This is a genomic window from Lacibacter sp. (assembly GCF_035299325.1).
GTDB lineage: Bacteria > Bacteroidota > Bacteroidia > Chitinophagales > Chitinophagaceae > Lacibacter.
Window position 1 is genome coordinate 57,672 of sequence record NZ_DATGWT010000017.1, and the last position, 57,671, is coordinate 115,342.

Annotated in this window: 59 protein-coding genes (2 of these 59 cut by a window edge); 37 read left to right on the plus strand and 22 right to left on the minus strand. The window is 40.0% G+C overall.

Going from position 1 to position 57,671, the window contains the following annotated elements; all coding sequences use genetic code 11:
- The 5 genes from VK159_RS10665 to VK159_RS10685 form a co-directional block, all read left to right on the plus strand.
- A protein-coding gene (locus VK159_RS10665) for a septal ring lytic transglycosylase RlpA family protein (RefSeq protein WP_324230126.1) crosses the window boundary here: on the plus strand, positions 1-5 show its final stretch. The gene continues 412 nt to the left of window position 1, outside the view; only the last 5 of its 417 coding nucleotides appear in the window; its start codon lies beyond the left edge, outside the window; it ends in the stop codon at positions 3-5.
- A gap of 91 nt (positions 6-96) precedes the next feature.
- Complete coding sequence (locus tag VK159_RS10670; RefSeq protein ID WP_324230127.1) at positions 97-1,431, plus strand: OmpA family protein; 1,335 nt, start codon at positions 97-99, stop codon at positions 1,429-1,431.
- A gap of 115 nt (positions 1,432-1,546) precedes the next feature.
- A complete protein-coding gene (gene trpS / locus VK159_RS10675; protein ID WP_324230128.1) occupies positions 1,547-2,551 on the plus strand; it encodes a tryptophan--tRNA ligase in 1,005 nt (334 codons plus the stop codon).
- Positions 2,552-2,644: 93 nt separating this feature from the next.
- Positions 2,645-3,280 (plus strand): deoxynucleoside kinase, encoded by a 636-nt coding sequence (locus VK159_RS10680; RefSeq protein WP_182801904.1) that lies wholly within the window; start codon positions 2,645-2,647, stop codon positions 3,278-3,280.
- A 62-nt stretch (positions 3,281-3,342) separates the two neighbouring features.
- Positions 3,343-4,365 (plus strand): acyl-CoA thioester hydrolase/BAAT C-terminal domain-containing protein, encoded by a 1,023-nt coding sequence (locus tag VK159_RS10685; protein WP_324230129.1) that lies wholly within the window; start codon positions 3,343-3,345, stop codon positions 4,363-4,365.
- 55 nt (positions 4,366-4,420) lie between these two features.
- Here VK159_RS10685 and VK159_RS10690 read toward each other — a convergent pair whose 3' ends face one another.
- Complete coding sequence (locus VK159_RS10690; RefSeq protein WP_324230130.1) at positions 4,421-4,714, minus strand: hypothetical protein; 294 nt, start codon at positions 4,712-4,714, stop codon at positions 4,421-4,423.
- Positions 4,715-5,120: 406 nt separating this feature from the next.
- Complete coding sequence (gene pckA, locus VK159_RS10695; protein ID WP_324230131.1) at positions 5,121-6,725, minus strand: phosphoenolpyruvate carboxykinase (ATP); 1,605 nt, start codon at positions 6,723-6,725, stop codon at positions 5,121-5,123.
- Between the two features lie 289 nt (positions 6,726-7,014).
- Between pckA and VK159_RS10700 the strand changes: the two genes are divergently transcribed.
- From VK159_RS10700 to VK159_RS10725, 6 genes are all read left to right on the plus strand, one after another.
- Positions 7,015-8,304 carry a Xaa-Pro aminopeptidase gene (locus VK159_RS10700; protein WP_324230132.1) on the plus strand — a complete coding sequence of 430 codons (1,290 nt, stop codon included), beginning with the start codon at positions 7,015-7,017 and terminating at the stop codon, positions 8,302-8,304.
- A 75-nt stretch (positions 8,305-8,379) separates the two neighbouring features.
- Positions 8,380-9,141, plus strand: coding sequence for a CDP-alcohol phosphatidyltransferase family protein (locus VK159_RS10705; protein ID WP_324230133.1), 762 nt, complete (start codon positions 8,380-8,382; stop codon positions 9,139-9,141).
- A 15-nt stretch (positions 9,142-9,156) separates the two neighbouring features.
- On the plus strand, positions 9,157-9,402 hold the full coding sequence (gene purS, locus VK159_RS10710; RefSeq protein ID WP_182801900.1) for a phosphoribosylformylglycinamidine synthase subunit PurS: 246 nt from the start codon (positions 9,157-9,159) through the stop codon (positions 9,400-9,402).
- 124 nt (positions 9,403-9,526) lie between these two features.
- The gene (gene rsmI, locus VK159_RS10715) at positions 9,527-10,192 is read left to right on the plus strand and encodes a 16S rRNA (cytidine(1402)-2'-O)-methyltransferase (protein ID WP_324230134.1); all 666 of its coding nucleotides are present in this window, start codon (positions 9,527-9,529) and stop codon (positions 10,190-10,192) included.
- 93 nt (positions 10,193-10,285) lie between these two features.
- The gene (locus tag VK159_RS10720; RefSeq protein WP_324230135.1) at positions 10,286-10,735 is read left to right on the plus strand and encodes a PepSY-like domain-containing protein; all 450 of its coding nucleotides are present in this window, start codon (positions 10,286-10,288) and stop codon (positions 10,733-10,735) included.
- Positions 10,736-10,837: 102 nt separating this feature from the next.
- Positions 10,838-12,724: a M1 family metallopeptidase gene (locus tag VK159_RS10725; RefSeq protein WP_324230136.1), complete on the plus strand. Its 1,887-nt coding sequence runs from the start codon at positions 10,838-10,840 to the stop codon at positions 12,722-12,724.
- Between the two features lie 134 nt (positions 12,725-12,858).
- On the opposite strand, the gene VK159_RS10730 is transcribed toward VK159_RS10725, so the two are convergent.
- The 3 genes from VK159_RS10730 to VK159_RS10740 form a co-directional block, all read right to left on the minus strand.
- The gene (locus tag VK159_RS10730; protein WP_324230137.1) at positions 12,859-13,512 is read right to left on the minus strand and encodes a response regulator transcription factor; all 654 of its coding nucleotides are present in this window, start codon (positions 13,510-13,512) and stop codon (positions 12,859-12,861) included.
- Between the two features lie 129 nt (positions 13,513-13,641).
- Positions 13,642-14,289 carry a 16S rRNA (guanine(527)-N(7))-methyltransferase RsmG gene (rsmG, locus tag VK159_RS10735; RefSeq protein WP_324230138.1) on the minus strand — a complete coding sequence of 216 codons (648 nt, stop codon included), beginning with the start codon at positions 14,287-14,289 and terminating at the stop codon, positions 13,642-13,644.
- Positions 14,280-15,284, minus strand: coding sequence for a glycosyltransferase (locus VK159_RS10740; protein ID WP_324230139.1), 1,005 nt, complete (start codon positions 15,282-15,284; stop codon positions 14,280-14,282). The genes rsmG and VK159_RS10740 overlap by 10 nt, the downstream gene beginning before the upstream one ends.
- A gap of 272 nt (positions 15,285-15,556) precedes the next feature.
- Here VK159_RS10740 and tgt point away from each other — a divergent pair, with 272 nt between their 5' ends.
- The 3 genes from tgt to VK159_RS10755 all read left to right on the plus strand — a co-directional run bounded on the left by tgt (position 15,557) and on the right by VK159_RS10755 (position 19,382).
- Positions 15,557-16,696, plus strand: a complete 1,140-nt coding sequence (gene tgt, locus VK159_RS10745) for a tRNA guanosine(34) transglycosylase Tgt (protein ID WP_324230140.1) — start codon at positions 15,557-15,559, stop codon at positions 16,694-16,696.
- A gap of 61 nt (positions 16,697-16,757) precedes the next feature.
- The gene (locus VK159_RS10750; RefSeq protein WP_324230141.1) at positions 16,758-17,849 is read left to right on the plus strand and encodes an LptF/LptG family permease; all 1,092 of its coding nucleotides are present in this window, start codon (positions 16,758-16,760) and stop codon (positions 17,847-17,849) included.
- Between the two features lie 213 nt (positions 17,850-18,062).
- Positions 18,063-19,382 carry a citrate (Si)-synthase, eukaryotic gene (locus VK159_RS10755; RefSeq protein ID WP_324230142.1) on the plus strand — a complete coding sequence of 440 codons (1,320 nt, stop codon included), beginning with the start codon at positions 18,063-18,065 and terminating at the stop codon, positions 19,380-19,382.
- Between the two features lie 18 nt (positions 19,383-19,400).
- Here VK159_RS10755 and VK159_RS10760 read toward each other — a convergent pair whose 3' ends face one another.
- From VK159_RS10760 to glmS, 3 genes are all read right to left on the minus strand, one after another.
- A complete protein-coding gene (locus VK159_RS10760; RefSeq protein WP_324230143.1) occupies positions 19,401-19,814 on the minus strand; it encodes a DUF1801 domain-containing protein in 414 nt (137 codons plus the stop codon).
- Between the two features lie 16 nt (positions 19,815-19,830).
- Entirely contained in the window at positions 19,831-22,032 is a 2,202-nt protein-coding gene (locus VK159_RS10765; protein ID WP_324230144.1) for a DUF4954 family protein, read from the minus strand.
- A 95-nt stretch (positions 22,033-22,127) separates the two neighbouring features.
- On the minus strand, positions 22,128-23,963 hold the full coding sequence (gene glmS / locus VK159_RS10770; RefSeq protein ID WP_324230145.1) for a glutamine--fructose-6-phosphate transaminase (isomerizing): 1,836 nt from the start codon (positions 23,961-23,963) through the stop codon (positions 22,128-22,130).
- 209 nt (positions 23,964-24,172) lie between these two features.
- On the opposite strand from glmS, the gene VK159_RS10775 reads away from it, so the two are divergent.
- The gene (locus tag VK159_RS10775; RefSeq protein ID WP_324230146.1) at positions 24,173-24,463 is read left to right on the plus strand and encodes a hypothetical protein; all 291 of its coding nucleotides are present in this window, start codon (positions 24,173-24,175) and stop codon (positions 24,461-24,463) included.
- A gap of 116 nt (positions 24,464-24,579) precedes the next feature.
- Here VK159_RS10775 and VK159_RS10780 read toward each other — a convergent pair whose 3' ends face one another.
- Entirely contained in the window at positions 24,580-26,955 is a 2,376-nt protein-coding gene (locus VK159_RS10780; protein WP_324230147.1) for a transglycosylase domain-containing protein, read from the minus strand.
- Positions 26,956-27,042: 87 nt separating this feature from the next.
- Positions 27,043-30,105, minus strand: coding sequence for a hypothetical protein (locus VK159_RS10785; protein WP_324230148.1), 3,063 nt, complete (start codon positions 30,103-30,105; stop codon positions 27,043-27,045).
- Between the two features lie 125 nt (positions 30,106-30,230).
- Here VK159_RS10785 and VK159_RS10790 point away from each other — a divergent pair, with 125 nt between their 5' ends.
- From VK159_RS10790 to VK159_RS10810, 5 genes are read left to right on the plus strand one after another with little or no spacing between them, the layout of a single operon-like run.
- Positions 30,231-30,632, plus strand: a complete 402-nt coding sequence (locus VK159_RS10790; RefSeq protein WP_182801881.1) for a hypothetical protein — start codon at positions 30,231-30,233, stop codon at positions 30,630-30,632.
- A gap of 12 nt (positions 30,633-30,644) precedes the next feature.
- Complete coding sequence (locus VK159_RS10795) at positions 30,645-31,082, plus strand: bactofilin family protein (RefSeq protein WP_182801880.1); 438 nt, start codon at positions 30,645-30,647, stop codon at positions 31,080-31,082.
- Positions 31,060-31,299, plus strand: a complete 240-nt coding sequence (locus VK159_RS10800; protein ID WP_324230149.1) for a hypothetical protein — start codon at positions 31,060-31,062, stop codon at positions 31,297-31,299. Before VK159_RS10795 ends, VK159_RS10800 begins: the two co-directional genes overlap by 23 nt.
- Positions 31,296-31,703: a hypothetical protein gene (locus VK159_RS10805; RefSeq protein WP_324230150.1), complete on the plus strand. Its 408-nt coding sequence runs from the start codon at positions 31,296-31,298 to the stop codon at positions 31,701-31,703. The genes VK159_RS10800 and VK159_RS10805 overlap by 4 nt, the downstream gene beginning before the upstream one ends.
- Positions 31,696-32,322: a SprT-like domain-containing protein gene (locus VK159_RS10810; RefSeq protein ID WP_324230151.1), complete on the plus strand. Its 627-nt coding sequence runs from the start codon at positions 31,696-31,698 to the stop codon at positions 32,320-32,322. Before VK159_RS10805 ends, VK159_RS10810 begins: the two co-directional genes overlap by 8 nt.
- A 42-nt stretch (positions 32,323-32,364) precedes the next feature.
- Here VK159_RS10810 and VK159_RS10815 read toward each other — a convergent pair whose 3' ends face one another.
- The 5 genes from VK159_RS10815 to sucC all read right to left on the minus strand — a co-directional run bounded on the left by VK159_RS10815 (position 32,365) and on the right by sucC (position 35,705).
- Positions 32,365-33,018 carry a hypothetical protein gene (locus tag VK159_RS10815; RefSeq protein WP_324230152.1) on the minus strand — a complete coding sequence of 218 codons (654 nt, stop codon included), beginning with the start codon at positions 33,016-33,018 and terminating at the stop codon, positions 32,365-32,367.
- Positions 33,019-33,105: 87 nt separating this feature from the next.
- Positions 33,106-33,594, minus strand: coding sequence for a GNAT family N-acetyltransferase (locus VK159_RS10820; RefSeq protein WP_324230153.1), 489 nt, complete (start codon positions 33,592-33,594; stop codon positions 33,106-33,108).
- A gap of 138 nt (positions 33,595-33,732) precedes the next feature.
- A complete protein-coding gene (locus VK159_RS10825) occupies positions 33,733-34,149 on the minus strand; it encodes a hypothetical protein (RefSeq protein WP_324230154.1) in 417 nt (138 codons plus the stop codon).
- On the minus strand, positions 34,137-34,346 hold the full coding sequence (locus VK159_RS10830) for a hypothetical protein (RefSeq protein WP_324230155.1): 210 nt from the start codon (positions 34,344-34,346) through the stop codon (positions 34,137-34,139). The genes VK159_RS10825 and VK159_RS10830 overlap by 13 nt, the downstream gene beginning before the upstream one ends.
- A 147-nt stretch (positions 34,347-34,493) precedes the next feature.
- On the minus strand, positions 34,494-35,705 hold the full coding sequence (sucC, locus tag VK159_RS10835) for an ADP-forming succinate--CoA ligase subunit beta (RefSeq protein ID WP_182801874.1): 1,212 nt from the start codon (positions 35,703-35,705) through the stop codon (positions 34,494-34,496).
- Between the two features lie 306 nt (positions 35,706-36,011).
- Between sucC and VK159_RS10840 the strand changes: the two genes are divergently transcribed.
- The 8 genes from VK159_RS10840 to VK159_RS10875 all read left to right on the plus strand — a co-directional run bounded on the left by VK159_RS10840 (position 36,012) and on the right by VK159_RS10875 (position 44,654).
- Positions 36,012-36,725, plus strand: coding sequence for a hypothetical protein (locus VK159_RS10840; protein ID WP_324230156.1), 714 nt, complete (start codon positions 36,012-36,014; stop codon positions 36,723-36,725).
- A gap of 5 nt (positions 36,726-36,730) precedes the next feature.
- Entirely contained in the window at positions 36,731-37,552 is an 822-nt protein-coding gene (locus VK159_RS10845) for a purine-nucleoside phosphorylase (protein ID WP_324230157.1), read from the plus strand.
- Positions 37,553-37,622: 70 nt separating this feature from the next.
- Positions 37,623-39,647, plus strand: coding sequence for a putative porin (locus tag VK159_RS10850; protein WP_324230158.1), 2,025 nt, complete (start codon positions 37,623-37,625; stop codon positions 39,645-39,647).
- Between the two features lie 44 nt (positions 39,648-39,691).
- Positions 39,692-40,090, plus strand: a complete 399-nt coding sequence (locus tag VK159_RS10855; RefSeq protein ID WP_414672826.1) for an HYC_CC_PP family protein — start codon at positions 39,692-39,694, stop codon at positions 40,088-40,090.
- 76 nt (positions 40,091-40,166) lie between these two features.
- A complete protein-coding gene (locus tag VK159_RS10860; protein WP_324230160.1) occupies positions 40,167-40,766 on the plus strand; it encodes a hypothetical protein in 600 nt (199 codons plus the stop codon).
- A 67-nt stretch (positions 40,767-40,833) separates the two neighbouring features.
- Positions 40,834-41,346: a heavy-metal-associated domain-containing protein gene (locus VK159_RS10865; RefSeq protein ID WP_324230161.1), complete on the plus strand. Its 513-nt coding sequence runs from the start codon at positions 40,834-40,836 to the stop codon at positions 41,344-41,346.
- 16 nt (positions 41,347-41,362) lie between these two features.
- Positions 41,363-42,205 carry a hypothetical protein gene (locus VK159_RS10870; RefSeq protein ID WP_324230162.1) on the plus strand — a complete coding sequence of 281 codons (843 nt, stop codon included), beginning with the start codon at positions 41,363-41,365 and terminating at the stop codon, positions 42,203-42,205.
- Positions 42,206-42,410: 205 nt separating this feature from the next.
- The gene (locus tag VK159_RS10875) at positions 42,411-44,654 is read left to right on the plus strand and encodes a TonB-dependent receptor (RefSeq protein ID WP_324230163.1); all 2,244 of its coding nucleotides are present in this window, start codon (positions 42,411-42,413) and stop codon (positions 44,652-44,654) included.
- Positions 44,655-44,757: 103 nt separating this feature from the next.
- Here the strand turns inward: VK159_RS10875 and argS are convergent, their stop codons facing one another.
- From argS to VK159_RS10905, 6 genes are all read right to left on the minus strand, one after another.
- Positions 44,758-46,533 carry an arginine--tRNA ligase gene (gene argS, locus VK159_RS10880; RefSeq protein WP_324230164.1) on the minus strand — a complete coding sequence of 592 codons (1,776 nt, stop codon included), beginning with the start codon at positions 46,531-46,533 and terminating at the stop codon, positions 44,758-44,760.
- Between the two features lie 117 nt (positions 46,534-46,650).
- Positions 46,651-47,463, minus strand: coding sequence for a hypothetical protein (locus VK159_RS10885; RefSeq protein WP_324230165.1), 813 nt, complete (start codon positions 47,461-47,463; stop codon positions 46,651-46,653).
- A gap of 144 nt (positions 47,464-47,607) precedes the next feature.
- Positions 47,608-48,426 (minus strand): hypothetical protein, encoded by an 819-nt coding sequence (locus VK159_RS10890; protein ID WP_324230166.1) that lies wholly within the window; start codon positions 48,424-48,426, stop codon positions 47,608-47,610.
- 733 nt (positions 48,427-49,159) lie between these two features.
- Positions 49,160-49,681, minus strand: a complete 522-nt coding sequence (locus VK159_RS10895; protein ID WP_324230167.1) for a hypothetical protein — start codon at positions 49,679-49,681, stop codon at positions 49,160-49,162.
- A 37-nt stretch (positions 49,682-49,718) separates the two neighbouring features.
- Entirely contained in the window at positions 49,719-50,222 is a 504-nt protein-coding gene (locus VK159_RS10900; protein ID WP_324230168.1) for a hypothetical protein, read from the minus strand.
- Positions 50,223-50,343: 121 nt separating this feature from the next.
- Positions 50,344-51,123, minus strand: a complete 780-nt coding sequence (locus tag VK159_RS10905; RefSeq protein WP_324230169.1) for a (Fe-S)-binding protein — start codon at positions 51,121-51,123, stop codon at positions 50,344-50,346.
- 94 nt (positions 51,124-51,217) lie between these two features.
- Here VK159_RS10905 and VK159_RS10910 point away from each other — a divergent pair, with 94 nt between their 5' ends.
- The 9 genes from VK159_RS10910 to VK159_RS10950 are packed head-to-tail and all read left to right on the plus strand — an operon-like array spanning position 51,218 to position 57,511.
- A complete protein-coding gene (locus VK159_RS10910; RefSeq protein WP_324230170.1) occupies positions 51,218-52,258 on the plus strand; it encodes a hypothetical protein in 1,041 nt (346 codons plus the stop codon).
- A gap of 20 nt (positions 52,259-52,278) precedes the next feature.
- Positions 52,279-52,980, plus strand: coding sequence for a Crp/Fnr family transcriptional regulator (locus tag VK159_RS10915; RefSeq protein ID WP_324230171.1), 702 nt, complete (start codon positions 52,279-52,281; stop codon positions 52,978-52,980).
- A 53-nt stretch (positions 52,981-53,033) separates the two neighbouring features.
- Entirely contained in the window at positions 53,034-53,489 is a 456-nt protein-coding gene (locus VK159_RS10920) for a YHS domain-containing (seleno)protein (RefSeq protein ID WP_324230172.1), read from the plus strand.
- A 32-nt stretch (positions 53,490-53,521) separates the two neighbouring features.
- Positions 53,522-53,926 carry a DoxX family protein gene (locus tag VK159_RS10925; RefSeq protein ID WP_324230173.1) on the plus strand — a complete coding sequence of 135 codons (405 nt, stop codon included), beginning with the start codon at positions 53,522-53,524 and terminating at the stop codon, positions 53,924-53,926.
- An 8-nt stretch (positions 53,927-53,934) separates the two neighbouring features.
- A complete protein-coding gene (locus VK159_RS10930) occupies positions 53,935-54,477 on the plus strand; it encodes a YceI family protein (protein ID WP_324230174.1) in 543 nt (180 codons plus the stop codon).
- Between the two features lie 27 nt (positions 54,478-54,504).
- Positions 54,505-55,005 (plus strand): hypothetical protein, encoded by a 501-nt coding sequence (locus VK159_RS10935; RefSeq protein ID WP_324230175.1) that lies wholly within the window; start codon positions 54,505-54,507, stop codon positions 55,003-55,005.
- Positions 54,993-55,727 carry an NRDE family protein gene (locus tag VK159_RS10940; RefSeq protein WP_324230176.1) on the plus strand — a complete coding sequence of 245 codons (735 nt, stop codon included), beginning with the start codon at positions 54,993-54,995 and terminating at the stop codon, positions 55,725-55,727. Before VK159_RS10935 ends, VK159_RS10940 begins: the two co-directional genes overlap by 13 nt.
- The gene (locus tag VK159_RS10945) at positions 55,714-56,784 is read left to right on the plus strand and encodes a hypothetical protein (RefSeq protein ID WP_324230177.1); all 1,071 of its coding nucleotides are present in this window, start codon (positions 55,714-55,716) and stop codon (positions 56,782-56,784) included. The genes VK159_RS10940 and VK159_RS10945 overlap by 14 nt, the downstream gene beginning before the upstream one ends.
- Before the next feature lie 34 nt (positions 56,785-56,818).
- Complete coding sequence (locus VK159_RS10950) at positions 56,819-57,511, plus strand: LysE family translocator (RefSeq protein WP_324230178.1); 693 nt, start codon at positions 56,819-56,821, stop codon at positions 57,509-57,511.
- Between the two features lie 108 nt (positions 57,512-57,619).
- Here the strand turns inward: VK159_RS10950 and VK159_RS10955 are convergent, their stop codons facing one another.
- A protein-coding gene (locus VK159_RS10955; protein WP_324230179.1) for a (Fe-S)-binding protein crosses the window boundary here: on the minus strand, positions 57,620-57,671 show its final stretch. Its footprint extends 1,268 nt past the window's final position; the window shows 52 of its 1,320 coding nt (coding positions 1,269-1,320); its start codon lies off the right edge, out of view; it ends in the stop codon at positions 57,620-57,622.

Consider the following 57,671-nt stretch of genomic DNA (forward strand, 5'->3'; position numbering starts at 1 on the left):
ACTGAATTCCATATTAAATCCTTAAGAATGTGGGTAATTAATTTTAAGGTTATGCTACCTACCGTTATTTTTGCTCATTCCAAAACAATTCATATTATGAAACAAGTGCTCTTATTACTGATCGCTTTTTGTGTTTTCTTTACTGCAGGCGCTCAGAACAAGGATCTTAAAAAGCTTCCTTCATTTGGATTTCAATTTTCAATGTTCGATTTTCAGTCTGGAATTGATATAAAAAACAAAGGGCTCTCTACTGTTCTCAGGGAAAAGTCCTTGGGGAAAAAGGATCGTTTGAAGCCAGGACTTACGTTGCATTATATGCAGGGGATTACAAATAATGTTGACGTTATGGCAAGACTTGCGGGTACATTTTTAACCTATCCTTCCCGTAACACGTTGGATGTTGCTACGAGCGATAAGTTTTATGGTGAAATAGACGCAAATCTGAACATAAAACTACTTCCTGATAATTATTGGGTAGTCCCTTATTTACAAGCCGGCATAGGCGCTTCAGTTGAAAGGGGAAACTGGATGGCACAAATTCCACTTGGTGCAGGGCTACAGGTGAATTTATTCAACCAGGTTTTTGTTCATCTTAATACTGGTTACCGTGTTCCGGTAACTTCAAGGGCTAATTATGGATTGGTGCATTCTTTTGGAGTAAGCGTACCACTTAAGGAAAGGGTAGCTCCACCTCCTCCGCCTCCACCAACTCCGGAACCTCCGAAAGATAAAGATGGTGATGGTGTATTGGATGTGGATGATGTTTGTCCTGATGAAGCTGGAGTAGCGGCATTACGTGGTTGCCCCGATAAGGATAAAGATGGTGTTGCTGATAAGGATGATAAATGTGCTGATGTAGCAGGTTTGGCCCGTTACGGCGGTTGTCCAATCCCGGACAGTGATAAAGATGGTATTAATGATGAAGAAGATAAATGCCCTCAACAGGCAGGTGTGGCACGTTATAATGGCTGCCCTATACCTGATACTGATAAAGATGGTGTAAATGATGAAGAAGATAAATGCCCTGCTGTAGCCGGTGTTGCTTCAAACGCTGGTTGCCCGGAAGTAAAAGAAGAAATTAAAACAAAAGTTGAATTTGCAGCACGCAATATCTTCTTCAATACAGGAAGCTATCAATTACAAAAGAAATCATATGCTCCTTTGAACGAGGTTGCACAAATTCTGAAAGACAATCCTACGCTTCAGCTGGATGTGGAAGGTCATACAGATGCTTCAGGTGATGCAGCCAAAAATCAGATATTATCTGAAAACCGTGCTGCTGCTGTAAAGGCTTATCTGGTTGCGCAAGGTATTGACAAGAGCCGTTTGACTTCTGCCGGTTACGGAATCGATAAACCAATTGCAGATAATAAAACAGCTGCCGGTAAAGCGAAAAACCGCAGGGTGGAATTGAAGTTGAGAAGTTATTAAGCTAAACACATTTTCTCTTGAAATCCCTCCGTTTTACGGGGGGATTTTTTTGTGCTAACCACAGGAAACAAGTTTTATCTTCGCCCACTTATTTGTGTAAGAAAGATCAAATGATATGAGCAAACAGAAAGAAATAGTCATGAGCGGTCTTCGTCCCACCGGTTATCTGCACTTGGGAAATTATTTCGGTGCCATGAAGAATTATGTGAAAATGCAGGACGAGTACGAATGTTTTTTTATGGTGGCCGATTGGCATTCACTTACCACCCATCCTGATACAAAAGAGTTGAAAGCAAATGTAAGACGTGTGTTTGCAGAGAACATCGCCTGCGGATTAGATCCTGAAAAAGTGGCGTTCTATTGCCAGAGCCATGTGTATGAAACAGCGGAGTTGTATCTCTATTTGAATATGATGGCTTATAAGGGTGAGTTGGAAAAAACTACAACGTTTAAAGATAAAGTAAGAGCGCATCCGGATAATGTGAATGCAGGTTTACTTACTTACCCTGTGTTAATGGCAGCAGATATTCTGCTGTTTCGTGCCAGTTATGTTCCCGTTGGTAAAGACCAGGAGCAGCATCTTGAAATGGCCCGCAACTTTGCCAACCGTTTCAACCACCGTTATGGAGATGTATTCCCTGAGCCATCAGCATTTAATTTCGGTGGGGAGTTGATAAAAGTACCCAGCCTCGATGGAACAGGAAAGATGAGCAAAAGTGAAAACCAGAATGCAACAATTTACCTGGCAGATGACGACGAGGTGATCCGTAAAAAAGTAATGAAGGCAAAAACAGATGCTGGTCCAACCGAACCAAACTCAACAAAGCCTGATTATATTGAAAATATTTTCCAGTTGATGCGTTTGGTAAGTACACCTGATACCATTCAGAAGTTTGAGGATGATTTCAATAGTTGTGTGATCCGTTATGGTGACATGAAAAAGCAATTGGGCGAAGACATTGCAAAATTTGTTGCTCCCATTCGTGAAAAAGCAAAAGCTATTGAACACGATGATGCATACCTGAAAGATGTGATGTTAAAAGGAGCAGAAAAAGCAAGGATCAGTGCCCGCAAAACCATTGAGTTAACCAGGGAAGCAATGGGGCTTAATTATTTTTAAAAAACACAAGGTCCAAAACCCAAAATCCAAAAAGAAGTTTTACTTTGAACGTCCTTCTATTTTGGATGGTGTACATTGGAATTTATCTGATTTATGGCGAAAAGTAAAAAACCAAAACATGTGGCTATTGCCGGTAATATCGGCGCTGGAAAAACAACCCTTACTGAAATGCTGGCAAAGCATTACAAATGGATTCCCCAGTTTGAAGATGTGGATCATAATCCCTATCTCAACGATTTTTACGAGGACATGCCACGCTGGAGTTTTAACCTGCAGATCTACTTTTTGAATAATCGCCTCAACCAGGTATTGGAAATTCAACGTGGTACAGAAACGGTGATACAGGACCGTACCATTTTTGAAGATGCACACATATTTGCACCCAATCTTCATGATATGGGTTTGATGGGCAAACGTGATTTTGAGAATTACTTTTCCTTTTTCTCTACATTAAAAACAATGGTCTCTCCTCCCGATCTGTTGATCTATTTAAAAGCATCGGTACCAACATTGGTGGCGCAGATCCAGAAAAGAGGAAGAGAATATGAAGAAAACATCCGACTTGATTATCTCAAGAAATTAAATGAATATTATAACAAGTGGATCGATCAATACAAAGAAGGAAGTCTTTTAGTGATTGATGTTGATGCGAATAAGTTTGCCGAAAATGAAGAGCATTTTGGCGAGATCATTAATAAGATCGATTCGCAGTTGTACGGATTGTTCTGATTTAGGAGCGTGAGTAATCTTTGTAGATTGAATGGAACGATAAATTATTCTAACCATTTTAAATGAAACATCAAGTCTTATTAGCTAATCTATTGTTGCTTTGTTTCGTTTGTTTTTCACAACCAAGCTCAAAAAACAGCCCTTCAGATTTTGGATTTAGTGTATTCAAAATCAGAGGTAAGGTCGATTCAATAAATTTCATTGTTAGCGATACTTCATTTAATAAAACGAAGCCAATATTTTTATTTTGTCAGGGTTCGTTGCCTTACTCTTTATTTTATAAAGAAGATTCCTTACATACATGGCAACAGGCAATTCCGTTTGACTATAAAAAGTATTTAAACGAGTACAATTTTATTGTTATTTCAAAGCCAGGTATTCCTGTTTTTTCTACAACTGCAGATAAAAACTATTTCTACATTGATCCTATGACAAAACAGGTTCCACAAAAGTACTGGACAGATAATTACCTTGATTATTATGTAAACTCAGCTAATGACGTTATTAATTACTTAGTTAAACAAAAATGGGTTGATAAATCAAAAGTTGTAATTGCTGGAGTGTCACAGGGTAGCAAAGTAGTTTCGAAATTAGGAGCTATTAATAAAAACATAACTCATGTAATTTATCTGGCAGGTAATCCACTGGGAAGATTTGATCAAAATATTCGCCAGCAGCGTAGAGATGCTTTGCTGGGCAAAATTACTTCAGAGCAGGCTCAAAAGAATATTGACAGTTTATACAAGCTTTGGAACGAAATGGTTGCTAGGCCTAATGATGTTTCGTCTATTAATGAAGATACTTATAAAACATGGACTACTTTTTCGAAGCCCTTATTGCCTTATCTTTTGAAAATTTCAGTGCCCTTGTTTGTTGGTTATGGTACAAGCGACATTACATCGGATTACTGTGATTTACTTCCTTTGGATTTTGCACGTCTTGGCAAAAGGAATCTGACGTTGAAACCATATCTTGATTGTGATCATAATTTTTCTAAAGTAAAATTTGATAAAGCCGGGAACGAAATTTTACGGGAGGATATGTGGCATAAATTGACCGAAGATTTTTTTAACTGGTTAAAATAGACCAATAGAAACTTATAATAGAAATTAACGCTATCGTACAACTTAGCGGAGTTTCTCAATCCAATCCATCTGTGTCCAACCCACGCTTAACCATACTCACCACCTCCCTGAACTTCTCCCTGCTTCGCTCATGCTCCGGCACAGTCTGCCGGTAAAGAACAGAAGCAATTTTCGAAGCACACCCCATCCGTTTTGCACAACGCATCGTCCCCGCAAACGCAGGATCATGTTTTACCCGCTCACCGGAAAGTGAACTCTTCTCCCTTGCATAATACACTCCGTCCATGCGGTAAAAACAAATACCGTCAATCGTCCCCGTAATTTTCAATAATCCAATTTGCTTTGCCATATCTGCAATTTAAAATATCTGGGCGCAGGATGAAAATCAACCCGCCGTTCTTGCCGCTTTTTGCCACTTTTGACCATTTATGCTGCTTTAGCACACATGAATTGCTGTTAGGTTTCGAAAAAAGGGGAGGATACAAGCAAGGTAGAGCCACTATTAAGCTACCTTACACCGTATTAAAAGCGCTCAAACCGTTAGTGAGAGCCTGTTCAGCTGCGATACTGCTTTAGCCATAAAGAAGATATTGAACGGGGAATAGGATGAAGCAAAAAGACAACTGTAACTTACCAATTAAATCAGGTGTAATTTTAAGCCCATTTCTATAATGCTCTTTTATTTAATTGCATTAATAAACCCCGCCATGAATAGCGGGGTTTTCTGTTCTTAGCAAACAATCGATTACGACCACTTACACTTGCGGCGCTGCGGCTAGAATTTCTTCGCCACTGCCGGAAGCATATTTTTTGAAATTAGTTATAAACTGTTCAGCTAAAGACTTCGCTTTTGCATCATACGCTGCTTTATCTGTCCAGGTATTTCGGGGATTTAAAAGTTCTGATGGAACTGCTGTGCAAGCAGTTGGAATAGCAAGATTGAACACCGGCATGTTCTCATATTCAACATTATTCAACTCGCCATTTAAGGCTGCACTGATCAATGCTCTTGTGTAAGAAAGTTTAATACGGTTACCAACGCCATAACTTCCACCTGTCCAACCGGTATTCACCAGCCAAACATTCACTTTGTTTTCATTCATCTTTTTTCCTAACATCTCTGCATATTTTGCCGGATGTAAGGGAAGGAAGGGAGCTCCAAAACACGCACTGAAGGTTGATTTAGGTTCTGTAACACCAGCTTCTGTGCCTGCAACTTTTGCCGTATAACCACTAATGAACTGGTACATCGCCTGGCCTTGCGTAAGTTTAGAAATTGGAGGGAGCACACCTGTTGCATCGCAGGTAAGAAAGAAAATATTTTTAGGCAAACCACCAACAGCCGGATCCAATGCATTGCTGATAAAATGCAAGGGATAACTCACTCTTGTATTTTCAGTAATGGCTTTACTGCTGAAATCAATTTTATTTGAACCTTCGAAAAACTGTACATTTTCTACCAATGCACCCGGGCGAATGGCATGAAAGATCTCAGGCTCTTTTTCTTCAGTAAGATCAATACATTTTGCATAACAACCGCCTTCAAAATTAAAAACCGAACCATGATTCCATCCATGCTCATCATCACCAATTAATTTACGTGCTGGGTCGGCACTCAAGGTTGTTTTGCCAGTACCGCTTAATCCAAAGAACACAGCTACATCAGCATCCTTTCCCACATTGGCGCTGCAATGCATGCTCAACACATTCTTTTGTTGTGGCAATAAATAATTAAGCACGGTAAAAATTCCTTTCTTCATTTCACCTGTGTAGCCGCTGCCACCAATCAGGATCATTTTGTGTGTAAAGCTTACAATAGAAAAATTGCAGTTGCGCACACCATCGGTTTCGGGGTTGGCTGAGAAATTAGGCGCTTGTATAATATGCCAGTCAGGTTCAAAGCTGTCAAGCTCTTCATCATTGGGGCGAAGAAAAAGATTATACGCAAACAAATTACTCCATGGGTTTTCGTTCACTACACGAATGTTGAGACGATAATTGTTATCAGCACAGGCGTACGAATCTCTTACCCATAGTTCATCTTTTTTACCCAGGTAGTCCATCATCTTTTTATAAAGAATGTGGAAATATTTTTCATCAATGGCCTGGTTAAAATCGTTCCAATGCACCGTGTCTTTCGTGATATCGTCAAGGACAATGAACTTATCTTTTGGGGAGCGACCGGTAAATTTGCCGGTGTTGATACAAAGGGCACCAGTATCGTTGTACCTGCCTTGTCCACGGTTGATCGTTTGTTCGGCTAATTCTTCAGGGCTTAGTTGATAATGGATATTACTCGATAGCTTTAAACCGAGCTTCAATAGTTTCTGCTCAGGAAAGAATACACTTGGTATAGACATAATCAATAGTTCGTTTATATAGCCCGCCAAAAATACAGGGTTGGCCGATGCCAGAAAAATTCCGCAATCGTTCCCGACTGTACAATATCTACTAAAAATGACTATTTGATTGATATTATTTAAAACTGGACAGTTAAAGTGAATAATATTGAAGAATATCGAATGGCAGGTGAACGATTTATAAATATTTTTCAAACAGTCGTTAGTTTTTCACTTTTTGTGGATTAATTGACCATAGAATTGGGAAGCCCCCCACGATAGCTTATTTTGCGCACCTAATAATTGTCACATGAAATTTCAGCCCATTAAACCTGAACTGTTTACAAAAAACCGTGAACGTTTTATCAAAGCCATGCAGCCAAACTCAATTGCTGTTTTTGTCAGCAACGATGAGTGGCCTATGAATGGAGATGCATTACATGCCTATAAACAAAACAGTGATCTCTTCTGGCTTACCGGTATTATGCAGGAAGACAGCATGGTGATTCTCTTTCCCGATAATCCGGATCCGAAGTTCAGGGAAGTGCTGGTGCTTGTTCGTCCAAACGAGTTAAAAGAAAAGTGGGATGGTAAACGTTTGCGTGCAAATGAGGCAAGAGGAATTTCAGGTATTCAAACAATTGTTTGGTTAGATAGTATTGAAGGATTGTTACAGGCATGGGTACACCTTGCTGATAACATTTATTTAAGCAGCAACGAGAACGATCGTAAAGCTTCGCCTATTCGTAGCCGTGATTATCGTTTCATTGATGAAATGAAAGCAAAGTATCCGCTGCATAATTTCCAACGTGCTGCAAAAATAATGAGAGATCTGCGTGCTATTAAAACAGCCGAAGAGATAGAACTGATGCAGAAGGCAATGGATATTACAGATATTACTTTCCGCCGCTTACTAGGCTTTATTAAACCTGGCGTGATGGAAAATGAAATTGAAGCCGAGATTTATCACTCATTTTTATCGCAGGGATCAACTGGTCCTGCTTACGGAAGTATTATTGCCAGTGGAGATAATGCAAGAACATTACATTATGTAAGCAATAACGGCGAATGTAAAGATGGTGAATTGATCCTGATGGATTTTGGTGCAGAGTATGGTGGTTATTGCGCCGATCTTACCCGCACTGTTCCGGTGAATGGTAAGTTTACACGCAGGCAAAAAACAGTTTATAATGCATGTCTTAACATTCACAACTATTGCAAGAGCATTCTTAAACCGGGCATTACCATTGTTGATTATACGAATAAGGTGGGAGAGGAAGCAACACAACAGTTTTTAAAAATTGGCTTGTTGAAAAAGACTGATGTGAAGAATGAAGATGCAGAGAACAGGGCTTACCGCAAATATCTCTATCATGGTATTTCACATCATCTCGGAATTGATGTGCATGATCTTGGTACAAAAACAGAACCTGTAAAAGCAGGGATGGTATTTACCATTGAGCCTGGTATTTATATTGAAGAAGAACAAATGGGTGTGCGTATTGAAAATAATTTTTGGATCACCCGTAATGGAAATAAAGATCTCATGAAGAATATTCCCATCACGGTTGAAGAGATCGAAGCATTAATGAAGAAATAATACTGTTCATAGTTGATGGTTCATAGTTCATAGCTGCGATCCATTAACTATGCGCTATGAACCATGAACTATTACATGAAACAAATCCCAAATCTTTTTACACTGTTGAATCTTGTATTCGGTTGCATTGCAATTATTCTGATCCTGCAACCCGGCGAATCAATTACAACAGTCAACGGAGAAAATCTCGTTATCAATCTCCCGGAGAAAATGGCGTATGCTTCTTTCTTCATTTTTGCAGCAGGTATCGTTGATTTTCTCGACGGCTTTCTTGCCCGGTTAATGAAGGCATCATCCGAAATGGGTAAGCAGCTCGATTCATTGAGCGATTGTGTTACGTTTGGCGTAGCTCCATCAATGATCATGTATCAACTGTTGCGCATGAGTTATCTCAAAGAAGAAACAGCTTTCGATACATCAATTTGGCTGTTGTTACCCGCCATACTCATTGCCTGTGGAGCAGCATGGCGATTGGCCAAGTTCAACATTGATGAACGCCAATCCATTTCTTTTCGTGGAGTACCTACACCCATCACCGGTTTTATGGTGGCAGCCTTACCATTGGTCGTTTGGTACAATAACTGGGATCTGGCACCGCTTGTATTGAATCGCTGGGTATTGTACGGCATCACGGTTTTTATCAGCTATCTCATGGTTAGCGATCTGCCCATTATGAGTCTCAAGTTTAAAGATTACAGCTTTAAGGGAAATCAACCCAAGATCATACTGGCGGTTATCTCGATTATTTTGGCAGTCGTTTTTCAATGGGCGGCTATTCCGCTTATTTATTTAACCTACGTTGCTTTATCTTTGCTGCTTCGTAAACAAATCTCATAATTTAATTATACGACAATGACGTACACAGTTCAGGTGAAAGTAATGCCACTCAAAGATTTATTAGATCCCCAAGGTAAAGCTGTAATGGGTGGATTAAGTAATTTAGGTTTACAAGGTGTGGCTGATGTACGTATTGGAAAAAATATCAGCATGCAGATCGATGCAGCTACTGCCGACGATGCAAAAGCAATTGCTGAAGAAGCTGCAAAAAAACTCCTCGCCAACCCGGTGATGGAGCAGTACGAAATCTCAGTTAATTGATAATTTGAAGATCGGGACGATTAATGCCCCGATGCCGATCAGTAGCGTCGGCATTTGAAAATTTGAAAATTGAATCAGTTTCTGTTTTCGTTTTCAAATTCATTCATTCTCAAATTTTCAAATTATGTTGATTCTTGTTCCCACTCCAATCGGTAATCTGAAAGATATTACACTCCGTGCCTTGGAAGTGCTGCAGGAAGCTGACCTTATTTTGGCTGAAGATACCCGCACCAGTGGCGTTTTACTGAATCACTACAATATTCAAAAGCCCATCTCACCCTACCACCAGCACAACGAACATAAAATTGTACAGCACCTGGTAGACCAATTGAAAGAAGGAAAGAAGATGGCTTTGCTCACTGATGCAGGTACTCCCGGTATCAGCGATCCTGCATTTCTCCTCGTTCGTGAATGTGTAAAGAATGATATTACAGTTGAAACATTGCCTGGCGCTACTGCATTTGTTCCGGCTTTAGTGAACAGCGGATTACCAACTACACGTTTTACCTTCGAAGGATTTCTTCCTCAGAAAAAAGGAAGGATGACTGCACTCAAGCAGTTGGCAGAAGAAGAAAGAACCATGATCTTTTATGAATCGCCTTTCCGTTTGTTGAAAACGCTCAATGATTTTATGCAGTATTTTGGCGAAGATCGCCTGTGTTGCGTAAGCCGTGAGCTCACCAAAAAGTTTGAAGAAAACAAACGAGGCACATTGAAAGAAGTACACGACCATTTTGCTGCCAAAGCCATCAAAGGTGAAATAGTAATTGTAGTGGCAGGTAAAGAATAATTCTCCTCAACCTCATTCAGTTTATATTCAACGTGCCGTTAACATTTTAAGGCACGAAAGCTGTATAGTTTTGCAGTATACAAACGAACACATATGAAAATTCTTTTTTCTTTTTTGATCTTCTTGATTTTCTCGCATGCTACCACCAGTGCACAACAAATATTTTCTGTACCTGATATCGTGAAGCAGAGTTTTGATAAGCAATATCCTGATGCAAAAGATCTGAAGTGGAGTGGTGGATTAGATAATCATGTTGTACGTTTTACTTTGGGTGAGCGTAAACTGAAAGCCAGTTACACTCCTAAGGGCGATTGGGTAAGCACAGAGGAGCAGGTGAAACTGGAAACACTACCGGAGGTTGTGCAACAAGGATTTAAAAACAGTAAGTATAAAGACTGGACTTTGAAGGATGTACTCACCGTTACAAAGCCAAGGATCGAAGCAAACGAGTACTACATCATCGTACAAAAGTCTGTGCTCAATAAAAAGAAACTGGTGTTTGATGCAAAAGGAAGATTGTATGAAGAGCTGCTCAGCCTTTAAGGACAGCTCATTTCAGGCTTTTGATTGCAGAATTATTCCGCTCATCATTTAAGGTTTTCTGAACAGGATTTTTAAAGATATTTACAGCTCAAATTATTGAGCATGAAGAATATTGTTTTGATCGTAGCTATTGTCTGTACCTCATTTGAACTGTATGCCCAGCCCAATCGTTGGCAGCAACGGGTGAAATATGTGATGGATATTGATATGGACGTAACCACTAATCGTTACAGCGGTAAACAGAAACTCGAATACACAAACAACTCTCCTGATACATTAGATAAACTGTTTTACCATGTTTACTGGAATGCGTTTCAGCCAAACAGTATGATGGATGCCCGCAGCAGGGAATTAGGCAAAACAAAAGTTGGCGGCCGGCCCGATTGGGATGGACGGGTAAGAGACCGTATACTCAACTTGAAAGAGAATGAGATCGGTTACCAGAAAGTAAAATCGTTGAAGTTGAATGGTGTTGCACAAACAATCACCGAACATGAAACCATTCTTGAAGTAAAGCTCAGCAAACCTATTTTACCAAAGCAAAAAGTAATGCTTGAAATGGAATGGGATGCGCAGGTTCCTTTACAGGTTCGTCGCAGCGGACGAGATGCAGGAAATGGTGTAAAATTTTCAATGTCGCAATGGTATCCGAAATTATGTGAATATGATGCTGATGGCTGGCATCCTAACCCATATGTTGCCCGAGAGTTCTATGGCGTATGGGGCGATTTTGATGTAAACATTACCATCGATAAAAAATTTATTATTGGCGGCACGGGTTATTTAACCAATGCAAACCAAATAGGTTATGGGTATGAAGCTGCAGGTGTAAAAGTGGTTCGTCCTGCAGGTGATAAACTTACGTGGAAGTTTACTGCACCTAATGTGCACGATTTTGTTTGGGCAGCTGATGCTGAATACAAACATATTGTTCGGCAGGTGAAGAATGGTCCAACGCTTCATGTGTTTTATAATTATCAACCAAACAATCCTAAGAATGATGAAGCATGGATGAAGGTGGCTGATGCTGCTGAGATTGTTTATCCGTTCATTGCAAAAAACTTCGGCGCATATCCTTACAAACAATATTCATTTATTCAAGGTGGTGATGGTGGTATGGAATATCCAATGGCAACATTGCTGAACGGTCCGGGGCTTGGAACGGTATTTCATGAATGGATGCACACCTGGTACCAGATGTTGATGGGTACCAATGAAAGTTTATATGCATGGATGGATGAAGGTTTTACTGATTATGCAACTGATCTTGTTGCAAATTATTATTTCACAGAGATGGCAAAGCGTAGCGGCACAACGCATGAAGATGATAAATTGCCAAAGTATCATGCGGATAATTACAGCAGTTACTTTAGCCTGGTGAAAAGCCGTTTGGAAGAGCCCATGACTACACATGCTGATCATTTCAATACCAACTTTGCATACAGTATTGCTTCTTATTCAAAAGGTGCTGTGTTTCTTTCACAGTTAGGTTATATCGCAGGTGATACGGTAAGAGATAAAATATTGCTGGAGTATTACAAACAATGGAGGTTTAAACATCCGAACGTCAATGATTTTATGCGTGTTGCTGAAAAAGTGAGTGGCCTGCAATTGGATTGGTACAAAGAATATTGGGTGAACAGTACAAAGACGATCGATTATGGTATTGATAGTTTGTGGGAAGAAGGCGGAAAATCAAAAATCCGATTGAAGCGTGTGAATGAAATGCCTATGCCCATTGATCTTGTACTGACATTTAAAGACGGCACACAACAATTACATTACGTTCCCGGTTATCTCATGTTTGGGGAAAAACCTGCTGAGAATAATATTGCAAGAACAGTTTATCCTGCATGGAAATGGACACATCCAACTTATGTAATTGAATTTGATAAACCACTCAGAGATTTAACAGTTGCAGAAATTGACCCATCATACCGTATGGCTGATGTTGACAGGAAGAATAATAAACTGGAATTGAAATGGTGATGCGTGTTAGTACAGGTAAAATAAGTATATAGGTATTTAAGTGTACTTAAATAGAAACAGGTTGATAAGTTTGTTGGCGTTGGCCTTCTTACTTATCAACCTGTTTACTTTTATACCTGTGCTGAATTAAAAAATTATCTTCCGTAAAATTTATTGACTGCTTCTACACGATTATTTACATGCAGCTTCTCGTAAATATGGTACACGTGTTTGCGTACAGTTTCAGGACTTATGTCTAATTCTTTTCCGATCTCTTTGTAAATTTTACCTTGCGCCAGTTTTTCTAAGATCATTTTTTCACGGCGGGTCAATACTGTTGTATCGGCATTTTCAGGAGTCAATGCAATTGTTTCCTGTACGGGCATATCTTTAAAGGCATTCACTACTTTCAACGCTATCTGGCTGCTCATAGGCGCACCACCATCAACCAACTCACCAATTGCATCCAGCAATTTCGCAGGCGATGATTTTTTAAGGATATAACCACTTGCACCTGCACGCAATGCATCAAAGATTTTTTCGTCTTCTTCATACACGGTACACATCATGTACAATATTTCGGGGTGCTGTGGTTTTAATTCTTTCACGAGATCAATACCATTGGTTGAACCTAAACCAATATCCATTAACACAACATCCGGTTTTATCAAAGGAATTTTTACCACTGCTTCTTCACCAGATGAAAAAGATCCGGCCAAGCTGCAATTCTCACTTAATTCAATAATCTGCTCCAGTGCCTGGCGGATGTCTGTTACATCTTCAACTATACAAACGGAAATTTTTTTCATACTGCAAAGTTGACCTTTTCAGATAATATAGGAAATACCACTAAGTGGTAGTATTGCTCTTGTTTTTAACGGCAGAATTGGGTTAACGAATGGCTACAGAAGACAGGTTTGGTGTTTATGCTTTAATGATCAACGCTTTACGGCCATCACAAACTTTTCTTTGTAAAAATCTTCTGTGAACAGTTGATCAATTTCCCATACAATAGGCGAAAGTCCGCTCTCTTTCACTTCCTCTGCAAGATCCCCACCTTTCAGGCAAATCAGTCCACCATAAAAAGGTTCATCAAAAGCCGTAGCCGGTTTACCTTGTCCTTTTGCTTTTAGTATAGGCACGCTCCATTTCCACAGATCTTTTAACGGAGCAACAGCACGGCTCACCACAAAGTCAAATTTGCGGTTAACAATTTGCTCCGTACGTGTATGTTGTGTGGTTACATTTTTTAAACCAATGGCAGATGCCACTTCATTCACCACTTTTAATTTCTTGTTGATGCTGTCGGTTAAATGAAATTGCACTTCAGGAAAAAAGATAGCCAAGGGAATACCGGGGAATCCACCACCTGTACCAAGATCGCATATTTGTGTACCGGGTTGAAAATTGAATACTGCTGCAATGGCTAATGAATGCAGCACATGTTTTTCATATAAACTATCAATATCTTTTCGGGAGATGACATTGATCTTTTCATTCCACTCTTTATACACTGCTTCGAGTTGTTGAAACTGCTGCAACTGTGCAGGCGTAAAATCAGAAAAATATTTAAGTACTACTTCCAATTGGCTTTTGGTTTTTTAAATAAACTATTTGCAAATAAAAGATAATAAAACCATTGCCAGATATCAAGCAACGGATAAAGCCAAAAAAGATCTTTTTCATTGAGCTTTCTCATGCTCTTGTAATAAATAATTCCCTGCAAAAGCAACCGGAAACCAAACACGGCCAATGCCATCCACCAGTTGAAGAAAATAATGGATGCTGCAAGCAGTGGATAAAACATGAAATGCGAAAAAGCAAACAGTCCCAATGAAAATTTATGAATGCTTTTGTAATGATTGCTGGTAGTATAATGTCTTGCTTTCTGGCTTCGCCACGTGCTCCATCTTGTTTTTGGTTCAGATAAAGTGAATGCTTCTTCATCTAACACAACAGCTGTATTCTTTTTTGTTGCTACCTGGTTAATAAAAAGATCATCATCGCCGCCCGGCAATTGGTTGTGAGAAGAGAATCCTTTGTTTCGGAAGAACAATTCTTTTTTATAAGCAAGATTCCGACCAACACCCATGTAAGGCATGCCAGCCAATGCATAAGAGAAGTACTGAAGAGCAGATAAAAATGTTTCGAAGCGGATGAGCTTATTCAGCAAGCCCGGTTTTTTATAATAGGCACCGTAGCCTAATGCAATTTCTTTTCCATTACTGAATGCACCCTGCATTAACTCGATCCATTTGCCACTTGCAGGTTTGCAATCAGCATCAGTAAGCAATAGCAATTCATACTTTGCTTCTTTAATACCAATTGATAAAGGAAATTTTTTCCCATTGATCAATCTTGCCTCTTGTTTCAATTCAATTGGGCGAAGGTTGCGGAAAGGTTTCGACAGATATTCCAGCACATACTTGCTGTCGTCAAACGAATTGTCGTTCACTGCTATCACCTCAAATGTTGAGCGGTAATCCTGTTGCAGAATTTCGGGCAAATTATCGGCAAGATTTTGCGCTTCATCCCTTGCACAAACCACCACCGAAACGGCATGCTGCATAGAGCTTTCCATTTTCGGCTTTTTGTAAAATGCCAAACGGGTAAAAAAGTACAGGTAGTAAAATACCTGGATGGCTGCTGTTGCACAAAAAGCAGCAAATAAGATTTCGGGCCAATGCACACTCATAAGCAGCTGCGAAAATATTGCATTGAGGGGAAACAGTTACGGGAATGTTATTCAGATGTGTGGAAGCCGAGAGTTAGTGGCCGGTAGTGTGAAGCTTGATCTTCTTCAAACCCACTTTTGGCTAATGACTAACGGCTATCGGCTATCTTTGCGCCCTTATGGCAGCTTTACAGTTTCAATTACAACATACCGATCCACAATCGAAAGCAAGGGCAGGCGAGATCACTACTGATCATGGCACTATTCAGACACCCATCTTTATGCCGGTGGGTACAGTGGGTAGTGTAAAGTCGCTCACGGTTGAGCAATTGAAAACCGAAGTGAAAGCTGAGATCATTCTGGGCAATACTTATCATTTATACCTGCGCCCCGGAACGGAAGTGCTGGAAGCTGCCGGTGGTTTGCACAAATTCAATGGATGGGATAAACCGATTTTGACCGACAGTGGCGGCTACCAGGTATTTTCATTGGCGGGCACACGCAAAATCAAAGAAGAGGGAGTTGTTTTTCAAAGTCATATTGATGGGAGCAGGCATTTGTTTACGCCGGAAAGTGTAATGGATATTCAAAGAAGCATTGGTGCCGATATTGTAATGGCGTTTGATGAATGTCCTCCATATCCAAGCGATTACAACTATGCAAAGAAGTCGATGGAGTTAACACATCGTTGGTTAGATCGTTGTATCAAGCATTTTAATAACACACCAGATAAATACGGGTATACGCAAAATCTGTTTCCGATTGTACAAGGCAGTACGTATAAAGATCTTCGTACAGCTTCATCACAATTCATGGCCAATGCAAATCTTACCGGTTGTGCCATTGGCGGTTTAAGTGTGGGTGAACCCGAAGAGATGATGTATGAATTCACTGAACTGTGTTGTGATGAATTGCCGGTACAGAAGCCTCGCTACTTAATGGGTGTTGGTACTCCATGGAATATTTTAGAATGCATTTCTTTGGGTGTTGATATGTTTGATTGTGTAATGCCCACACGTAATGGTCGCAATGCCATGCTCTTCACAAGTAAAGGCGTGATCAATATCGATAATAAGAAATGGGAGAAAGATTTTTCACCTTTGGATGATGGCATCGATTGCCACATCAGTAATTACTACAGCAAAGCCTATCTGCGTCATCTAATAAAAGCCAAAGAAATAACCGGTCTTACTTTGGCAAGTGTACATAACCTTGCTTTCTATTTATGGTTGGTGAAACAGGCACGTGCTCATATTCTCGCAGGTGATTTTGTAAGCTGGAAAAAAGAAATGGTGGAAGTGATGAAGACGAGGCTATAAAAAGGCAGCCTGATATTCTAACACTTCTTTTCCAATTTCTGTCCTTACTTTGCAGCCATTGATGAAAACCCTCGACTGGTACATATTAAAATCATTCCTGAAAACATTCTTTTTTCTGCTGGTCATCTTTTCAATGATCACCTTGGCCATTGATGCCAGTGAAAAGAGCGAAGATTTTGTACGCAGCGGATTAGGGTTTAGTGATATTGTTACCAAGTATTACTATGGGTTCCTGCCACATATCATCGGCTTATTGTTCCCGGTATTTGTATTGATTGCAGTGGTATTCTTCACCTCAAAGCTGGCACTCCGAAGCGAAATTGTGGCTATGTTGAGTGTAGGCATGAGTTTAAACAGGATTCTTCGCCCATATTGGGTGGGTGGAATTTTCCTTGCAGTGTTGCTCGGTTTATCCAATCACTTTTTAATTCCTGTTGCCAATGTCATCCGTACCAATTTTGAGAACAGGTATGTTGATATGGGCAATATTGCCAAACAGCAACGGCAATACCTCAATAATATTCATTTCCGTGTTGACACGTACACCTATGCCGGTATGCGCAACTACGATACAACGGCCAAGGTCGGTAATGGATTTTTCCTGGAGAAAGTAAAAAATAACCAGGTGTATTATAACCTTCGTTCAGAAACCATCATTTGGGACACAGCGAAGAAGCACTGGAAACTAGAAAGCGCTGTTGAACGCAAGATCAATGGACTGCATGAAGAAGTGAAAATACTTACGAATTACTATTTAAAGATGGGCTATCTCCCCACCGATATTTCAGAAGATGATTTCAAGAAAGATAAGTTGAAAACACCCGCATTGGATCGGTTTATCAAACAGGAAAAAATCCGTGGTTCGGAAGGAGTGAATGCAATAGAATTTGAACGTTACCGCCGTGATGCCTATGCTATTTCTGTCATTATCATGACCATGATTGCTGCTATTCTTGCCTGCAGAAAGATCAGGGGCGGTAGTGGCTTTCACCTTGCATTGGCATTTATCATAGGCGTATTGTTTATTGTGATTGATAAATTCTCCATGGTATTCTCCACCAAGGGTAATCTCCCGCCAATTATAGCTGCATGGATACCAAACGTTATTTTTGCTATTGTTGCCTACCGCCTGTATAAACGTGCACCTAAATAGCGTTCGTTTTACGAACTTTTCGTTCAAGTAAATTGTTGTGAAACCTCGGATTGGTTAACTTTGACAGATTCGCAAAAAATACGGTTGCAACGGTTCATTTCAACCTGAATAAACAAAACAGGCATCATGAAATGCCCGTATATAATGCTTACATTTCGTTAATGATTATTTGGGCATACTTGTGGCCAATTAATAAAAATAACAAATAAACACATGAAAGAACGGTTTAAGTCGAAGGCTGATGCGGCCAGTGCTGAAATCAAGAATTTACTGAAGGAACATGGGAATAAGGTAGCGGGTGAAGTTACTTTGTCACAGATCTACCAGGGTATGCGTGGCATTACAGGATTAGTAACCGAAACTTCTTTGCTCGATTCGCAGGAAGGTATTCGTTTTCGTGGTTTCACGATCCCCGAATTACAGCAAAAGTTGCCGAAGTTTCCGAACGGTGGCGAACAACCGCTTCCTGAGGGTTTATTTTACCTGATGCTTACCGGCGATCTGCCTGATGAAGCAATGGTAAATTCAGTTACTGATAACTGGCAACGCCGCAGTCATGTTCCAAATCATGTGTTTGATGCCATTGATGCATTGCCATTGCACACACATCCAATGACGATGTTTGTGGTGGGTGTAATGGCTTTGCAAACAGAAAGTACGTTTGCAAAACAGTATGGCGAGGGAATTAATAAAAAAGATTATTGGGAACCGGTGTTTGATGATGCGATGACGCTCATTGCACGTTTGCCACGTATTGCAGCTTATATCTACCGTCGTAAATATAAAAACGGTGATCATATTCATCCGAATGGCTTGCTCGATTGGTCGGGTAACCTTGCACATATGCTTGGTTACAATGATCAGGGATTTATGGAGCTGATGCGTTTGTACATGACCATTCATGCCGATCACGAAGGTGGTAACGTATCTGCACACACGACGCACCTTGTTGGTTCTGCTTTGAGTGATCCGTATCTAAGTTATGCTGCAGGTATGAATGGCCTCGCCGGTCCGTTGCATGGTTTGGCTAACCAGGAAGTGATCAAGTGGATATTTGAAATGCAGGAAGCACTGGGAACAGATGCGCCTGATAAAGTACAAATCGCCGACTATGTAAAGAAAACGTTGAGCGAAGGAAAAGTGGTGCCGGGTTATGGTCATGCGGTATTGCGTAAAACAGATCCACGCTTTACAGCACAAATGGAATTTGGTAAAAAGCATATGCCTGATGATAAACTGGTAAATACCGTCTGGAATATTTATGAAGTAGTACCGCCGATTTTACAATCATTAGGTAAAGTAAAAAATCCATGGCCGAATGTTGATTCGCACAGTGGAGCATTGCTGGTGCATTATGGTATGGTGGAGTATGAATATTACACGGTGTTGTTTGCAGTAAGCCGTGCATTGGGTGTAATGGCAAGTTTGATTTGGGACAGAGCATTGGGCTTCCCGTTAGAACGTCCGAAATCTGTTACAACTGATCTGGTGAAGAAATGGATTGATGGAAAAGATAATATCTGGGGCGATTAAGTTGCAACAGTGATCATATCAAAGCCGCTTCTTTTTTGGAGCGGCTTTTTTCTTTGCATTGATCATCGATATCTTCAAACGCTTTGCTTCTTCCTGCCAGTTAGCAGCAGTAAGCAATACATCTTGTATATTTTTTGTTTGAATTTCTTTTTTCGTGCGTATGATAACCGATGCCACCATTACACGGTTGCCTTGTTCCAGTTGTGGTAATACATCAACCAGATCTTTACCACGACACAAGCCCAGATCAATACCATCTTTCACCTCATTGATATAACAGAACATTCCATGAAAATGATAAAAAGGAATTTTAAAACTTAGTTTTTCCTGCACATGCGGAATGAGGGATAAGATCATCTCACGGATCTGTTCAGCAATTTCCCGTTTTTCATCAGGCAGACTTTCGATGTATTCATCAACGAGGCGGTTCATTGGTCAAATCGTATGATCAGAGTTTAAACTGTTTTATTACTTTCTGTACGGTTGCTTTGGTTGTCTCTAATTCTACCTGTTGTTGCAGGATGAATGAATTCTCTTTCAGCTTTCCCGTTACAGCTTCCATCTCTGCTTCTGTTTCATAAACCATCTTACGGAATGGATTGGTATAATCCTTTGCTCTTGATGATGCAATACCATCTACCATCCATGTTTTTGTATAGAGATAATTTTGCAGGAGATCTTTCAAGTTGCTCTTATCAAGTTTCGATAATCCTGTTACTTCATAAAAAGCAGAAAGAGCATGTGTTAATTTTTGTTTTGGGTATTGTTCAGCCTGTGTTTTATAAAAAGCATGAACTGCATCCCAGTTTTTAATTTTACCGGTGCTGATGCGTTGCTTTAATTTATCTAATTCAGCAGCAGGGATCAGTTGACCGCCTACATTTACCCATGCAGCACGTTTTTGTTTTCTGGGAAGTTGCTTAAAAAGATCTATTGTTGATTTTAATTTATTTGTTGCAATAAACTTCAGTACCTGCTCGGCTGCATAATAATCAACCAGCTCTTTAAACAGGATATAACTTTTCTTTACCTTCAGCAACAACACTTTTCGTTTGCTGTTTTCAAAACCATCGGCTGTTATTTCTAAATCATCGGGCACCTCATTATTCAGCAACGCTTTTTTACCAGCCTTAATATAATCGGTGTCGGTAAGTTTTTTGTCTTTGCTTTGTTTCAGCAATGCTTTGCCGGTAAATTTTTCCAATAACTGCAAAGCGTCAATCACTTCATTAATACTATCAGGTGCAAGAAAATCGTATTCGAGGTGTTGCGTTTTGTCAATGCGATGATCACGGTCAATATATTTCCATGCGTTGCGTGCAAGCGCATACATGTTATACATAAACCAATAGCCCGGCATAACAACTAACTGATCACGTGCGGTATCTGTACTCACCAATGAAAAAGGAAGAGGGATATCCAGTTCAGCAGGATAATCACCTTTTGCCAGCAAAGTATAAGAAGCAAATCTTGTATTGTGTTTAATGCTCACACATAGGCCCGGCCAAAAACCACGACCGGCAATCAGTTCACCATCGGCACTACGGCTGTTATGATTACTTCCTAATGTTGCACCGGCAGCAATATTACTTTGTCCCATTATGGTTGCTGCACATAAGAAAGAATTGTTGTGATGTTGTTCGTGCGCAGGAAAAATGAGTGAGTTCAAAACTTCACAACAGGAGATGGTGGCATTGTTGCCAAGATAAGAGTTGATAAGTCGTGCACCATATTTCAATTGTGAATGTGATGCCATGTAAAAACGCACAGCTTTTACACCATAGAACGCTTTACAACCTTCACTCATAATACCATTCACCAGTTCACAACCTTCACCAACCTGTGAGCTGGCTTCCAGTGATGAGTTGATGGTGAGGTTCTTTAATTTGTTTGCTCCTTTAAGATAAGCATCACTGCCGATCCACACATCTTTAATGATCGAACAACTTTTAATTACTGTACGATCACCCACTTTACCATAATAACCACGCAGTTTATCAAACTTCAGTTCTGTAAATTCTTTCAGCTTTTGTTGCAGTTGTTGATTATCCCTGTTGCGGCTCCATAACCATGCATCACCGGGTAACATGCCATTGAACGGAATAATTTTTCTGCCTGCATTTTCATTACACACTTCCATCCAGATGCGGATACGTTCTTCTTCGCCTTGTTTTAAAATACCATTACCAAATTTTGCATAGTTGGTAGTGCCCATTTCATGCACATTGGTAATAACCACTTCATTGCCGATAATGTAGTGGGAGAGATAATGAACATTATCGATCACGACATTATCACCAAGGTCACAACTGATGATAGTACTGTTGTATAAACCAACCTGTAATTTTATTGAATGAAATTCTAAATAGTATGGTTCTAATTTTCCAATACGAACCAATCCAAAAAACTTACAGTTCTTTACCAGCTCAGGGTTGAAAGCATCTGATACAAGAATATTGTTCCAGTTATCTGATGCATTTCTGTTACGCACCAACACTTCAATCTCCAATGCAGTCAACTTTCGGTAATTGATACCGCTGCGGTTCTGTTTATTGCGGAGATAATACTCATCCTTTCCTTTTGGAAGATATGCTGTCGGTATAAAGTTGTAACCAATATCGGAGATTGGTTGTTTTGTGATCTGATTCATGACAATGCTCAATTTACTTTAATCTCAGTAAAACAACAAAGCCATGTTTCAGCTTACTTCAACATGACTTTGCATACTTCTATTTCGCTCAGGATTTATTCAACAGTTACACTCTTTGCTAAGTTTCTCGGTTTATCTACATCCAAACCTTTTGCCACACCAATATAATAGGAGAGTAGCTGCAGCGGAATAACGCTCAACATCGGCGCAACAATTTCATCTGCTTCCGGTACAAACATAATATCATTACTCATGGTTGGAATGGTTTCATCATTCTCCGTGATCACAGCGATTACTTGTCCTTTCCTTGCTTTGATCTCCTGGATATTGCTCACAATTTTATCGTAGTACGCATCTTTGGTTGCAACAAAAACCACAGGTAGTTTTTCATCAACCAGTGCAATTGGTCCATGCTTCATTTCTGCAGCAGGATAACCTTCTGCATGGATGTATGAAATTTCTTTCAACTTCAATGCACCTTCTAATGCCACTGGGAAATTATAACCACGACCGAGATAAAGAAAATCACCGGCATCTTTGTATTTCAATCCGATCGATTTTACATTTTCTGCATCTTCCAATAATAGTTTTACTTTATCCGGAATTTCATGCAGTTCATTCAGCAAATGCATATAACGGTCATGGGTGATCGTTCCTTTTTCCAATGCGATCTTCAACGCCACCATTGTTAATACAGCCAATTGTGCAGTAAACGCTTTTGTACTTGCTACGCCAATCTCAGGTCCGGCATGGGTATATGCACCTGCATGCGATAAACGTGCAATAGAACTGCCCACCACGTTCACTACACCAAAAATAAATGCCCCTTGCTCTTTTGCTTTATCAATTGCAACAATGGTATCTGCTGTTTCACCACTTTGTGAAATAGCAATGATCACATCGCCTTTGTTAATAACAGGATTTCGGTAGCGGAACTCCGATGCATATTCAACTTCTACAGGAATACGGCATAATTCTTCAAACACATATTCTGCCACAAGTCCTGCATGCCAACTGGTACCACAAGCGATCATAACAATACGTTGCGCATTTTTTAATTGCTCGATATTGTTTTGTACACCTGCCATCGTAATCGTTCCTGCAACAGGATCTAAACGGCCACGTAAGCAATCGTAAATAGTATGCGGTTGTTCATTGATTTCTTTGATCATGAAATGATCGTAGCCGCCTTTTTCAATGGCTGCCAGTTCAAGATCAAGTTTCTGAACGTATGGAGTGATTTTTTCGTTGCCCAGATTTTTTAAGACCAGTTCATCGGCTTTTACGATTGCCAGCTCGTAATCATTTACATACACCACTTCTTTCGTGTACTCAATAATAGGAGATGCATCACTGGCAAGAAAATGTTCATTCTTACCAATACCAATTACGAGCGGACTTCCTTTCCGTGCTGCTATAATTGTATCGGGCGTGTCTTCATCGATCAATAAAATAACATACGCACCAACTACACGTTTCAATGCAATACGTACTGCTTCTTCCAAAGAGCAGTCGTTATTCGTCTTTATATCTTCAATAAAGTTGAGGAGTACTTCGGTATCCGTATCGCTTTTAAACGTGTAGCCTTTTTTCAGCAATTCATTTTTGATCGATACATAGTTTTCAATGATACCGTTATGGATCATGGCCAGCTTTCCGTTGTTGGAAAGATGGGGATGGGCATTACGATCACTTGGCTCACCATGCGTAGCCCAACGTGTATGTCCAATCCCAATGTTTGATTGAATGTCTTTGCCAATTACTTCTTCTTCTAGCTGGGCAACTTTACCTTTTTTCTTGTACACTTTCATTCCGTGATTGAGCAGCGCCACTCCGGCACTGTCGTAGCCACGGTATTCAAGTCGTTTCAGTCCTTTTAATACAACGGGATAGGCCTCCCTTGACCCTATATAGCCAACGATTCCACACATGATAATCAGTAGTTTGTTTACTTTACAAAGATGCAGAAATATGATTAAGTGTTCAGCGGAAATATTACCTGCCTGAGAGTTTATTCACAGGTGCAGCTTTTTGAAGCTTTCACATTTCTTTATTAATCAGAATAGCGGTTACTGCATCTATTGAATGAGAGTTTGGTAACAAAAGAGGCGATTGGTTGATCTGCATAAAAGAAAGGATCATGAACAACATAATTCACATTGCCGCTACGCTCGACCAGCCCGATCTGCTTGAAAACATGATTGAACAGTTGGCTTACCGTCGCTATGATCTCGGTTTTGGCCACCAGAAGGTACCTGTTGACAGCGAAGCGTTAGAAACATCATCATCTTCCATTTATCTCAGTGGAACTGTTGCATTAACAGAAGGCACTGAGCAATTGAACATTCCGTTCATTACGAACTTTCTGTTCACTTGTGTAAAAGGGGAAGACGGTATTTATAAACTTACCTGGAGTACATCGTTATCATAACGAGAACTTAATTGATACTACTATTGATTGCAGGTCTATGAAATTCATTACTCCATTTTAAAAGGAGCAGCGTGTATAACAAAAATCCCCGTAGCTATTGCTACGGGGATTTTTAATTAATTATTCTTTTTCCGGAAAGGCCACCATTTCTTTTTGGTGCTGTCTTTCTTTGGATCTGTTGCAACAGGTTTTGTTTGATCTTTTTTCTGCTCAGGATTTTTATCAGCTTGTTTCTTTGCTTCCTGTAATACTTTCTGTTCTTCGTCGATCTGTGATTCAGGACCAAGCGTTGGATCAGGTGTTAACTTCAGATCGTTATAATCAGAAGAAGTACCATTACCTGCATCAGGATTTTCAGCATCAGGTTCATTACGATACTTATCAGCAAAATTTTCGAAATCCATAAAGGTTTCCATCTTCATACTTTCCGGTTGCACAAACTTTGCTTCATTTGAAATGCCTAGCGTTTTGTCATTAAACACTTTGTCGAAGAAGTAGCCCCAGATTGGTAGTGCCGTGCGGTTACCTTCACCCACCATTTTTAAGAATGGATCATCACAACCAACCCAGCCACCGGCTAATAATTGAGGATTGTAGCCGATAAACCATGTATCTGTATTGCCGTTTGTAGTTCCAGTTTTACCAGCGATATCACCTGTTAATCCCATCCCACGTAATCGTCGGCCGGTACCAATATCAACCACACCCTGCATCATCTTCACCATTGTGTAAGCAGCAGCTTCACTCATCACTACTTTTTGTTCGGGAGCATAGGTTTGTAAAATATTTCCATTCCTGTCTTCTATACGTGTTACATAAATCGGTTGTGTACTCATGCCATTGGTTGGGAACATGGTATAGCTCTGCAGCATTTCATATACACTGATGTCTGCACTACCCAATGCAATGGAAGGATAGGGAGGCATGTCGCTTTTTATGCCGGTTGTTTGTGCAAAATTGATGACACTCTTAACACCGAATTGATTCATTAAATAAGCTGCACCCGGGTTTTTAGAAAACGCAAGACAAATAGCCATTGGGCCGCCGCCACCGGTAATCATCTTACCACCTAAATTGATCGGGCCACTCGGCAACGGAGTTTCAGGTGTGTAACCATTTTCAACTGCATATGCATAAAGAATAGGTTTAAATGTTGAACCAACCTGGCGCTTTGTGTTCATGTTTACGTGATCGAACTTGAAGTTTTTAAAGTTCACACCACCAACCCATGCTTTTACTTCACCGGTAAAAGGATCCATTACCATAAAACCTGTCTGGATGATCATCTTATGATAACGAACAGAATCATAAGGCGACATGATGGTGTCTGTTTCACGCTTCGCATTCCAGGCAAACACCTTCATTTTTGTTTTTGTTTTGAAGACTTTGCGGATTTCTGCTTCATCTACACCCGCAGCTTCCATCTTCTTCCAACGGTCGCTGTCTTTCATACCACGCTCAAGAATATTTTCATGACCTTTCCAGATGCTGTTATCTTTTACCCAAGGAAGTGTCCAGTAATTTTTTTGCAATGCACTCATGTGCTTCGATACTGCTTCTTCAGCATACAACTGCATGCGTGGATTAATGGTTGTATAGATCTTTAAACCATCCCTGTAAATATTATAACTCTCACCATTCGGCTTTTTGTTTTCTTTTGCCCACTTCTTCATCTGATCACGCAACACATCACGGAAGTAAGGGGCAAGACCTGCACTTTCATCAAGTTTTTTATACTTGAGATTGATTGGTTTGTTTTTTAATTTCTCTGCATCTGCTTCGCTTACAAAATTGTTACGCACCATATCGTTGATCACCGCATTTCTTTTTTGCATTGCTCTCGGAGGAAACAATCGTGGATTGTAAGCGTAAGGTGCATTTACCATACCGATCAATAAAGCGGCTTCATCAACAGTAACCAATGATGGTTCTTTCTGAAAAAAAGTTTTTGATGCATTGCGGATGCCAAACACATTATCGCTGTACTCAACTGTATTGAGATATAGTGCAATGATCTCTTCTTTGGTGAAATTGCGTTCAAGTTTTACAGCAATGATCCATTCCTGTATTTTCTGAAATACACGACGGAATTTATTTCTTGCACGTTCACGGAAAAGATTCAATGCCAGCTGTTGAGTGATTGTACTGCCACCACCATCACTTCCAAGTTTTGCAATGGCACGTGCAAGGGCACGACCATCAATACCGGAGTGTTCATAAAAACGCTCATCTTCCGCAGCTATCAAGGCATTCACTATGTTCTTTGAAATGTCTTTATACTCTACATTGGTACGGTCTTCCAGGTAAAACTTACCCATCATTGTACCGTCGGAGGCAATAACCTCACTGGCAAGAGAGGCAGATGGATTTTCCAGTTCTTCGAGGGATGGCATTTTGCCGAGCAGACCGAAATTGGCACCGATCACCAGCAGGATAAACAAACCCATACCGATGAAAAAGGCACGCCATAAATACTTGATTGGTTTACGCATAAGATGTGTATATGAGATGCGATTATCAGCAAATTCAATACCAGACAAATCTAAAACAATTCAGGGAGGCAAATGGAAGAAGAATTCCTAAAATTTATCCTTGATGTACTGACGTAAAAAGGTCTTGTATTCTTCCATATTCTTCCTGGTTTTTAACATTTCCAGGTTACGATCAGAGATTATGACAAAATTGTATTTCAGTTCAGGTAGCCATGGAACAATTTGGCGGGCGTTCTTTTTCCATTCTTCCATGTAACCAAGTGCGGTTGTTACATCGGAAAACAGACCCATTTCCATCCAGGTATTGTCTTTATCACCCTCGTAAATTCTGAGTGGGATATTCTGACCACCAAAGGAAGACGAGTTATAACGTTGATAAGCCGTCCTGGCTTCTGTTAAATAAACCGGATCTACTTCATCAAAATACATCAGCACAGTATAGGGATCGGTTGCGTTGTACACATAGGCCATTTCAATCTTGCCTTCTTTCAACGGCTTGATGGTTGTTGTATCCATGCCGGGCTTATTGCCAATGATCGGCTTACCTGCATTATTACGATCTGTTTTATTCACATCCGTTTTTTCAATTGGTGCAACAGGTCGTTGAATGTTCGCATTGTTCTGACCGGGCAAGTTGATGGGCTTAATCTGATTGCTTGAGTCTTTCTTTATTTCCTGCACAACCTTATTCACTTTTGTACCTTCATCGAATGGTATCACCACACTATCTTCAGTTTGGCGAACAATATTGGTGCGTGTGAGATAATCTTCAATTTCTGCACGGCGGTTTACCACATCTTTCATCACGGCCGCTTTCTCTGCCATTGGCGTGCCGGGAAAATTGCGTTCAAGGTTGGTTAATGTAACAATGGCTACACTATCATTTTTTTGTTTGATGTGATACAACGATTCAATATATAACAACTGTGGTGTCCAGTAAGAACTTCCGTACAATGAATCAGCCAGTTTCTTCTCCTGTTGTGCCTCGTCAAATTTGCCGGAGATAAACAGGTTGTAAATATTTTCGTATGCAATTGTCTTTGCATCTTTCGAAACAACCACAGGATTTTTTGAAGCATTTATTTTCTGTACCAGGTCGCCATTAGGATATTTTTTATTCAGCTGATCACGGTAGTAAGCTGCTTTTTCTTTATCACCAGTTTTGGTATAACAGTAATACAACTCAAACAATACATCCTGTTCTTTTTCATAATTACCGAAGCGTTTCCAGATCTCTTCAAATACAATGGCTGCCTGCTCATAATCTTCAAGCTGGTTTTTATAGATCTGTCCCTGCTCAAATAATGATTCTGCAATTTTTTGATTCGACACTAGCAGTTTCTCTTCTGTAAGCGGTAAACGACTTTTTAAACCTTCAACCGTTAATTCCTCTTCCGGAATTTTATCAACTTCAATACTTACATCTTGCCCGGCACTATGATCATACTGTGGTGCCTGCTGTTCAGGTTTGGCTGCATCAACTGCATCCTGCCTGCGCCAGTTATCTACATTGGGTCGAGTTCCCCATTTTGATTTAAACTCGCTGAAGCCTCTCGACTTTTGTGCCGCATTATAGAAATACCAACTGTTACCACTGCCTGCATTTGTGAAAAGAGGAGTGTTATCTGTTGTTCCATTATTCACCGCTAATGTAGGTGTGTAAGCAGCTTCTTCTTTTAAACCACGTTGCCTGCGGAGCTTGCGTGCAAGTGATTTCAGGTAAGCATCCATTTCTTTTTCAGGCATCTTGGCAACAGCCTGCAAACTGTCTTGCTGTTTTACAATTGTAATAAGGTTCACCAACTGTTTCAGCATTTGCTGTTTTATTTGCAGTTGTGCAGTCATATCTGCAAGAGCAGGGTCCTGCATGTTTACACTGTCAAGTGAGTTTGATGCAAGTGTGTAATCTCTGCGTGCATATGCCAGGTCAGAAAGTTTTACAAATGCTTTATTTTTTGTTGATGGATTTTCAGGCATGTAAGAAACGCTGCGTTTCAATAAGGTCATTGCCTGCGTTGTATCGCCTTTTTCCAAAGCCATACCGGCTGCTGCATAGAACAACACATCTTCATAACCATCAAAACGTTCTTTCTTTGAAAGCTTCAAGAGGTCAGCTAATGTTTCAGTCACAGCATCGCCACCTTCTTTTTTCACTAACTGTGCTTCATAAATACGTGCATGGATGTAAAGCACCGGATCAGTAGTATGCGACTTTGCTTTGTTAAAATAAGAAGAAGCAAGTTCAGGTTGATTTGTTTTTGCATACAACTGCGCCAGCAAATATTCCCAACGTGCCAACTCCGTTTTATCAGCTGCTTCGCTCAATGCATCTTTTAAATAAAAGGCGGTACTATCCCATTGTTCCTGCTGATAAAAAGTATAAGCCTGCACTTCGTTCAGTTTGCCATGAAGTCGTTTTGGAAAAGTGGGGTCTTTGCGTAAGAGGTTAATTAAACTATATGCTTCAGGGTATAAACTATCTGCTGCATAGGTGCGTGTAAGCCAGATAAGTGCGTCGTTACGACTTGGCTGATGCGAAAATGCCTTATGCATCAGATCGGTCTTTTCCTTGGTGGCAATATTCAGATCACCTTTTGTTGAACGGTCGTTTGACCCAACAACAATAATATATTCATCTTTTCCTTTCGGGAAGAAATTGTAATTGATAAACTGGAAGATGCGGTAAGCCGAATCGTACTTCTGCCAATAAAAATAACTCTGCCCGATAAGCAGGTACATGTTATCGATGTAATTATTCCTCAAATCGTGCAGCACGATGCCGGCAGTCGCTTTAAAGATCACCGAATCAAGTTCAAGTGAATCAGCAGCAGTACGGTCAGTTGAATAATTATAGAAGGGAAGGAGTTGCGTATAATCATCCTGATGGCTCAGTTTCGCTTTTTCAACAATAGCGTTGATCTTGTTAGTGGCATTGTAATGAAAGTTATAATGCGTAACCATGCTCTGGTAAATACGGCGGGGCAGGGTAAATTTCTTATCGTCCGTTTTTTCCGAACCCAGTATTTTATTCTCGTATTTTTTCGGTTTTACCAGGGGTAAGGTAAAATCGGGTTGTGCCGATGCAGAAAAGCAGCCCAGCAGGAGAACGATTAAGATGAGATTCAGTTTAGGTACAATAATTGGCTGCATGCAGGCGTTGGGTCGTTTTTCTTAATTAACTCAATACGACCAAAAATATTTTAATTCACGGTAAAATCAGGAAGAATTTCTTTATTTCCACCTGTTAAACAGTAAATTTAGTCCTCATTTACAGTATGGCAAAACGAATTGACGCAGAAAGTACACTGAAGCGCTTGCGCAACCGCTACCGTTTGGTGGTGATGAACGATGATACCTATGAAGAAGTAGTAACATTTAAATTATCCAGATTGAGCGTTTATGTTACTCTTAGCACCATTTTTGTATTATTGGTGGGGCTTACAGTAGCGCTGATCACGTTTACCAACCTGAAGTATTATTTACCGGGCTATGGTTCACAAAGTCAGCGGAAAGAACTGATCTTCTATAAAACGAAGATCGATTCGCTGGAAAGATCGATGTTGTATAAAGACCAGTATCTTGATAACCTGAAAAAGGTATTGTCAGGCGATGTAAAAACCAATGTGTTGGATACAAATACCCTGAAGATGCCTGAAGTAGAACGTTCGACACAATAAAAACCACTGCATATGTTCAACAGTAAATCCAGTTCCCAGGAAAAAGATTCCTCCACAGGTTTGGCAACCATCGTTGCCTCCGGTACCGAAATCAAAGGAAATATTGAAAGTAAGGGCGACATCCGGGTGGATGGCACGCTTCATGGCAACCTCACCACTTCCTCAAAAGTGCTGGTGGGTCCATCGGGTAAAATTTATGGTGATGTAGTTGCGCAACAGGCAGATGTGCTGGGGCAGATCAACGGCACCATTAAAGTAACCGAACTGCTCTACCTGAAAGGCAGTTGCCAGATAAACGGTAATATTTATGCCGGTCAGTTGCAGGTTGATGCTACTGCCTCGTTCAATGGTGAATGTCATATGGGCGCAGCTGCCGTATCAAATGCACCATTGGCCAGTGTGCTGGAGATCAGCAAAGAATCGTTAAATGCCGCAGCCAACGACCAATAAATCGTCCAAGCCAACAAAAAGTAACAGAGCTTACCTGGCGCAATATGCCGGGTTGGCTTTTCAATTAATTGCTGCATTGGGACTTGCTGTTTTCGCAGGTTTAAAAGCAGATGGCTGGTTGAAGCTGAATTTTCCTTTACTTGCATGGTTGTTACCGGTAGTGGTGCTCAGTGCCATCTTTTACCGGATTTATAAAGACACATCTGCAAGGAAATGAAGAATCAAAACCAGAAATTGTATTTACCAATTGTAGGACTTTTTGTTGCGCTGAATAGTTTTTACCTGCTTGGTCAAGGCTGGCTCAATAAATACGGTCTGAGTTTTAATGTGCTGATGGGTGGTAACCTCATTTTGTTTATTGTTACTATTACTTCGCTGTACTTCCACGTCAAAGGTTTTTTGCACAAAAACATTCAGGTGTTTTTCAGAAGTGTGTATGGTGCACTCATGATCAAGATGCTCATTTGTGCAGCAGCCGTGATCGTTTATGCAATGATCGCTAAACCAAATATTAATAAGCCGGCGTTGTATGTTTGTATGGCGTTATATTTCGTTTATTCATTTATGGAAGTGCGGATGGTGTTTCGCCTGTTGAAGCAGAAGAAAGAGAATAATGAGTAAGAAGGAAGTTCCATTACATGCATTGGCTGCTTATTTGCCCGACGGTTCGGTTGAACCGGTGCTGCAGTATCTCCATCATTACAAAATTCATTTAACTATTACCAGGGAACGGAACAGTATACTTGGTGATTACCGGCATGCCATTAATCAAAAGAATCACCGCATCAGTGTAAATGGCAATCTAAATAAATATGCTTTCCTTGTAACGCTGTTACATGAGATCGCTCACCTGCTGGCATTTGAAAATTTCGGTTTCCGCATTGCAGCACATGGCAAAGAGTGGAAGCATGAATATGGAAAAATACTTGCCCAGTTTTTATTGAAGAAAATTTTCCCGGCTGATATTGAAAAGGCATTGATGAAGTCATTACAAAACCCATCAGCTACCAGCTGTGGTGAAGAACATTTGATGCGTGTGTTGAAAAATTATGATGTGCGCAAAAATGGTGAAGTGCTGGTGGAAGAATTACAACATGATCAACTCTTTAAAACAAAAGACGGTCGTGTATTTCAGAAAAAAGAAAAGCTACGCAAACGGCATAAAGCAATTGATGTGAAGAGTGGAGCAGTGTATTTGTTTAGTGGGGTGTATGAGGTGGAGGTGATGAGTAATGAGTAATGATTAATGAGTGATGAGTGGGACTCGTCTGAAGAATAGAGTTTATTTCAGCAGGTTTACTTTTCCGACTACTTTATATTTCGATGCAGCGAGAATCGTTGATTCGTGTACATTTTGTTGAATAACTATTTGAGGTGTTTGATAAGAAGCATGAATGAAATGCAGTTGTTCATTTTCATGATAGATAAATCCGGTGTGAAAATCTAGCCCGACAATATATAATCCGTTTTCAAGTTGCCGTAAGTTTTTTACAAAATCCTGAATTGGCGTGTGGCGGAACCGTTTTATACTTTTTTTGTGGCAAACGATTTTCATCATTTCTTCACTTGCAGCCTGTGCAAGTTTTATTCGGTTGATGTGTAACCTTGCATCTCTTAAGACTGTTGTTACAAAATACCCGCATGCAATGCTGCCAGTTTGGGGTACTTCTGTAGTACCATAAAAATTCCATTTTGTACCATACCAGTAGGGAATAATTGAATCAACGATAAAGCGACTGTACAACAGTTCAAAACTATCTGAAGTAATGTGCTGTTGTTTAAATTCCCTTGCAGTCAGTACAATGGTTTTGTAGGGTTTTTTATTTTCTTTTTTAGACTTTGTATAAGAAACAGAAACAGGATTTATTTTTTTTGACTTGTCATCCTGATTGCAAGCAACAGTTAGTGTAAAAACGAGGGTTAAAGTTCGAAACATAAAAAGAAGATGCAATTACATCCTCTTTCCATACAAATACTGTAGTAATATAGAGGCACTCATCACTGATCATTCATCATTCATTACTCATAGCTTCTTCAACATCCACCGATCGCATCCAAAATGTCCACTATTACCCATGGGGCCATCTAAATATTCAAATCCGAACAGTTCATATACTTTTAATGCCTGTTTCAACTCAGGCATGGTTTCTAAATACACCTGTTCATAACCATTTTCTTTTGCCCAGGTAAGACATTGTTCGATCATCCGTTTACCTAATCCTTTACCACGTGCATTTTTGTGCAGGTACATTTTTACCAATTCGCATGTTTTATCAGGCAAACCTTCGGTTGGATAAATACCGCCACCACCTAACAGTTGTCCATTTTCTTCTGCAATAAAATAGAAACTGCCTTTGGTTTGAAAGAGTTCATACAATGCATCAGTTGTGGGATCGTAAAAAACAGTGCCGGGTTTGTTTGCACCAAACTCTGCTAGCGAATTGCGAACGATCACAGCCATGGCAGCATTATCCGATGGTTGAATGGGGCGAATATGAACAGTTGAAGACATGCTTCAAAGCTAAATGGAAATTTATTATTTCAAAAACAGGAAAACTATTTACAATAAAGGCACAAAAACACAAAGGAAGAAAAGTAAACTTCTTTTCTTCCTTTGTTGAAGTGTATTTGCTTGTAAGTGGCAGCTTTCTTAATAAGTATCTTCCAATGAATATTGTCCGCCACCGAGAATAATACCCAGTTTTATTCCGAGATAGTTGTTATTGATCTCACCTGTTTTGCCTACGAAGTTATATTCAACTGCTGCACGGATATGCCATACTTCCACACCAGCTCTTGCCATGCCGCCAAACTTAGTTGAAGCAGGCACCTTCACAGTTCCACCACCTTCACTGTTCGCTTCAACACTCAGGAAATTATAAACACCTGCGCCACCGCCAATAAACGGACGTACAGTACGGTTGGCAAAATAATACTCAGCCGTTGGTACAAATGAAATACCCAAACCGGCTTCGCCATTGGCGTTAGGATCCATTCCATTAAGACCTGCATAGCCACGTATCATCGCCGTTGCTTCCATACGTAATCCAACAGTTAAACGATCCAAGCATTAAAACGTGGTTCCAAGGCCAGCAATACTCCTGCTTTTGCACCCTTACCTGCGGGGCGGGCAAGACCTGCATCAAGCAATACTTCAAATGGTTTGAAATGATGTTGTGTTTCGAATCGGAGTTGTGCAGAAGCTGATTGAATGACAAACAAACTTAAAAATAATACAAAGCAGTTACGGAGTAGTCCTTTCATGTGATAATTGGTTGATGGTTTATACTTGCAGGATCGGTACAAAAAATAAGCCGATTAGGCAAGGTGAATGAATAAACTATTCACAAGGTATAAAAACGAATGCCATACGAAAATCGTATGGCACCGTCTGTTTATTTTTCGTTCAGTTTATGCTACTGCCTGTTTTACCAATGCAGCTGCTTCGCTTAACTGAATAGCACTTTGTACTTTCAATCCGCTTTCATCGATCAGTTTCTTTGCTTCTTCGGCATTTGTACCTTGTAAACGTACGATGATGGGAACAGGAATGTTACCAATTGTTTTATAAGCTTCAATTACACCTGCAGCAACACGATCGCAACGAACAATACCACCAAAGATGTTGATAAGAATTGCTTTTACGTTCGGGTCTTTTAAAATGATCTTGAAACCAGCTTCAACAGTTTGTGCATTTGCAGTACCGCCTACGTCCAAGAAGTTTGCCGGTTGTCCACCACTCAACTGGATCATATCCATGGTTGCCATTGCCAAACCTGCACCATTCACCATACAACCTACGTTACCATCAAGTTTAATGAAGTTGAGGTTATGATTTCCTGCTTCCACTTCTGTAGGATCTTCTTCTGTAGTATCACGCATGTTCGCAACATCAGGATGACGCATCAATGCATTATCATCAATGTTCATTTTGCAATCCACCGCAATGATCTTGTTATCGGCTGCTTTAAACAATGGATTAATTTCCAACATACCACAATCCAATCCAACATATGCATTGTAAAGATTCGTTACAAACTTTACACAGTTCTTAAACGCTTCACCGCTCAAACCAAGGTTGAAAGCGATCTTTCTTGCCTGGAACGCTTGTAATGGTCCGCCAGGGTTAACCCACTCTTTAAATATTTTTTCGGGAGTGTCATGTGCAACATCTTCAATGTTCATACCGCCTTCGGTACTGTACATGATCACGTTTTGTTTTTTTGTACGATCGAGAAGAATAGAGAGATAAAATTCTTTACGCTCTGTTGGCCCATCGTAATACATATCCTGCGCAACAAGAATCTTATTTACCACTTTACCTGCAGGTCCGGTTTGAATGGTCACCAATGTGCCACCCAAAATACCTTTTGCAAACTCAGTGATCTGGTCAATATTTTTTGCAACTTTCACACCATTGATACCTGTTTCTTTCACAGTTCCCTTACCACGGCCACCCGCATGAATTTGCGCTTTTACAACTGCAAAGCTGCTGCCGCTTTGGTTCTTGATCTGGCGATAAGCTTCTTCGGCTTCATGTACTGTGCTGCAGGCAAATCCTTCCTGCACCGGAACATTGTATTTCTTCAATAATTCCTTGGCTTGATATTCGTGGAGGTTCATATGCAAAAAATTTCGGCGAAGATAAGGAAAGAACAGGTGGGAATAAGACAGAACATGAAGCGTTTTATGATACCGGCATCATCTCCTTGAGCATCGCCTGTTGCGTCGCAATCCGTTCATGGTATGGGAATACTAATCGGCATGTGATCGATCGTGCCAATTCTTTATCTTACTGTCATGAACCGGCTTTTTATATTGTTTTTAATCATTCTTTTCTGTGCTTGCAAAGGCAATCAAAAGCTTGCAATAACTCAACGCAAAATCAACGCTGTAAAGGGTTCTGCGTTTTTTCAACAGGCAACAACAATGAATTGGAAGCAACGTGATTCCTTTGCGATTACCGAACTGCTTGCCGGTAATATGCCCGATTTTTTGCGAACGTTTGTTCCTGTTTCAATCAGCATCACCGATTCGATAAACAATAAAAAAATTACAGCGGTTCTTTACGTAACACCTGACTACTTAAGTGTGGGAACAAATGATGATTGGGCAAGGATTCCTTTATCGCCCATGTCGGCACAACAAATTGCTGACAGTTTTCATTGCTTCCTGCCAACAAAAAAATTAGTGGATGACATTTACAAAGCTGCAAATGTAAAATTAGAACCGGTACCTATGTTTGCTTTTCGTGACAGTACACCTACCATGTATCAGCATCATCTCATCATTGAAGGACAACGAAAGTTGCGGAAAGGATTGATTGCAGGTATTAAAAAAGATGTGGTACTTTCCGAGCAATTAAAAACTCCAGGTAAGCAGAGCAAAGTCGCAATCTATGGCTGGCATTATTTAACGGGCAAACCGATACAACCCGTTTATACCGGACATGTAAACTGGTATGTTGATTACAGTCACGGCATCCGGTTAATTTATGAGCGCATCAAAGTAAACGGAAAATGGATGCATTATGCCGAGCTGGCAAACGACCCGCTTTTATTCCGTTTACTTACAGATGAATCTTCATTTTCCTTTATACGATACCCGTACGAAAGCAATATATTTGCCGCCTTACAAAAATGAAAGAAATGGGAGAATTATTGAATAAGATCAACGAAACGGTGGCGTATATCCGAAGCCTGTATGCAAATGAATCAACAGTGGGTGTGGTGTTGGGCAGCGGCCTCGGTCATTTTACCGATGAACTGCAAATTGAAAAAGAGATCAGCTATAACGATATACCGCATTTCCCCGTATCAACTGTTGAAGGACACAAAGGCAAGTTGGTATTTGGTAAACTGGGGAATAAAAATGTGGTGGTAATGGCCGGTCGGTTTCATTACTACGAAGGTTACTCGATACAGGATGTGGTATATCCCATTCGTGTGATGAAATATTTGGGTGTGCAATCGCTTGTGATCAGCAATGCAGCAGGTGGAGTGAATACAACCTTCAAAGTAGGTGATCTTATGATCATCAAAGATCATATCAGTCAGCTTACACCCAATCCGCTTATTGGTAAAAATATGAGTGAGCTTGGTCCACGCTTTCCTGATATGAGTGAACCTTACAAAAAAGACTTCATTAAAAAAGCAAAAGCGATTGCAGCCAGCATGAACATTGATGTAAAAGAAGGTGTGTATTGTGGTGTAACAGGTCCCACGTTTGAAACACGCAGCGAATATAAAATGATCCGGATGCTCGGCGGCGATGCAGTGGGCATGAGTACGGTTGCTGAAGTAATTGCCGCTATTCACATGAGTATCCCTGTTTTTGCCATGAGTGTGATCACTGATATTGGTATTCGTGAAGAAGAAAATATCATCACCCATGAAGAAGTATTACAGGCAGCAAAAGAAGCTGAGCCAAAGATGACGGCAATTGTGAAACAGTTAATTCTTGAACTTTAAGTTGCTTTTAGTAAAGTGGCCATTCAATTCGTTTATTTTTGCACGGGCCGGTAAAGCCCGTTTTTCTTATATGACCCGTTTACTGCTGTTAATTTTCTTGTTCATTTCATCCTATGCCGTACAGGCGCAGAATCCCTTGCAACGTTTGCCGGGTGCCGGTTTGTTGGGCGGAAACAGAATTGGTGGTGGCGGGGGAGGCGGCGGTGGTCCATTCAAAGATTCGCTGTTACACCGCACCGGCTTTGAAGATTCAATTACCGTTGCATTCCGATATCTAGATACTGCCAGGTTTTATTTTCTTGATTCAACGGTGAATGATTTCAGCAAGAAATGGCATCTTCCCTGGACGCATATTTTTTTGGGTAACACCGGCAGCGCATCCCGCAGTTTGTTATTCAGCCCCAATATGAAACCAGGTTGGGATCATGGGTTTCATGCTTATGACGCATACATTCCTGAAGTGGAGGAAACAAAGTTTTACAACACAACAAGACCTTATACACAGCTCGATTATGTTCTTGGCGCAAAGGTGGAACAGAATATTGGTGTGCTGCATACACAAAACATCCGTTACAACTGGAATTTTACATTCAACTACAAGCTCATTAATGCACCGGGCATTTTCAGGAACACAAAGAATAACCACAGTAGTCTTCATTTCAATACCTGGTACACTACGCCAAACAGAAGATATACTGTTTACTTTATTGCAGCGAATAATAAAATTGGCGCAACAGAAAATGGCGGGATTAAAAGCACAAAATTTCTCGACAGCTTACCCTTCTTTGCAGAACGTTTCAGTATACCAACGAATATAGGAGGTGCTGAGGCGATACAGAACAGTCTGTTAAGTAATGCTATTACAACAGGTAATCGTTATACTGTTACAAATTTCCTCATCCGTCATCATTATGATATTGGTAAAAGGGATTCACTTGTAGTAAATGATACAACCACTGTGTATTTGTATTATCCACGTTTCCGTTTTCAACATACGGTGCAACTCAACCGCTATAAGTTTGAATTTGCTGATTCGAAAGTTGATACAGCGGGTTATAATTTATTGTACGGGTTGAGCAACCTGCCAACCACATTTGGTATAAAGGATTATTGGCAAACGTTTACAAACGAAGCGGCCATTTATTCTTTTCCTGATATTAAAAATCAGCAACAGTTTATAAAAGCAGCAGCAGGTTTTCAACAACTCGAAGCAGATTTTGGAACAGCAGAACCTTCGTTCTCCAACCTTTTTCTGAATGGCGAGTATCGTAATAAAACAAAGAATAAAAAATGGGATATGGAACTTGCCGGTACATTGTACATTGGCGGGTTTAATGCCGGTGATTACAATGTGCATGCTTCTTTAAAACGTTTGATCGGGCAGAAACTTGGTTATCTCACACTTGGTTTCGATAACGTGAACCGCAAGCCATCGTTTATTCATGACGATTTAAGCAATTTCAAAAAACTGAATCTTGGTAATACAAGTTTTGGCAATGAAAATACGACTATTGCATCTGCCTTGTATGAATTGCCCCAGCAGAAATTAAAATTGGGAGCAAAGTATTTTCTGGCAGCAAACTATATCTACTTTAAAAATTATTCGCAGGCCGATCAGGAAGCTACTTTGTTTAATGTGCTGCAATTACAATTAGAAAAACAGTTTCGCATTGGTCGTCACTGGAACTGGTATATTGAAGCATATGCGCAACAATCAACAGCGGGTGCTCCTGTGAATTTGCCGTTGTTGTTTACCCGGAACCGTTTTGCATTTGAAGGAAAGTTCTTTAAAACACTTAATCTTAGCACGGGGGTTGAGCTTCGTTATCACACTCCTTACAAGGCCGACGGTTTTTCGCCCATACTTGGCCAGTTCTTTTTACAGAACGATACGACCATTAATAATCTCCCCGATATAGCCGCCTACCTTCAATTCCGGATCAGGAGTTTGAGCATTTTTTTACGAGCGGAGAACCTGAATACTTTTCAACTAGGTGCCAGCAACGGGTTCTTAAACAACAATTTAGCCGGCCCATTGAACCCAACCCCGGGTTTTTTCGTACGTTTTGGAGTTTATTGGGGATTTGTTAACTGATCAGCATCATATCCCTTTGAACTCAAATAGTTATCTTTGTCAACGTGCTGAAGAAGTTATTCATATCAATGATTGCCTTGTTCTACCTGTCTGCCACCAGCGGAATGGTTTTGAACGTGCATTATTGTATGGGACAGATATCTTCCATCAGCTTTGGTCATGAAAACGATCACACCGATGGCACTTGCGATAAATGCGGCATGCTCAAAACCGAAAATCATTGTTGCAAAGACGAAGTAGCAGAAGTGAAGTTGAATGAGGCACATCAAACCTCATCCATTGCGTTCGAGCTTTCAAGCATCAGTGCAATACAGCCCGTAAAGCTCATCGTTTTAAATGATCCCGAACAAGGAGTTACTGCTCCTCCGGTTGATGCATACGTTTCTCCTCCTCCCAAAAACTTCAACAAGGTTTATCTTGATGTAAGTACTTTCCTGATTTAGTTTAGATTGGTCTCTTATGAATGTTCTGTACTTACAGAACCGTCTGTTTATTTAATCAACCTAAAACTTAATAATCATGAAATCAATTCAAATAATCGCTGCATTCATTTTCTTGTTTGCAGGAACTTCAACGCTTAATGCTCAATCAAAAACAAGTGGCAAGCAGGCTGCGGTAAAAACCTCTGTATTTAAAGTATGGGGTAACTGTGGCATGTGTAAGAAAACAATTGAAGGTGCTGCCAAAACAAACGGTGCAAGTTTCGCTGAATGGAATGAAGATAGCAAAATGCTCACGGTAAAATATGCTGCTGCAAAATCATCTGACGAAAAAATTCAGAAAGGTATTGCTGCTGCAGGTTACGATAACGAAAAGTACACAGCTCCTGAAGATGTCTATAACAACTTACACGAGTGCTGCAAGTACGATCGTAAAGTGGCAGACAAAAAAACAACAGAAGCTGGCGCATGTTGCATGAAAGATGGTAAATGCACAGGTGATAAAGCGTGTTACAAAAAAACAGAAGGCAAATCTGATTGTTGTGCAAATGGTACTTGTGCAAAAGAAGGTGGCTGCTGCGCAGGAATGAAATGTGAAAAGGGCGGCGATTGCTGCAAGAAAGAAGGTACAGTTGCCATGGCAGATTGCTGCAAAGGCGGTAAGTGTACACATCACTAAACTATGACAGGGCTGCTGAAGACCATACGTTTTCAGCAGCTATTTTTCAATCACCAAATGAATTTCTATGAAAAAGTTTTTCTTCTTTATATGCCTGTTGGTAGCTGTATCTGCTTCAGCACAATTTAAATCGGCAACGTTACAAGCAAGTGGTTTAACCTGTGCCATGTGCAGCAATGCCATCAATAAATCATTGAAAACACTATCGTTTATTACAAGTGTAGAATCTGATATTAAAACATCCTCTTTCATTATCAATTTTAAAGAGGGTGCTGATATTAATTTTGATCAACTGCGTAAGAAAGTGGAAGATGCAGGATTTTCCGTTGCCAAATTACAGGTAGTTGCCAATTTCAATAATGTATCTGTTCAGAACGATCAACCTGTTACTGTTGCCGGTAAGCAGCTTTACTTTTTGTCTGTAAAAAATCAGCAGTTAAGTGGCGAGAAAGTGATCACCATTGTTGATAAGAATTTTTTACCGGCAAAAGAATATAAAAAATATGCAGGCCAAACCAAAGCCGAAAGTTTCAAAACAGGCGAGGCAAATGGTGTGCGTGTTTATCATGTAACAATTTAAATTATCCGGGAGGCCAATGGCTTCCCTTTTTTCAAACGATATGTACCGTTTTTTATTCGTCAGCTCGTTGCTGTTGATCTGTTCAATTGCAAACGGACAGGAGTTATATATTTTTTCTAACCCGGCTTCCAATATTCCTGCAAAAACAATTGTGGCCAAGGCTGGTATGAAAACCATGCGTTCTTATCATAACAATGAACGGGAGTACAGGTTTATGCCCGAACTGCAATTGGGATTAACAAAAAACTGGATGCTTACCGGCGGAGTCAGCTTCTCAAATATGTTCTTTCAATCGAAACAACAATTTGAAAGTGCAAGGCTTTATACCAAATATCGCTTTTACAGTAACGATGAAGTGCATAAACATTTTCGTGCTGCAGTGTATGCTTCAGGTGCATGGAGTAATAATCCGTTGGTATACCAGGAATTAAACCTCGAAGGTGATAACAGCGGTGTGCAGTTGGGCGTAGTGGCAACGCAACTCGTAAACAAATTTGCAGCATCAGCAGGTGTTGCTTATGTACGCCAATTAGAAAAAGCAGATAAATTAGATTTGGGAATTCCTTTTTCAAATCAGGCATTGCAGTACAATTTGTCAATGGGTTATTTGTTGTTTCCCCACAAGTATGAAAACTACAAACAAACAAATCTCAATTTATACTGCGAGTTCCTTGCTCAGCAAAGCACTGATATAAAAGCCGGCTTTATTGATATTGCTCCTGCAATTCAGTTGATCTTTAACAGCAGCACCCGTTTTAATGTGGGTGCACGTTACCAGTTAACCGGCGATGCTCACCGTATGGCTGAACGCTCGGTGTTCATCAGCCTGGAGCACTACTTTTTAAATGCATTGAAATGAAACTGATCAAACCGGTATTGCTGTTTCTCCTTTCTCTATTCCGAAAAAAGGATTGTTGCAGATAAGCTTAAAGCCTGTTCCATTGGAGCAGGCTTTCTTGTTTTCGCTTACAGCCGGTAGCTTTTTCAGCTAATTTAATTTGACTATATGAAAAGAATTTCTAAATTTGTCTAAATATAAATTTAGGCAAGTCTAAAAAATAATTATGAGGGGTGTAATTTTTGTGGGATTGATGTTGATGGCAGCCATGGTAAATGGTCAAGCCATTACTATTAAAGGGGAGGTGATAGATCTACGGTCGGAGGAGCGGATCAAACATGCTACTGTGCAAAATGTCAACAGGCAGCAATCTGTATTAACCGATCACCGTGGTGAGTTTACACTCATGGTTGCACCTGGTGATACCATTACAATTACTGCTGTTGGTTACCTCAGTGATACTGTTGCTGTTTCTGCATCAACTAAAATGATCTCTGTACAACTGCAACCTGCCACTAAATCGTTAGAAGAGGTGGTGATCAGTGGTACATTAAAAGAGATCAGGAAATCAAACAGTCCGATTGCAGTTGAATCTTATTCCGCCAAATTCTTTAAGAAAAATGCAAGTGCTACTGTATTTGAAGCATTATCGATTGTAAACGGTGTGCAACCCCAGTTGAATTGTAACGTGTGTAACACCGGTGATATACATATTAATGGTATGGAAGGCCCTTACACAATGGTGTTGATAGATGGGATGCCGGTAGTGAGTAACCTGGCAACAGTGTATGGCTTTTCGGGTATACCAGCCAATTTGATCAAGCGTATTGAAATTGTAAAAGGCCCATCATCTACTTTGTACGGCAGTGAGGCTGTTGCAGGGTTGATCAACATCATTACAAAAGACCCCGGCTCAGCTGCTTTGTTTCATGCGGATGTGTATGCTACATCTTATGATGAAGTGAATGCAGACATCAGTGCAAAGTTCAAACTTGGTAAAGCACATTCATTGCTTGGTGTAAACATGTTCAACTTTGGTAAGAGGTACGATGTGAACCAGGATAATTTCACAGATGTTACGTTGCAGAAACGCATATCACTCTTTAATAAGTGGAGCTTTGATCGGAAAAATAAACTTCCTTTTCAGTTTGCTGTTCGTTTGTTAACGGAAGACAGATGGGGTGGTGAAATGCAATGGAATAAAACGTGGAGAGGAAGTGACAGTGTGTATGGTGAAAGTATTTACACCAAACGCATGGAGCTGATAGGCAACTATGGAATCAAAGTTGGAAAGGAACAATTACTGTTAGAGTATTCGTATAATTTTCATCAACAGGATTCATATTATGGAACCATTCCTTACATGGCAAAACAGCATAGTGCGTTTGCTCAACTACGTTGGAATAAAGACATAGGGAAACATAGTATCTCTGCCGGCTTGCCTTATCGCTTTATTTGGTATGATGATAATACAGTGGCAACTGCAAAACCTGATGGTTTAACTACGCAGCCATCTGTTCAAAAACTGCAAGGCTTATTTGTGCAGGATGAATTAAAATTTAATGATCGCTGGACCATGCTTGCAGGTGTGCGTTATGAATTAACGAATGTGCAGGGTGGGATAGTGTCGCCAAGGTTGGCATTAAAATGGAACAACGGTCAACACCAGGTATTTCGTTTCAGTGCAGGAAATGGCTTTCGAATTGTAAACCTGTTTACAGAAGATCATGCTGCATTAAGTGGTGCAAGGGAAGTGGTGATCGCCGAATCACTGAATCCTGAACGCAGCTGGAATAGCAACGTTAATTACACAGGTACATTTACACCTTCGTTTGGTTTTATTACATTGGATGTAACATTATTCTATACTTATTTCACCAACAAGATCATTCCTGATTATGATACTGATCCGCAAAAGATCATTTATAAAAACATAGATGGTTATGCGGTATCAAAAGGTTTTACACTCAATACTGATTTTGCTTTTAAGAACAGGCTTAAGATTATAGCAGGTATTACATTGATGGATGTATTTACAAAGGAGGAAAATCGTGATGGGGTTGTCGAAAAACAACAGCAATTATTTGCCCCGAAGTTTTCAGGTAATTATGCAGTGAGTTATACTTTCCCCAAATGGAAACTGGCAGTTGATCTTACAGGTAAAGTGTTTGGTCCGCAACGTTTACCTGTTGTGCCAAATGATTTTCGTCCTGAATATTCTCCATGGTTTACGTTGGCTAATCTGCAGCTGACCCAACGCATTGGTAAGAAAGTGGAAATATATGGTGGTATTAAAAACCTGTTGAACTTCATGCCGAACGATCCGATTCTGCGACCAGAAGATCCGTTTGATAAACGTGTAAACGATCCTGTAAATAATCCCAACGGATATACGTTTGATCCTTCTTATAACTATGCACCATTAAGTGGAAGAAGAGCCTTCCTGGGTGTAAGGTTGAATATTGATTAATAGCAAAAGATTGAGAACTAATAGAAGTTAAAAAAGCGGCTAAAGTACTTTTGCCGCTTTTTGTTTATTGTGGTCTGACGGACAAAGGCCGTACGGACGATTATTACATTCTTTCCGGTACTTTAATACCCAGCAACTGCATACCACTTGCAATTACATTTGCTGTTAATTCGCAAATGAGTAAACGTAGTTGTTTCTTCTCCGGGCTTTCTGCATTCATGACTGAATGTTCGGTGTAAAAGGAATTAAACGTTTTTGCAATATTGTAAACGTAGTTCGCAAGGTGTGATGGATCATGCTCGTTCCCTGCCTGCTCAATTACCGTTGGATAATTTTCAAGATCGATCAGTAATTCTTTTTCAAGTTTTAGGAGGTTGGTTGTATGTACATTACTTCCTTGTGCCTTTTCTTTCCGTAGTATTGATTTGATCCTTGCATGCGTGTATTGGATAAATGGTCCTGTGTAACCATGAAAATCAATCGATTCTTCGGGATTGAAGATCATTTTCTTTTTCGGATCAACACGTAACAGGTAAAACTTCAATGCACCAATGCTGATGGTTTTGTAGAGTTCTTTTAATTCATCTGCAGTAAAGTCTTTTACTTTTCCAAGCTCTTCTGTTTTTTGTTGCGACACTTGCTCCATTTCATTCAACAGATCATCAGCATCAACAACAGTTCCTTCACGACTTTTCATTTTGCCGGTAGGAAGTTCCACCATGCCATAACTCAAATGATAAATACTGTCAGCATACGGAAGCCCCAACTTTTTACAAATGAGCTGCAGTACTTTCATGTGATAGTTCTGCTCATCACCAATTACATAAATACTCTGGTCGATTTTATACTCATCATACTTCTGTTGTGCCAAACCAATATCCTGGGTAATGTAAACGGAAGTACCATCTTTCCGCTGCACAATTTTTTCATCCAATCCATCGGCAGTAAGATCGATCCACACACTGCCATCTTCTTTTTGTACAAACACATTCTTTGCTAAACCCTCCTGTACTGTTTTCTTTCCAAGCAAGTAGGTGTTGCTTTCGTAATAGATCTTATCGAAATCGCTTCCAATGCGTTTATATGTCTCATCAAAACCGGCATATACCCAGCTGTTCATTTCTTTCCACAATTGCATTACTTCGGGCTTGCCTGCTTCCCAATCTAACAGCATTTGCTGCGTTGCTTTCATGATTGGCGCTTCTTTTTCAGCTTCTTCTCGCTTCACACCTCCGGCCACTAATTCTTCTACCTGCTTTTTGTATTCATCATTAAATTTCACATAGTAATCACCAACAAAATGGTCACCTTTTGTATTGGTTGATTGCGGTGTTGCGCCATTACCAAACAATTGCCAAGCGATCATGCTTTTACAAATATGAATACCCCGATCATTTACAATGCAGGTCTTCACCGTATCATATCCATTTGCTTTAATGATCTCTGCAATACTCCATCCTAAAAAATTATTTCGCAGGTGACCAAGGTGCAATGGCTTGTTGGTATTGGGCGATGAATATTCAACCATCACCTTCTGATGCTTCGCTGCTGCTTTGCCAAAATCAACATCATTGTAGTTTGTATTGAGAATGTTGATCCAGTAATTATCAGCAACAGTAAGATTCAGAAATCCTTTTATGATATTGTAAGCCGTAAAAAGCTGTGGATGATTTTCTGTAAGATGTTTGCCCAGTTCATTTCCTAATGCATCCGGGCTTTTTCCTAATGGTTTCAACAATGAAAACAGCACAATGGTATAGGCGCCTTCAAACTCAGGTTTTGTTTTGTTGATCTGGAAGTCTTTTGCAGTAAAAGCTTTGCCATATAATTGTTCCAGACTGTTGATTGCTGCCTGTTGTATCTGTTGCTGTATTGCCATTCTTTGTAATTGTGCCGCAAAAATAACTGAAATGCTCTAAGCGAAAGAAATGTGAAGAGGATTGAAAACAAAAAACCTCCTGAAAAAGGAGGTTTTTAAAAATATCATTTGAAGAATTTATTCTCCGCCACCATTTACCCTGAACTGGAAACCATTGCGGCCACCGCCCTGGTTCATTTCACTCATCGGTTTAATGTCATAGTCTTTTGGAATATTGAACGTTTTATCATCCACTTTAGCTGTAAGATCAACTTTGGTTACCTGGTAATGAACTTTTGCTCCGTTTTGTCTTGTAAGTTGAAACTCCATGGGGAAGCCTTTCAGCTTTTCTAAACCTGGAACATTTGCCATACGCATCACATCTCGGATCTTGAAACCTTCGCCCATAACAAATTCAGGACTGTACCAAACTTCCTGTTGTACTTCCTGTCCACGACGGTCTTTATAACGAATAAGAGCCTTTTTGCATTCCATGCCGGCGATCTTTTTTGTTTCACTCAAATATTCAATAAATACTTCAGGACTGAATTGTTGAACCCTTTGTTGTTGGGGACGACCGGAATCAGCACTTGCCATCATTCGCTGCATATCAGCTTCTGTAGTATAGAAACCCATCTTACGGCCCATTGCTTCAAACAGGGTAGTGGTTTTCTTTTCTTTACTATCAATAATTACCTGGTTGGTGCCCATGCCCATATCACTTTCGATCTTAGTCATGCCATTCTTGAAAAACATTTTTGATTTGATCTCACCATCACCAATACGAACCATAACCCGGCCTTCGCCATCATTTGAAACGGGAGGCCCGCCATCTGAATTAGGGTTACTGGTTTCAGTTTTCATTTGAATAACCGCTTCGTTAACAACTTGCTGGGCTGTGCTTGTGCCGAACATGAGGAATGTGGCAATGGCAAAAACAATCAATTTCATCTTCAAAATTTTAGGCTACTAAATTACGAGGCAGTTCGTAAAGTTGTGCAACCGACCATGTAATTACGCAAAGGTTAACAAAAAAAGAAGGGTTGATGGAAATCAACCCCGAAACCTAAACCAACTGCATGTAGAAAATCTTAATTAGTTCATCTTTTTCAGCAAGGCATCAATTGCCTGGTCAGCTGCGCCACCCACTGATGGGCGAACAGGGCTGAAAGATGACTTATTCATGAGTGCATCCATTTTACTGTCTGCATCTGTTGTGTTCAATTGTTTCTTGTTTTCAATTGATGAGGCGTATACCATAAGGTCAACTTGTTCATCAGCTTCAATGTTGCCGGCAGTAATCGCTTTTCTGAATGCTGAAGCTTTTGCTTTGTTCTCAGCGTCATCAGCGATCATGTTGTCAACTGAAGCATCAGCTTCAGCAGCCTCAACCTGGAGCATTTTGCTGAAGAGGGGAGCAGCTACAGCTTCTGTAAACTTGTTGTTTATCTGGTTATCAGCAACGGCGTTTTCAGTTTCCAGATTTTTGCTGTAGGCAACTGCCATCTTTCTGTTCATTTGTTCAGCCACAGTAAAGGAAACGTCCATTTTATTGTCGGCCAATCCAATTGAATTGAAATTGATTCTCTTATAAGTGTAAGCTTTCAGACTGTTTACCCATGTATTGATATCCATATTGTTGATCTTAACATCAGCAGTAAATGCGTTAGTATTAGTGATCACAATTTGCTGGTTACCACTTACAAAAGTTACTGTGCAGCAGCTGTCTGCAACGGCAGCAGTGTTTTCAGATACACGTTTTGTGGTGTCGTCTTGAGTAAAAGACATTGAAGCCAAGGCAATAACTGCGAAGAGGGCTGTAGCGGTTAAACGCATCATTCTTCTGCCTAAGCTGTTGTTGTTCTGTTTAAGTGTTCCGTTATTTTCGGAGTTCACTGTTAATTTTGTTGTCATCTCGTTTTTTGATGTTTAAGGTTCTTTTTATTTTATCCCTTTCGGGGTTTATTTCTTTCGATTGTATAACAAAGATACTATTTAAAACTGGTACTTTGCAATACATAATACCTTGTTTGGCTTATTAAGCTGATGAATGGTCAATTTTTTTGGATGACCGGTCACCAAGGCAATTTGTTCTGGTTTGTTCGCTTTCGTTTTTTGTTTGGTACCTGTTTATAGTGCAGTTTAACAGGGATGTTTTTCGAAGTAAACTGTCAAAGGCGGTGTTTCTATATTAACCGGAGCTTTGGGTACCTTTTTATTTGACGATGCAAATTTACAACAGGCTAAACTATCTTCCAACTAAATTTTCAAAAATTTTTGAAAATTACATACTTACTGACAGTTTAGTGTTTTCCATTAGTATTTTTCGTTCGGTTTAAGCGTATTTTTTGCAAATTTTTCAAGGTTTCCCCAATGGAGCCTTTAGATTTTGCAAACGCACATTTTTTAATGTTGCTTCAAAGAACTTGTACAGATGTGACGGTAAGCGTTCTGTTTTGTTACATCAACAGCACAAAATTCTTATCTTTTTTTGGGGAAAAGGAGTGAATTGAGGATGGATGGCATCAAGGAAATGTTAAGGCAAAACGCCTCCTTATGAACTGCGGAAATTGGATGACGAAAGGTGCAAAACACTGATTAAAGTGGTATAACCCAAATGTGTGATGTGGGATGAACGGTTTTAGCCTCAGGCTTTTTGGCTGTTCTCCAGCTTAATCCGCTTTGCCAGCCAGCTTTCTTTAACAGGAATTAGCCAGTTTTGCTCCAGTTCTTCTTTTGTTTGAACGAGGTTGTTCATATATATGGTGTCACCATGAAGGAAACCGTTGTCAACAGCGTATTGTAACTGCCCAAGGGGGAGAAGTTCAATTTTGTCTTTACGAACAAAGGCCAGGTTTTGTCTGTCGAACATGGATACCTTATATAATTGCTCGATTTCTTTAATAAGCCGAACGCTGCTATCTGTGCTGCAGCCACTTACTCCTGTAGCCTGTTCATCGGCCATAAGAACAATGAACTGGCCAAAAAACATGGTACCGAAACCTTTTACCGGTGTGCCATGGCTTTTCCAGTTCTCCACAAAGTGATTCAGCAGGTCCTCGATCTGTATCGCCTCGCCTAAACTGAACATACGGCTGCTTTGGTAGATCCATACACGGGAGTCGGGGGCAAAATCGGCCGGGAGCAAATGTTTGTATTCGAGGTTCATACCACAAAGTTAAAGGGAGATGATCGATTGCAACCAGCTAATCGTTGCCTGGTTTTTTCAATCGCTTTACACGCATGTAATTTCTGATGGCATCGTAGGCAGAAAAACAAATGCCGATTGTAGCAATAATAAGCAGGTAAGTTCTCCAGGCTTCAGTAAAACTTCCTTTTACTTCTGCGCCAGTTATTCGGCTGATGCCCCAAACCAATGAAAGCAAAGCGGCGAATATAAAGCCGCACATCAAGGCAATGAAAAATGCCAGACCTATATAATGGAATAAAGCAGATCGAAAGCTGCGGAATTGCAACGGCTCCTCTTTTGTACCCATACTCTTTGTTTTTGACCAAGTATCGGAGTCGAGCAAGCCAAGAATCAGACCAAGAATAAGGTAGCGGATAAAATCCTGTTGTGAAATATTGTTAAAAGACAAGTTACCTTCAAACCAATCAACTAATACACGTATTACAAGAAACACCAGGAAAAACAACGCAGTACGTTGAAAGAAATTTTTCCAGTTAAATCCGTTCAGAAAGTTTTTCATGTGTTAATTGATATTTTCTTTTGGCCATATTGTATAACCATAAAAATTATCATTGTTGGTGGTATGGGTAAGTACGTTTGTTTTTATGGTTATTTTATGCGAGTTAGTTTTCAACAATGCCTTATTGTAAACTGGCAGCAACCAATTCAGCTACATCTAATACCTGCACCGATTCTTCTTTTTCAGCAACTTTAACACCATCTGTCATCATCGTATTGCAAAACGGACAGGCAGCAGCTATAACAGCAGCTCCTGTTGCAACTGCTTCATCCGTACGTTCCCAGTTTACACGTGTTGTTCCTTTTTCTTCTTCTTTAAACATTTGTGCCCCACCCGCACCGCAACACAAACCATTACTTCGGCAACGCTTCATTTCTACGAGTTCGGCATCTAAAGCTTCCAATACCTTTCGTGGTGCTTCGTAAATATTGTTTGCACGACCGAGATAACAACTGTCGTGGTACGTAATTTTTTTGCCTTTGAATGATCCACCTTCTTTCAGTTTTATTTTTCCATCATCAATCAACTGTTGTAATAATGTTGTGTGATGTATAACTTCATAAGAACCTCCTAAAGCCGGGTATTCATTTTTGAGTGTATTGAAACAATGCGGACAGGTGGTTACAATTTTTTTAATACCATAGCCATTCAACACCTGTATATTATTGTAAGCCATCATCTGGAACAGAAATTCATTCCCGGAACGGCGGGCAGGATCACCCGTACACATTTCTTCTTTACCAAGAATGGCAAATTTTATTCCTGCTTTATCTAAAATGACAGCAAATGCCTTTGTGATCTTTTGTGCACGCTGATCAAAACTACCGGCACAACCCACCCAAAAAAGTATTTCAGGTGTTTCGTTATTCGCCATCATTTCAGCCATTGATGGTACATGCATAAATATTCAATTTGTTTCAAAACTAAGTGAAAGCGATGAAATTACAGGCAGCAGTTTGTTCATATATTCTTTGAGGCGGCTATCTTTGATTTTCATGTTGAAGAAATTTTTTGAACGACTGACGAATTGGGAACTGTGGCCTTTTGCGGTGATCTATTTTCCCATCAGCTTTGTTTGGGTATGGTATATGCTCCGCAGCAGAGCGTTTTGGTTTTTTACTCCATCTAACCCAACAATTGCATTTGGCGGGTTTGAAGGTGAAGGAAAAAAAGAAATGTATGATCAGTTACCGCCACATACAGTTCCACGTACGATTTATATCATGCATGATCTTTCGTTTGATGAAGTGAAGAAGAAACTTGCATTGGCCGGATTTACTTATCCTTTTATTGTAAAGCCTGATGTGGGTATGAAAGGTATTCTCTTCCGCAAGATCGATACAGAAGATCAATTGAAAAAATATCATGAGCGTATCCCGGTTGAATATATTGTGCAGGATCTGGTGGAGTTGCCGGTTGAAGTAAGTGTATTCTATTTCCGCCACCCCTCAGCCCAAAAAGGAACAGTAAGTGGTTTTATTCATAAAGAGTTGTTGCATGTAATTGGTAATGGCAAAGACATGTTACAAGAGTTGATTGCAAACCATCCACGTGCAAAACATCGTATGTTGGAAATGCAGCATCGTCATGCACATCGGTTTGAGAGGGTTATTGAAAAGGATCATATTTTTTATCTTTCCTATGCAGGTAATCATAACAGGGGGGCGCATTTTACCAACCTGCGGAACGAAATTGATGAAAACCTGCATCATGTCTTTGACGAGTTGAGTCATTATTCAAAACATTTTTATTATGGCAGGTACGATATTAAAACAACCAGTATTGAAGATCTGAAATTGGGTAAAAATTTTGTGATACTTGAATACAATGGCTGCGGTGCCGAGCCGAATCACATTTATGATTGTAATATGAGTTTAGGTGAAGCTTACCGTGAAATTTTAAAACACTGGAAAGCGCTGTATGAGATCAGCAAGCATAACAGCAGAAATGGTTTTCCTTACTGGAGTTTTCAAAAAGGCTACAGGTTTTTGAAACAATCGCAGCAGCATTTTAAGCTCTTGCAGAAATATGATTAATTTCAAGTTCAATTCAATTTATGAGTACTGATCAAAAGTTCCTGCTGATACGCAACTACGATTTGTTTGCTCATATAAGTGATGAGGAATACCAAGAGCTGAATCTTGATCATCATTTTATTGAAGCCAACAAAGGCGAGTATATTTATTTCGATTCGCAATATCACAACAAACTATATTTTCTCAAAGGCGGCACGATCAAGATCGGTTATATTGATGAAGAAGGTAAAGAAGTAATTAAAGAGATCATTCGTGAAGGAGAAGTGTTTGGACAGTTTACGTTGGAGCGAAATAATCTTAATGGCGAATTTGCACAGGCTTATAAAGCTGATGTTTCACTTTGTGCATTTAATATTGAAGATTTTGAACGCTTACTCAAAACCAAACCAAACATTGGTTTTCATTATACAAAACAGGTAGGTCAAAAGCTCCGCAAGTTTGAAAGCCGGTTATTGAATCTTTTAAATAAAGATGTGAAGACAAGGCTGGTTAATTTTTTAGTGATGCTTGCACGGGAAGAAGGCGAAACAGCAAATGAAGAAGAATATACTATCCAGAATTTTCTTACCCATGAAGATATAGCCCAGCTGATTGGCAGCAGCAGGCAAACCGTAACAACCATGCTCAACGAACTGGAAACAGCAGGCTTCCTCACTGTTACCCGACAGTTGATCAATATCCCTTCCGTTAAAAATCTGCAAAAGAGTTTAGCTGTCAGTTGAGCGACATAGGCTGCTTCAACCATACTTTACTTTTGTTTCATTAAATCAACACAATGAAGCAGGTTTTTTTATTCATGGTTTTCTTCTCAGCAGTTTTTGTCAGCTCAGCACAGGATCAAAAACGCACTCAATCATTTAATCTCGAAAAAGGATTGGCTGTGCAAGGTTATGATGTGGTTGCCTATTTCAGTGGAAAAGCAATAAAAGGCGAGTCGTCATTGGCCGTGATTCATCAAGGAATCCGTTATCATTTTTCATCTACTGCCAACAAGGAAGAGTTTAAAAAGAATCCGGGTAAATATGAACCGCAATACGGCGGATGGTGTGCCTATGCAATGGGTGCAACAGGAGAGAAAGTAGAGATTGATCCGGAAACGTTTAAGATTCTAAATGGCAAACTCTATCTTTTCTATAACAAACGGTTTAACAACACACTCAAAACCTGGAACAAAGATGAGCAGGCATTAAAAACAAAGGCAGATGCCAATTGGGGTAAACTTTCTCATTGATCTTTTTAACCACATCATTCAATATGTCAATCATGAAACCTTTAACCATTGCACTTTGGGTGTTGCGTCTGCTTGCAGCAGTTATTTTACTGCAGACACTCTTCTTCAAATTTTCAGCCAGCGATGAATCAGTTTATATTTTTTCTACCATTGGCATGGAGCCATGGGGACGTATCGGAACAGGCATAATGGAACTGATCGCTGCTTTACTTATTTTGATTCCACGCACAACAGCATTTGGTGCTTTACTCGCCATCGGTTTAATGAGCGGTGCGTTGTTCTTTCATCTTACCTCACTGGGAATTGAAGTAAAAGGAGATGGCGGGCTTTTGTTCATTTATGCATCGCTTGTTCTTGTCAGCTCTGCAATTTTGTTATTTGTTTATCAATCGCAGGTAAAAACATTGCTCAACTCCATTTTGCCAAAAAGATCGTAAGTATAACTATGAAAAAAGGAAAATACCTCTTTGCAGCCGGAGCGTTGTTATTATCGATTGTTGCAAATGCGCAGCAATTAATACCTGTTGATCAAGGCTCATCAGTTGAGTTTGTGATCAGCAACCTTGGGTTTGATGTTACCGGCAAACTCAATGGTTTAAATGGCACAGTATTGTTTGATGAAAAGAATCTGTCCGCTTCTTCCTTTGCTGTTACTGTAAACGCTGCCAGTATTGATACAGATAACGGTACAAGAGACAAGCATTTGCGTGGCGAAGATTATTTTGATGTGAAAACTTATCCACAAATAAAGATTCAATCGGTAAAGGTGGCCAAATCTGTTACGCCCGGTTACTTCGTAATTTTTGCAAAGCTTACTATTAAAGAAACAACGAAAGACATTAGTTTCCCTTTTACAGTTACAACAGAGGCGGGAGCTTATCGTTTTAAAGGCGAATTTAATATTAAACGTCGTGATTTTGGGGTGGGTGGAAAAAATACAATTTCCAACGATTTAAAAGTGAAATTGAACGTACTCGCTAAAAAATAACTATTTTTAAAAGGCAACAAACTATCTATGCAGTTATACAGCGCTATCAGAACATCTTTTCAACAGCTGAATGAAGTGATTGATCACTTATCCGTTGAGCAATATCAAACTCCTTCAGAAAATTTGTCCGGTTCTTCTGTTGGCCAGCATACACGTCATATCATTGAATTATTTCAATGTTTGCTGGCTGGTTATGCAAACGGAACTGTTTGTTATGATGACAGGAAACGTGATGTGCGTATTGAAACCGATCCTTTGTTTGCAAAGCAACTGTTGGCAGATATTGCATCGTCTATTGAACATGAGAATATTGAGTTGCAGCTTGCAGGAATGTATGATGAAAACTCAACAGAACAACTTCATCTTACAACCAACTATAACCGTGAATTACTTTATAACCTTGAACATACAGTACACCACATGGCGTTGATCCGTGTGGGATTAAAAGAATTAAAAACAGAACCGGTGGGAGAGCATTTCGGCATAGCTTCTTCCACTATCCGTCACCGTGAACAATGTGCACAGTAACTTATATACCCAACAACGATTCTTTTTTCCTCACATCAAACAGGGATGAAAAAAAAGTGCGTTTAAAAGCAGAGCAACCACAATGGTACAAGTTTGCCAGTGGTAATTTGTTATTTCCAAAAGATGGTAATGCCGGTGGCACATGGATGGCATTGCATGAAAACGGGAATGCGATGGTATTACTCAACGGTGGTTTTGTTAATCATCATTACAATCCTCCTTATCGTAAAAGCAGGGGTTTGATCTTTTTGGATGTGTTCGATCATCCGCAACCAATAGCCGCATTTGAACTCATCAATCTTCATAAGATAGAACCATTTACATTAGTAATAAGACAAACAAATCAATTGTTTGAAACAAGGTGGGACGGGCAGGAAAAAACAATCAGGGAATTAGATTCTTCTTCTTCTTATATCTGGTCGTCTGCTACGTTATATACTGACGACATCATTACAAAAAGAAAAAACTGGTTCGAAAGTTTTCTGCAAGAATATACAGCTATCGGCAGTAAAGAAATTTTGCATTTCCATCGTTTTGCGGGCGATGGCGATGAACAGAATGATGTATTGATGAACAGAGACAATGAACTTTTTACAGTAAGCATTACTCAACTGCATCGCCAAAAAGAATTATCGCTCATGCATTATCATGATCTTGTAACTGATCAAGTTTCTACTCAACAGTTCAATCATTCTATTTCATCATTGCATGCGTCTGTCTAAACTGTTTACGCATCACCCCTTTTTTATCCGGTTGTTTCATTGGGAATACTGGAGTTTCACTACAGTGTATGGATGGATCTATCCCGTGTTTGCCGTGCTTTGTTTAAGAGCAGGCGGTAAGTTTTTTTTTACGGCCGCTAATCCAACCATTAAACATGGTGGTTTTTTAATGGAGCCAAAGCAGGATATTTATCCGCTCATACCCAAAGAATATTACCCTGCTTTCTTTTTTGTACCGGCAGGAACATCTATCGAGCATATTCAGCAACAAATAGAATCACATCAATTCAAATTTCCGCTTATTGCCAAACCTGTAATTGGTATGCAGGGAAAAGCAGTGAAGAAACTGAACTCAGCTGATGAGTTAAAACATTATGCAGAGGTTTGTACGGTTGATTACATGGTGCAGGAGCTTTCACCCTACAAACATGAAGTGGGAGTTTTTTATCATCGCATGCCCAATGAAAGTACAGGAACAGTTACAGGTATTGTTGCGAAAGAACCAATGACGGTTGTTGGTGATGGCGTTTCAACTCTATATCAACTCATTTTAGAAGAGCCACGTTATATTCTGCAGATCGACGCATTGAAACAGATGTATGGAAAAGATATTCTACAGATTTTACCAAAGGGGAAGGAGCTGATTCTTGCACCTTATGGAAATCATGCAAGAGGTTCGAAGTTTTTTGACTGGACACATAAAGCCGATGCTGAATTCATAAAAAATATTGATGCCGTTTGCAAACAGATCAATGGATTTCATTACGGACGTTTGGATGTGATGTATAACGACTGGGATGATCTTCGGCAAGGGAAAAACTTTCACATCATTGAACTCAACGGCGCAGGAAGCGATCCAACACATATGTATGATCCGAAGCATTCATTGTTCTTTGCATGGAAGGAAGTGATCAGGCATTGGTTTATTTTATACCGCATCAGTAAACAAAATCATGCAAAGGGCCATCCGTATATGACATTGAAAGAAGCGAAAGCAATGTTTCGCAGTAATAACCTGCATGTAGCAGCGTTGGACGCCATTGCTCCAAAATTATAGTCGTTCATTTGCTTCAAGCCTTTATATTTGTTTTATGCCACAGTTTGCAAAAATTCTAATGTGGGGCTTTATCATCAGCTTTTTAGGTTCATTGCCTCTTGGAACACTTAATATTGCAGCAATGCAGATCGGTATTACCGATGGTATTTCGCCTGCGCTTTGGTTCTCTGCCGGTTCATTAACAGCCGAAATTATTTATGTACGTCTTTCACTTGTAGCCATGGATTGGGTACGCAGGCAGGAGAAATTATTGAAGGCACTCGAATGGGTTACATTTATTATTGTACTGGCACTTGCTATCTCCAGTTTTTGGGCTGCTGCACATCCATCGGTAGGGGAGAATGTCATTTTATCAAGTGGCATGCATCGTGGAGTGCTTGGATTCACCATGAGCCTTATTAACCCTGTGCAGATTCCCTTTTGGTTTGGATGGAGTACAGTATTGTTTACCAAGAATATCCTGAAACCAGGTCTCGGTAATTATAATTTTTATATTTTAGGAATCGGCCTCGGCACGTTTGCCGGTAACTGTATTTTTATTTTTGGAGGAAGATTATTGGTTGATCGTTTGAATGCAAGTCAGCATTTGCTTAACTGGATCATTGGTGGTGTGTTCTTATTCACAGCCTTATTTCAACTCTACCGCATCTTCCGTAAAAAAGATGCTATGCATCAATTAGAACATCCAGAAGAAGTAACAGGTGGGTTGGAGAAAAACATCCACTGATAAAGATTTATGAAGTGTGATTTGTGATTTCGGATTTGAATACACTTAACTCTGCTCCACTGATAAAGATTTATGAAGTGTGATTTGTGATTTCGGATTTGAATACACTCAACTCTGCTCCAATTCCTCCGCCCATTTATCTCTCTCATCAGGACTGAAT

Excerpts from the sequence above, each read along its gene's own strand:
- VK159_RS10930 (WP_324230174.1), top strand. The coding sequence starts at position 53,935 with ATGAAAAAAGGAAAATACCTCTTTGCAGCCGGAGCGTTGTTATTATCG.
- purS (WP_182801900.1), top strand. The coding sequence starts at position 9,157 with ATGACGTACACAGTTCAGGTGAAAGTAATGCCACTCAAAGATTTATTA.
- VK159_RS10685 (WP_324230129.1), top strand. The coding sequence starts at position 3,343 with ATGAAACATCAAGTCTTATTAGCTAATCTATTGTTGCTTTGTTTCGTT.
- trpS (WP_324230128.1), top strand. The coding sequence starts at position 1,547 with ATGAGCAAACAGAAAGAAATAGTCATGAGCGGTCTTCGTCCCACCGGT.
- VK159_RS10865 (WP_324230161.1), top strand. The coding sequence starts at position 40,834 with ATGAAAAAGTTTTTCTTCTTTATATGCCTGTTGGTAGCTGTATCTGCT.
- VK159_RS10850 (WP_324230158.1), top strand. The coding sequence starts at position 37,623 with ATGACCCGTTTACTGCTGTTAATTTTCTTGTTCATTTCATCCTATGCC.
- VK159_RS10925 (WP_324230173.1), top strand. The coding sequence starts at position 53,522 with ATGAAACCTTTAACCATTGCACTTTGGGTGTTGCGTCTGCTTGCAGCA.
- VK159_RS10945 (WP_324230177.1), top strand. The coding sequence starts at position 55,714 with ATGCGTCTGTCTAAACTGTTTACGCATCACCCCTTTTTTATCCGGTTG.
- argS (WP_324230164.1), bottom strand. The coding sequence starts at position 46,533 with ATGGCAATACAGCAACAGATACAACAGGCAGCAATCAACAGTCTGGAA.
- VK159_RS10900 (WP_324230168.1), bottom strand. The coding sequence starts at position 50,222 with ATGAAAAACTTTCTGAACGGATTTAACTGGAAAAATTTCTTTCAACGT.
- VK159_RS10690 (WP_324230130.1), bottom strand. The coding sequence starts at position 4,714 with ATGGCAAAGCAAATTGGATTATTGAAAATTACGGGGACGATTGACGGT.
- VK159_RS10775 (WP_324230146.1), top strand. The coding sequence starts at position 24,173 with ATGAACAACATAATTCACATTGCCGCTACGCTCGACCAGCCCGATCTG.
- pckA (WP_324230131.1), bottom strand. The coding sequence starts at position 6,725 with ATGTCTATACCAAGTGTATTCTTTCCTGAGCAGAAACTATTGAAGCTC.
- VK159_RS10810 (WP_324230151.1), top strand. The coding sequence starts at position 31,696 with ATGAGTAAGAAGGAAGTTCCATTACATGCATTGGCTGCTTATTTGCCC.
- VK159_RS10760 (WP_324230143.1), bottom strand. The coding sequence starts at position 19,814 with ATGAACCGCCTCGTTGATGAATACATCGAAAGTCTGCCTGATGAAAAA.
- VK159_RS10785 (WP_324230148.1), bottom strand. The coding sequence starts at position 30,105 with ATGCAGCCAATTATTGTACCTAAACTGAATCTCATCTTAATCGTTCTC.
- VK159_RS10895 (WP_324230167.1), bottom strand. The coding sequence starts at position 49,681 with ATGAACCTCGAATACAAACATTTGCTCCCGGCCGATTTTGCCCCCGAC.
- VK159_RS10910 (WP_324230170.1), top strand. The coding sequence starts at position 51,218 with ATGTTGAAGAAATTTTTTGAACGACTGACGAATTGGGAACTGTGGCCT.
- VK159_RS10870 (WP_324230162.1), top strand. The coding sequence starts at position 41,363 with ATGGCTTCCCTTTTTTCAAACGATATGTACCGTTTTTTATTCGTCAGC.
- VK159_RS10920 (WP_324230172.1), top strand. The coding sequence starts at position 53,034 with ATGAAGCAGGTTTTTTTATTCATGGTTTTCTTCTCAGCAGTTTTTGTC.
- VK159_RS10820 (WP_324230153.1), bottom strand. The coding sequence starts at position 33,594 with ATGTCTTCAACTGTTCATATTCGCCCCATTCAACCATCGGATAATGCT.
- VK159_RS10845 (WP_324230157.1), top strand. The coding sequence starts at position 36,731 with ATGGGAGAATTATTGAATAAGATCAACGAAACGGTGGCGTATATCCGA.
- VK159_RS10890 (WP_324230166.1), bottom strand. The coding sequence starts at position 48,426 with ATGACAACAAAATTAACAGTGAACTCCGAAAATAACGGAACACTTAAA.
- VK159_RS10935 (WP_324230175.1), top strand. The coding sequence starts at position 54,505 with ATGCAGTTATACAGCGCTATCAGAACATCTTTTCAACAGCTGAATGAA.
- VK159_RS10875 (WP_324230163.1), top strand. The coding sequence starts at position 42,411 with ATGAGGGGTGTAATTTTTGTGGGATTGATGTTGATGGCAGCCATGGTA.
- VK159_RS10840 (WP_324230156.1), top strand. The coding sequence starts at position 36,012 with ATGAATTGGAAGCAACGTGATTCCTTTGCGATTACCGAACTGCTTGCC.
- VK159_RS10670 (WP_324230127.1), top strand. The coding sequence starts at position 97 with ATGAAACAAGTGCTCTTATTACTGATCGCTTTTTGTGTTTTCTTTACT.
- tgt (WP_324230140.1), top strand. The coding sequence starts at position 15,557 with ATGGCAGCTTTACAGTTTCAATTACAACATACCGATCCACAATCGAAA.
- VK159_RS10795 (WP_182801880.1), top strand. The coding sequence starts at position 30,645 with ATGTTCAACAGTAAATCCAGTTCCCAGGAAAAAGATTCCTCCACAGGT.
- VK159_RS10765 (WP_324230144.1), bottom strand. The coding sequence starts at position 22,032 with ATGAATCAGATCACAAAACAACCAATCTCCGATATTGGTTACAACTTT.
- VK159_RS10730 (WP_324230137.1), bottom strand. The coding sequence starts at position 13,512 with ATGAAAAAAATTTCCGTTTGTATAGTTGAAGATGTAACAGACATCCGC.
- VK159_RS10800 (WP_324230149.1), top strand. The coding sequence starts at position 31,060 with ATGCCGCAGCCAACGACCAATAAATCGTCCAAGCCAACAAAAAGTAAC.
- VK159_RS10815 (WP_324230152.1), bottom strand. The coding sequence starts at position 33,018 with ATGTTTCGAACTTTAACCCTCGTTTTTACACTAACTGTTGCTTGCAAT.
- VK159_RS10740 (WP_324230139.1), bottom strand. The coding sequence starts at position 15,284 with ATGGAAAGCTCTATGCAGCATGCCGTTTCGGTGGTGGTTTGTGCAAGG.
- VK159_RS10780 (WP_324230147.1), bottom strand. The coding sequence starts at position 26,955 with ATGCGTAAACCAATCAAGTATTTATGGCGTGCCTTTTTCATCGGTATG.
- VK159_RS10680 (WP_182801904.1), top strand. The coding sequence starts at position 2,645 with ATGGCGAAAAGTAAAAAACCAAAACATGTGGCTATTGCCGGTAATATC.
- sucC (WP_182801874.1), bottom strand. The coding sequence starts at position 35,705 with ATGAACCTCCACGAATATCAAGCCAAGGAATTATTGAAGAAATACAAT.
- rsmI (WP_324230134.1), top strand. The coding sequence starts at position 9,527 with ATGTTGATTCTTGTTCCCACTCCAATCGGTAATCTGAAAGATATTACA.
- VK159_RS10860 (WP_324230160.1), top strand. The coding sequence starts at position 40,167 with ATGAAATCAATTCAAATAATCGCTGCATTCATTTTCTTGTTTGCAGGA.
- VK159_RS10885 (WP_324230165.1), bottom strand. The coding sequence starts at position 47,463 with ATGAAATTGATTGTTTTTGCCATTGCCACATTCCTCATGTTCGGCACA.
- VK159_RS10725 (WP_324230136.1), top strand. The coding sequence starts at position 10,838 with ATGAAGAATATTGTTTTGATCGTAGCTATTGTCTGTACCTCATTTGAA.
- VK159_RS10790 (WP_182801881.1), top strand. The coding sequence starts at position 30,231 with ATGGCAAAACGAATTGACGCAGAAAGTACACTGAAGCGCTTGCGCAAC.
- VK159_RS10950 (WP_324230178.1), top strand. The coding sequence starts at position 56,819 with ATGCCACAGTTTGCAAAAATTCTAATGTGGGGCTTTATCATCAGCTTT.
- VK159_RS10750 (WP_324230141.1), top strand. The coding sequence starts at position 16,758 with ATGAAAACCCTCGACTGGTACATATTAAAATCATTCCTGAAAACATTC.
- VK159_RS10830 (WP_324230155.1), bottom strand. The coding sequence starts at position 34,346 with ATGAAAGGACTACTCCGTAACTGCTTTGTATTATTTTTAAGTTTGTTT.
- VK159_RS10905 (WP_324230169.1), bottom strand. The coding sequence starts at position 51,123 with ATGCATGTACCATCAATGGCTGAAATGATGGCGAATAACGAAACACCT.
- VK159_RS10720 (WP_324230135.1), top strand. The coding sequence starts at position 10,286 with ATGAAAATTCTTTTTTCTTTTTTGATCTTCTTGATTTTCTCGCATGCT.
- VK159_RS10755 (WP_324230142.1), top strand. The coding sequence starts at position 18,063 with ATGAAAGAACGGTTTAAGTCGAAGGCTGATGCGGCCAGTGCTGAAATC.
- VK159_RS10915 (WP_324230171.1), top strand. The coding sequence starts at position 52,279 with ATGAGTACTGATCAAAAGTTCCTGCTGATACGCAACTACGATTTGTTT.
- VK159_RS10940 (WP_324230176.1), top strand. The coding sequence starts at position 54,993 with ATGTGCACAGTAACTTATATACCCAACAACGATTCTTTTTTCCTCACA.
- VK159_RS10805 (WP_324230150.1), top strand. The coding sequence starts at position 31,296 with ATGAAGAATCAAAACCAGAAATTGTATTTACCAATTGTAGGACTTTTT.
- VK159_RS10700 (WP_324230132.1), top strand. The coding sequence starts at position 7,015 with ATGAAATTTCAGCCCATTAAACCTGAACTGTTTACAAAAAACCGTGAA.
- glmS (WP_324230145.1), bottom strand. The coding sequence starts at position 23,963 with ATGTGTGGAATCGTTGGCTATATAGGGTCAAGGGAGGCCTATCCCGTT.
- VK159_RS10705 (WP_324230133.1), top strand. The coding sequence starts at position 8,380 with ATGAAACAAATCCCAAATCTTTTTACACTGTTGAATCTTGTATTCGGT.